This window comes from Micromonospora sp. CPCC 206060, from assembly GCF_036906895.1.
Taxonomy (GTDB): Bacteria; Actinomycetota; Actinomycetes; order Mycobacteriales; family Micromonosporaceae; genus Micromonospora.
The window spans coordinates 1-57,671 of record NZ_JBAKHU010000015.1; the positions used below are offsets into that span (position 1 = coordinate 1).

Sequence of the window (57,671 nt, forward strand, 5' to 3'; positions counted from 1 at the left end):
CCACGCCTCCGTGCGCGCCTGCAACGCCATGTTGTAGACCTTCCGGACGCAGCCGAACGTACGCGCGAGCTCGGCAGCCTGCGCGTCGGTCGGGTAGAAGCGGTACTTGAACGCCCGCTTCACGGTCCTGGCCATGGCGCACAGGCTAGTGAGCTGGTCGGTGAGCCTTGCGGTGACACGCGGGTGGACGCCGGTCCGCCTTGGCGGCGGATCGGCTTTTCTGCCCTGCTCCGCAGGGGTTCCGTTTCCTTTCCGGCCTGAAGTCCGAGTATCCACGAAAGGACCGCCATGAGTCTGTCCGGATCCGCCGTCCCGGCACCCCCGACCGCCGGGCCCGCCGGGTTGGCCGCCGCCCGCGCCCACCTGTTCACCACCGGCTCGGTCGAGCGGTACCGGCACGTGCTGGCCGACGGGATCGACCGGGTCGCCACCCGGGTCGCCACCGCGGACCGGCCGTTCACCGGCGTCACACCGGACGACCTCGCCCCCCGGGTCGCCGGCGTCGATCTCGACCGGCCCCTCGGCGACACCGGTGCCGCCCTCGACGAACTGCACGACGTCTACCTGCGCGACGCGGTCTACTTCCACCACCCCCGCTACCTGGCGCACCTCAACTGCCCGGTGGTGATCCCGGCGCTGCTCGGCGAGGCGGTGCTCAGCGCCGTCAACTCCTCCCTGGACACCTGGGACCAGAGCGCCGGCGGCACCCTCATCGAACGCCGGCTGGTCGGCTGGACAGCCGCACGTATCGGCCTCGGCCCCACCGCCGACGGCATCTTCACCAGCGGCGGCACCCAGTCCAACCTCCAGGCGATGCTGCTCGCCCGCGAGGAGGCCTACACCCACGTCGTCGGCAGCTCCACCACCCGGCTGTCCCGCCCCGAGGTGCTGTCCCGGCTGCGGGTCGTCACCTCCGCCGCCGGCCACTTCAGCGTCCAGAAGGCCGCCAAACTGCTCGGCCTCGCCGCCGAGGCGGTCATCACCGTCGCCACCGACACCAACCGGCGGATGCGCACCGACGACCTCGCCGCGACCATCGAGCGCTGCCAGCGCGACGGACTGGTGGTGATGGCGGTGGTCGCCACCGCCGGCACCACCGACTTCGGCACCATCGACCCGCTGTCCCGCATCGCCGACATCTGCACCGCAGCCGGCGTCTGGCTGCACGTCGACGCCGCGTACGGCTGCGGGCTGCTGGTCTCACCCACCCGCCGGCACCTGCTCGGCGGCATCGAACGGGCCGACTCGGTGACCGTCGACTACCACAAGTCGTTCTTCCAGCCGGTCAGCTCCAGCGCCCTGATCGTCCGGGACCGCCGGGTGCTGCGGCACGCCACCTGGCACGCCGACTACCTCAACCCGGCCCGGATGGTCGAGCAGCGCATCCCCAACCAGGTCGACAAGAGCATCCAGACCACCCGCCGCTTCGACGCGCTGAAGCTGTGGCTGACCCTGCGCATCATGGGCCCCGACGCGATCGGCGCGCTCTTCGACGAGGTGGTCGACCGCGCGGCCGGCGCCTGGCGGATGCTCACCGCCGACCCCCGCTTCGAAGTGGTGACCCGCTCGCAGTTGAGCACCGTGGTCTTCCGCTACCTGCCCACCGGCGCCGGTCGGGACCTCGTCGACGCGGCCAACCTGCACGCCCGCGAGGCCCTGGCCGCATCCGGTGCCGCCCTGGTCGCCGGGACCAAGGTCGACGGTGCGCACTACCTGAAGTTCACCCTGCTCAACCCCGAGACCACCCTGGACGACATCGCCTGCGTCCTCGACCTCATCGCCGACCACGCGGGCCGGTACGTGCGCACCGCCATCGGCAGCACCCTGCCCTGCCCGGTCGCCTGACGACCCGCCCCGCACTGGAGAACCACATGTCGACCCACGACTTCATCGCCATCGGGCTGGGCCCGTACAACCTCGGCCTGGCCTGCCTGACCGAGCCGATCGACGACCTCGACGGACTCTTCCTCGAAGCCCGCGACGACTTCGACTGGCACCCCGGCATGCTGCTGGAGTCGGCCCGCCTGCAGACCCCGTTCATCGCCGACCTGGTCACCCTGGCCGACCCGATGTCCCCGTACTCCTTCCTGAACTACCTCAAGGAGTCCGGACGGCTGTACCCGTTCTACATCCGGGAGAGCTTCTTCCCGCTGCGCAGCGAGTACAACGACTACTGCCGCTGGGCGGTGTCGAAGCTGCGCACCGTACGCTTCGGCCACCAGGTCACCCGCGTCGAGTACGACCCGGCCGACGACCGGTACGTCGTCCACGCCATTACGGGCGGGCAGCAGGTCACCCACCGGGCCCGGCACCTGGTCCTCGGCACCGGCACCCCGCCGCACCTGCCCGCAGCGTGCCGGGGACTCGGCGGCGACATGATCCACAACTCCCGCTACCTGGAACACCGGGCCGCGCTGCGGACCAAGCGGAGCATCACCGTCGTCGGCAGCGGACAGAGCGCCGCGGAGATCTACCACGACCTGCTCGGCGACATCGACACCTACGGCTACCAGCTCACCTGGGTCACCCGCTCACCCCGGTTCTTCCCGCTGGAGTACACCAAGCTCACCCTGGAGATGACCTCACCGGACTACGTGGACTACTTCCACGCCCTGCCGGAGGCCACCCGCTACCGCCTGGAGGCCGACCAGAAGGGCCTGTTCAAGGGCATCAACGCCGACCTCATCAACGAGATCTTCGACCTGCTCTACGCCCGCAGCATCCACGGCCCGGTACGGACCCGGCTGATGACCAACACCGAGCTGGCCACCGCCACCTACGACGAGCCCAGCGGGACGTACACCCTGGGGCTGCGCCACACCGAGCAGGGCCGCGACGTCACCCTCGACACCGAGGGTCTGGTGCTGGCCACCGGCTACCACTACCGGGTACCCGGCTTCCTCGAACCGGTCCGCGACCGGATCCGTTGGGACGCCCACGGCCGGTTCGACGTGGCCCGTAACTACAGCATCGACCACACGGGTCGGGGCGTCTTCCTGCAGAACGCCGGCACCCACACGCACAGCATCACCTCACCCGACCTGGGCATGGGGCCGTACCGCAACTCCTGGATCATCCGGGACCTGACCGGCCGCGAGCACTACCCGATCGAGAAGAGCATCGCCTTCCAGGAGTTCGGCGCACCGGCGGGGACCGCCGCGTGACCGCGCCGATCTGGCAGCGCACCGACGAACGGCTCGGCCGGTTCGCGCTGCGTACCCTCGACCCGGACACCGACGCCCCGCTGCTGCACACCTGGGTGACCCATCCCAAGGCGGCGTTCTGGCTGATGCAGGACGCCGACGTGACCCGGGTCGCCGACGAGTACCGGCACATCGCCGCCCACCCGCACCACGATGCCTTCGTCGGACTCTGGCAGGACCGTCCCGCCTTCCTCGTCGAACGCTACGATCCCGCCCACGTCGAACTCGCCGGCCGGTACGAGGCGGCCGACGGTGACATCGGCATGCACTTCCTGTGCGCACCCACCGACACTCCGGTGCACGGCTTCACCCGCGCGGTGATCACCACCGTGCTGGCGTGGCTGTTCACCGACCCGACCGTCCGGCGCGTCGTGGTCGAACCCGACATGCGCAACCGCGCGGTGCACGCGCTCAACGCCGCCGTCGGCTTCACCGTCGTCGGCCCGATCGCCAAGCCCGAGAAGAACGCCCTGCTCAGCGTCTGCACCCGCGACCAGTTCCTGGCCGCCACCCGAGGAGAGGTACCCGCGTGAACCCCGCCGCAGCCGTGGACCACCTGACCCCACAGGCATGGTCGCAGGCCAACCGTCTGCTGGTCCGCAAGGCCCTCGCGGAGTTCGCCCACGAGCGCCTGATCAGCCCGGAGCCCACCGGCGCGGGGCACTACCTGGTCCGCAGCGACGACGGGACGGTGGAGTACCGCTTCGCCGCGCGGCTGCTGAGCCTTTACCACTGGCAGGTCGACGCCGACAGCATCACCCGCCGACGCGGCGACGCCGACCTGCCGCTGGACGCCGTCGACCTCTGCCTGGAACTGCGCGACGCACTCGGCCTCACCGACCAGATCCTGCCGGTCTACCTGGAGGAAATCAGCTCCACCCTGGCCAGCACCGCGTACAAACTGGGCCGACCGGCGCTGGACGCCACCGACCTGGCCCGCGCGGACTTCCAGACCATCGAGACCCAGATGACCGAGGGTCACCCGTGCTTCGTGGCCAACAGCGGCCGGATCGGCTTCGGCGTGCACGAGTACCACCGCTACGCCCCGGAGACGGCCGAACCGGTCCGGCTGATCTGGCTGGCGGCCCACCGCGACCACACCACCTTCACCTGCGCCGCCGACCTGGACTACGGCAGCCACCTGCGCGCCGAACTCGGCGACGACACCCTGGCCCGCTTCGCCGACACCCTCACCGGCCTCGGCCTCGACCCGGCCGACTACCTGCTCATCCCGGTGCACCCCTGGCAGTGGTGGAACAAGATGTCGGTCACCTTCGCCGGCGAGATCGCCCAGCGTCGCCTGGTCTGCCTCGGTGAAGGAGCCGACGAGTACCTCGCCCAGCAGTCCATCCGCACCTTCTTCAACATCACCGCCCCGCACCGGCACTACGTCAAGACCGCGCTGTCGGTGCTGAACATGGGCTTCATGCGGGGCCTGTCCGCCGCCTACATGGAAGCCACCCCGGCGATCAACGACTGGCTCGCCGACCTCATCGACAACGACCCGGTACTCAAGGGCACCGGACTGACGATCATCCGGGAACGGGCCGCGATCGGCTACCGCCACCGGCAGTACGAGGCGGCCACCGACCGGTACTCCCCGTACCGCAAGATGCTGGCCGCCCTGTGGCGGGAGAGTCCGGTCCCCGCCCTGGAACCGGGCCGGCGGCTGACCACCATGGCGGCCCTGCTGCACACCGACCGCGACGGCCGCTCGCTCGCCGCCGCGCTGATCGCACAGTCGGGGTTGGCGCCGGCGGTGTGGCTGCGCCGCTATTTCGACGCCTACCTGGTCCCGCTGCTGCACAGCCTCTACGCCCACGATCTTGCCTTCATGCCGCACGGCGAGAACGTCATCCTCGTCCTGCACGACGGCACCGTGGAACGGGCGATCTTCAAGGACATCGCCGAGGAGATCGTGGTGATGGACCCGGACGCCGACCTGCCCCCGCAGGTGGACCGGATCCGGGCCGCCATCCCCGAGGACGAGAAGATCCTCTCGATCTTCACCGACGTCTTCGACTGCTTCTTCCGTCACCTCAACGCGATCCTCGTCAGCGAGGGTGTCCTCGACGAGGAGACGTTCTGGCGCACCGTCGCCGCATGCGCGTCCGACTACGCCGACAGCGTCCCGCACCTGGCCGACCGGCTGCGCCGGTACGACCTGTTCGCCCCGGAGTTCGCCCTGTCCTGCCTCAACCGGCTACAGCTGCGCAACAACCAGCAGATGGTCGACCTCGCCGACCCGTCGGCCGCGCTGCAGTTCGTCGGCACCCTGACCAACCCGCTCGCCCGCTTCGCCCCGGGCCGGTGAGCAACGCGCCGGTGAGCAGCGGGCCGCCCTCCGGCCGGCCCGCCACCCGGTGGCTGATCCTGGCGGTACTCTGCCTCGCCCAGCTCACCGTGGTGCTCGACAACACCGTGCTGACCGTCGCGGTGCCGGTGCTCACCACCGAACTGGCCGCCAGCTCCGCCGACGTGCAGTGGATGATCAACGCGTACGCGCTGGTGCAGTGCGGGCTGCTGCTCACCGCCGGCAGCGCCGCCGACCGGTACGGTCGCCGCCGGATGCTGCTGGCCGGGCTCGTCCTGTTCGGACTCGGTTCACTGGCCGCCGGGCTCGCCGGCACCAGCGGGCAACTCATCGTGGCCCGCGCCGGCATGGGCGTCGGCGGTGCCCTCCTGGTCACCGCCACCCTCGCCGTCGCGATGCAGGTCTTCGACACCGCCGAACGGTCCCGCGCCATCGGCATCTGGGCGGCGACCAGCGCACTGGGCTACGCCGCCGGCCCGCCGATCGGTGGCATCATCCTCGCCCACCTGCCCTGGGGCGCCATCTTTCTGGTGAACATCCCGATCGTGCTGGTCTGCCTGGTGGCGACCTGGGCGCTGGTCCCGGAATCCGGCAGGGGAACGGGCGGCCGTCCCGACCTGGGTGGGGTGCTGTTCTCCACGGCCGGGCTGACCGCGCTGGTGTGGGCGATCATCTCCGGACCGGAGCGGGGCTGGGCCTCACCGGCGGTGCTCGGTGCGGCCGGTGCCGGTGTGGGCCTGATCGGACTCTTTGTCGCCTGGGAGCGCCGGGTCGCCGATCCCATGCTGGACATGCACTTCTTCCGCGACCGGGGCTTCGTCGGTGCGGTCTGCGGGGTTGTCCTGATCACCTTCGGCGCCACCGGCGCGTTGTTCCTGCTCACTCAGCACCTCCAGTTCGTCCGGGGCTACCCGGCCTGGGAGGCGGGGCTGCGGATGGTGCCGTTCGCGCTGTCCATCGTGCTGCTCAACCTCGGTGGGGTCGCCGCGTGGCTGATCCGTCGACTCGGATTGGCGCTGTCGATCGCTGTCGGGATGGTCCTGCTCGCCGCCGGACTCGCGGCCATCACCCACATCCCGTCGGACAGTTACGCGGTGCTGCTGGTTGGGCTGCTCGTGATGGGTACCGGCTGCGCTCTGGCCACCCCGGCCATCGTCGAGGCCGTGATGAGCGCGATCCCGACGGAGAAGGCCGGGGCCGGCGCCGGGGTCGACGGCACCATGTCCGAGGTCGGCGGCAGCCTCGGCATCGCCGTGCTGGGCGCCGTACTCAACGCCCGCTTCGCCGCCCTGCTGCCGGCCGCCCTCGCCGGCGCCGGGTCGTTCCCCGCAGCCCTGGCAGCCGCCGGCACCGATGCCGAACGGGGACAGGTGTCCGAGGCCTTCCGTTCCGCGTTGGAGACCGGCCAGACGGTGGGGGCCGTCGCGGTCCTCGCCGGTGGTCTGCTTGCCGCCTGGCTGCTGTACCGGGCGGAGCGGGAAGCCGCCGCAGGCCGCTCACCGGCCGGTCATGGGCTGCCCCGCCCGCCGACCGAAAGGTTGACAGAGGCGAATGCGCACTCGTAGCTTCTCCGGGGAAAGCGCTTTCACGTAGTACCCACCACGTCCCCGGAGGTACACCTTCATGCGCTCGTCCCGCCAGCGTCGGCTGGCCCTGATCCTGGCCGGGGTGCTCGCGCCCGCGGCCGCGCTCGTGGTCGGCATGACCGCGACCGCCTCCGCCGCCACCGTCTTCAGTGACGACTTCTCCGACGGCGACACCTCCGGCTGGTCCAAGTCCGGCGGCACCTGGACCGTCCTGTCCGACGGTTCCCAGGTGGTCCAGCAGTCCAACGCGACCAGCGAGAACGCCCGGATCTTCGCCGGCGGCACGAGCTGGACGGCGTACACGGTGCAGGCCCGGGTCAAGCCGCTCAGCCTCGGTGCCGCCGGCCACACCAGCCTGCTGGCCCGCGCCTCCGGGTCCACGGTGTACTACCGGCTCGCCCTGCTGCCGGCCAACCAGGTGCAGTTGCAGGCGGTCAGCGGCAGCTCGGTGACCGTCCTCGCTAGCGCCTCCCGGACCGTCGCCACCGGCACCTGGTACACCCTCGCCATCGATGTCTTCGGCACCACCGTCCGGGGCAGCGTGGACGGCACCGTGATCGGGCAGGGCACCAGCTCCCTGGTCAGTGCCGGTCGCATCGGCCTACAGACCGCGTACTCCTCGGCCTCCTTCGACGACGTGGTGGTCACCGACGGCGGCACCACCCCGCCCACCACCCCGCCGCCGACCAGCATCTCGCCCACGCCCACGCCGACGACATCGCCGAGCAGCACGCCGTCGCCGACGCCCACCACCACGCCGCCCACGGGCACCCTGGTCGTGGCCACCAACGGCAACGACGCCAACCCGGGCACCCTGTCCCAGCCGTTGAAGACCATCCAACGTGCCCACGACCTGGTCCAGCCGGGCGGCACCATCGCGGTGCGGGGCGGCACCTACGCGCCCAGCGTCACCATCAAGATCCTCAAGGACGGTACCTCGTCGCAGCCGATCACGCTGACCAACTACAACGGCGAGCGCGTGATCATCGACGGGGAGAACATGCCGTACACCCCGGGTGCCGTCGGCTCCAGCATCCCGCGTTCGGACCGTGGCGCCCTGCACGTCGAGGGCAACTGGTGGCGGTTCATCGGCCTGGAGATCATCAACGGCCCGTACGGCATCTTCGGTGTGGACACCAACAACGGCCGGTACGAGCGCCTGATCACCCGGGACAACTACGAGTCCGGTCTGCACCTGCAGGGCGCCTCGTCGGGTAACCAGATCATCAACCTGGACAGCTACGGCAACCGAGACCCGCGCAAGAACGGCGAGAGCGCGGACGGGCTGGCGATCAAGGAGGGCTCCGGCACGGGCAACGTGGTGCGGGGCGCCCGGTTGTGGCGTAACGCCGACGACGGCTTCGACGCGTGGTTGTTCCTGTCGCCGATCCTGATCGAGAGCAGCGTCGCCTACGACAACGGCTACAACTACTGGAACCTGCCCGACTACAGCGGCGACGGCAACGGGTTCAAGAACGGCGGCGGCAACGACCCCCGTCCGGCGGTCAACCACATCACCCGCAACTCGATGGCCTGGGGCAACTCGGCCAGCGGCTTCATCGACAACGGCAACCCCGGCTCGCTGGTCTTCGAGCGGAACACCGCCTGGGACAACGGCAAGGCCGGCTTCGACGTCTCCCGGTCGACCTCCATCGTCAACCGGAACCTGTCGGTGGGCAACACCACCAACGTCTCGTTGGGCAGCTCCACCGGGTCCAACAACTCGTGGAACCTCGGCGGTACGTGGACCTTCGTGAGCACCAACTCCTCGACGATCACCGGCCCCCGGGCCGTGGACGGGTCCATCCCGACGTCGACGTTCCTGCACCCGACCAACGGCGCCGACGTGGGCGCCCGGCTCTGAGCTGACCTGACCCCTGCTGCCGGCGGCATCCGTGCCGCCGGCAGCAGTCGGCCGGGGTGCGTAGGCCGGCCCGGGGTGCGCCGGCCGGCCCAGGGCACGCCGGCCGGGTAGCCCTGAGCCCCTCATATGTCGGTACATCAATTGACAAAGTTTGGATCCCAAACTTAATCTGCAGCCGACCCAGGTGTCGTCCGTGTCAACCGTGCGGCCCTGACGGGTCACCCGAAACGGCAGCATCTTTCCCGGCGAGGAGCGTCATGACCGGTCTGCGAAGCACGGTACGACGGACACGATGGCGGATCGCTCTGGTCACGACCGCCGTCACGGCACTGCTGGCCAGCCTCGGCCTGACGTTCGCGGTCAGCGCGTACGCCGCTGCGGGCTGCCAGGTCACCTACTCCGCCCCCAACCAGTGGCCGGGCGGGTTCACGGCGAACGTGAGCGTGACCAACCTCGGCGACCCGATCAACGGCTGGCGGCTGACCTGGACGTTCCCGTCCGGTCAGCAGGTGACCCAGGCGTGGAACGCCACGGTCACCTCCTCCGGCAGCACCGTGACGGCGACCGACGTCGGCTACAACGCCGCCCTCGGCACCAACGCGACGGTGTCGTTCGGTTTCAACGGTTCGTGGTCCGGCACCAACACCGCGCCGACGACGTTCGCGCTCAACGGTGTCACCTGCACCGGCAACGTCGGTGGCACCACCCCTCCGCCGACGACCACGCCGCCGCCCACCACGCCGCCGCCCGGTGACGCGATGGCGACGGTGGCCGCCATGCAGCCCGGCTGGAACCTCGGCAACTCCCTCGACGCCGTCGGCTCGGACGAGACCGCCTGGGGCAACCCGCGTATCACCGAGGCGCTGCTGGACAACGTGAAGGCGCAAGGCTTCAAGAGCATCCGCATCCCGGTCACCTGGAGCGCACACCTGGGCGGCGCGCCCAGTTACCCGATCGAGGCGGCCTACCTCAACCGGGTCAAGGAGGTCGTCGACTGGGCGCTCGCCGACGACTTCTACGTGATGATCAACATCCACCACGACTCGTGGCAGTGGATCGCGAACATGCCGGCCGACCGCACCAACGTGCTGGCAAGGTACAACGCGATCTGGACCCAGCTGTCGAGCACCTTCCGCAACTCGTCGCCGAAGCTGGTCTTCGAGAGCGTCAACGAGCCCCAGTTCAGCAACAGCTCCGGCGACGCCCAGAACGCCACCCTGCTCAACGAGCTGAACACGTCGTTCCACACCATCGTGCGGCAGTCCGGCGGCAACAACGCCACCCGCCTGCTGGTGCTGCCGACTCTGCACACCTCTTCCGACCAGGCCCGCATCGACGAGTTGACAGCCACCTTCACCGCCCTCGACGACCGCAACCTCATCGCGACCGTGCACTACTACGGCTACTGGCCGTTCAGCGTCAACGTCGCTGGCGGTACCCGCTTCGACGCCACGGTGCAGAAGGACCTGACCGACTCCTTCGACCGGGTGTACAACGCGTTCGTCGCCCGGGGCATCCCGGTGATCATCGGGGAGTACGGTCTGCTCGGCTTCGACCGGCACACCGGCACCATCGAGCAGGGCGAGAAGCTCAAGTTCTTCGAGTTCCTCGGCTACTACGCGCGGACCAAGAAGATCACCACCATGCTCTGGGACAAAGGCCAGCACTTCAACCGGACGGCCTTCACCTGGTCCGACCCGGAGCTGTTCGCGCAGATCACGTCGAGCTGGACCACCCGGTCGGGTACCGCCTCGTCGGACCTGGTGTTCAACGCCAAGGCCAGCGCGATCACCGCCGAGACGCTCACGCTGAACCTCAACGGGACCTCGTTCCTGGGTGTGCGGCAGGGCACCGCCGACCTGGTCCAGGGGACCGACTACACCGTCAGCGGCGACCAGCTGACGTTCACCGCGTCGGCGCTGACCCGGCTGACCGGCAACCGGGCGCACGGGGTCAACGCGACGCTGCACGCACGGTTCTCCCAGGGCGTGCCGTGGCGGATCAACGTGATCACCTACGACCGGCCGATCCTGAGCAACGCCACCGGGACGACCAGCTCGTTCGCGATCCCCACCCAGTTCCGCGGTGACCAACTCGCCACCATGGAGGCCAAGTACGCCGACGGCAGCAACGCCGGCCCGCACAACTGGACCTCGTTCAAGGAGTTCGACGTCACCTTCGCGCCCAACTACAGCACCAACGTGATCACGCTGACCTCCGCCTTCTTCGCCGAGGTCAACGACGGTGCTCCGGTGACCCTCACCTTCCACTTCTGGAGTGGCACGACGGTGACCTGCCGGGTGACGAAGTCGGGCAGCAACGTCACCGGCACCGCCCTGTGACCGCCCTTCCCGGCGCGAGTACCCGGGGCACCTGATCGTCACCCGGTCCCGGTGACGAAAGGGTCGACCGTGCGGCCGTACCGACGTGGGAACGTCGGTACGGCCGCACGGTCTCCTGCGCCGCTCCGGTTCCAAGGGACGCTGTCCGTAACGACGGGGAGACACCGGATCCGGCGACGGGGGCAACCGGCTCCGAGCCGGCCGGTTCCCCACCTGACCTTCGCGCCGACGCACCCCGGGCCACCACCGTGCGCATGCCGGACCTGGTCCGAATCGGTGTCCGTGGTGGGCCGCCCTCAGCTTCGCTGCACCATCGTGGCAGACGTCTGACGAGTGGAGCGGTGCCGCCGGCAGGCAGTGGTGGTGCGGGCCTGTCGACGGTGCGGGGGTGGGGTGGCGGGCACTTGTGTCTCCTCCGGGCATAGTGAAGACAGGCGAGGGCGTAACCGGCATGACGGTCAGGGCCGGCGGGCGCGGAACCGCTGCGGGATCCAGCAAGAACGATGAAACTTGCTGGAAACGCTTGCGACGAAGTTAAGGCTGACGCCTGCTGTTCGTCAAGGTTTCCCGGGGCGGCAGGGGTAGGTAGTAGCACTGGTCGTCGGCGCCGATTGCGCCGACATGTGGGACGGGCAGTCGGGTTCCGGGTTGGCGTCCGGCGTTTCTCCGGCGTCGCCGGTACCGCCATGGATCGTCATCTGCGAGTTGGTCATTTTTGCGGGAATCGCGCTGGTCGTTTTTGCGGGAGACCGGCGGTCGAGGGGGTGCCGGCGGTCGGACGTGACCGGACGTGCGGTGGGGGCGGCTCCCGCCGCACGCCGGGTCGACCGGACCGATCCCGCCATGTGGACAGGTCGTCGGTGGTGACCGGTTCCGGCGCGGGCCATCCAGTGTGTGGGTTGACCTTCGTTGATGACGATGGGGTGCCCCCAGGTGGCCGGGAAGTTGCCGCCGGGTTTCACAAACCTTGCCGCAAGGTCTTGCAAAAAGTTTCAGTCGTCGCGCATCGTCTTGCTACGAGGACGGCCGTCCACAGTCGCGTGCTCCCCCGTCAACCGGAAGGCCCCACCACCATGAAACCGTCGAGACCACCACTCCGCTCCGCTGCCCGTCACCTGCTGCTGGCCGCCGCGGTAGCCGCCGCCGCGGCCATGCCCGCCGTCGTGGTGACTACCGCCGCAACCCCCGCCAGCGCCGCCGTCACGCTCAACGACAGCGAGGTGACGGCGAACCTGTGGGAGTGGAACTGGAACTCCGTCTCCGCCGCCTGTACCAACCACCTCGGTCCCGCCGGCTACGGTGCGGTGCAGGTCGCCCCGCCGCAGGAGTCGGTCAGCCTGCCCAACAGTGCCGACGGGGTGCACCCCTGGTACGAGGTGTACCAGCCGGTGTCGTACAAGCTGGAGAGCCGGTTCGGTAACCGCCAGCAGTTCGCGGACATGGTCACCGCCTGCCACAGCGCCGGCGTGCGGGTGTACGTCGACGCGGTCGTCAACCACATGGCCGGAACGAACAACCCGGCGGGGAGCGTCGGGTACGCCGGCACCCAGTTCTCCGGCTACAGCTACCCGGCGGTGCCGTACGGGCACAGCGACTTCCACCACCCCGGTGACAACTGCCCGACCTCCGGCGGGATCACCGACTGGAACAACGAGGCCCAGGTGACCAGCTGCGAGCTGCTGTCCCTGTCGGACCTCTACACCGAGAAGGAGGAGGTCCGCAACAAGATCGCCGCCTTCCTCAACGACATGATCAGCCTGGGCGTCGACGGGTTCCGGGTCGACGCGGTCAAGCACGTCAAGAAGACCGACTTCGCGGCGATCCTCAGCAAGCTCAGCAACACCACCGCGGAGAACAAGCGCCCGTACGTCGCCCAGGAGATCTTCGACGGCGCCTCCAACGACGCGCTGAAGGCCCGGGCGTTCATCGGCAACGGCGACGTCCTCGACTTCGCCTACGCCAAGGGCATCAGGTCCGCGTTCCAGGGGTCGATCTCGAACCTCGCCGGCATCCCCAACTGGAATCTCGACGCACCCAGCGCCAACGTCTTCGCCATGGTCACCAACCACGACCTCGAGCGTGACGGCGTGGTGTTGTCCTACAAGAACGGTACCGACTACACCCTGGCCAACTACTTCGTGCTGGCCTACCCGCACGGTAAGCCGTCGGTCTACGACAGCTTCACCTGGTCGAACCGTAACCAGTCGCCGCCGTCGAACGGCAGCGGGTACGTCACCAACGCCGTCTGCGGGGTGGCCTGGACCTGTCTGACCCAGTCCACCGGGATCAAGGGCATGGTCGGCTGGGCCAACGCCGCCAGGTCGGTCAAGACCATCTCGGACTTCACCGCGGTCAACAGCAACGTCATCGGCTTCCACCGGGGTGACCAGGCCTGGATCGGCATCAACGACTCCGGCAGCAGCGCCACCGCCGAGTTCGTCACCGGCCTCGCCGACGGTGCGTACTGCGACGTCATCTCCGGCACCGCCTCGGGCTCCGGCTGCACGGGCACCACGGTCACCGTCTCCGGCGGCCGGGCCACGGTGACGATCCCCGGCAACAACGCGGTCGCCATCCACGCCAACGCCAGGGCGACGAATCCCGTCCGGGTCGCCACCACCTTCAACGCGAGTGCCAGCCTGGCCGCCGGCCAGACCCTGCACGTCGTCGGGAACGTCTCGGCGCTGGGCAACAACAACACCGCCAACTCGGTGCCGTTGACCGCGAACGGCAGCACCTGGACCGCGACCGTCGACCTGCCGGCTGGGACCGGGATCTCCTACCGGTACGTCATCAAGAACGGCACCACCGTGGTGGAACAGGAGGCCGCCGACCGCTCCTTCACCACCCCGGCGACGGGCACGGTGACCAGGACCGACACCTACGTCCCGCCGCCGGTCACCGACACGGTGTCCACCACCTTCACCGTCACCGCCACGACGAGCAGCGACCAGGCTCTCTACGTCGTCGGCAGCATCCCGGCGCTCGGTTCCTGGAACGCGGCCAATGCGGTCCCGCTGACCGCCCAGGGCGGTGACGTCCACCGGGGCACGGTCGAGCTGCCCAAGTCCACCGCGGTGGAGTACAAGTTCATCAAGAAGACCCCGTCCGGCAGCGTCACCTGGGAGTCCGGGAGCAACCGGGTCTTCACGACCCCGGCGAGCGGCGACTACGCCCTGACCGAGACCTTCCGGGGCGACACCGCCGCGCAGCAGGTCACCGGCGCCTTTAACGCCAACGTGTCCACGTACTACGGCCAGAACGTGTACGTCGTCGGCAACCTCGCGGCCCTCGGCGGCTGGAACCCGGCCAACGGGATCGCACTGTCCTCGGCGGACTACCCGGTCTGGCGGGCCACGGTCAACCTGCCCCCGAACACCGCCATCGCCTACAAGTACGTCAAGAAGAACCCCGACGGCTCCTTCACCTGGGAGTCCGGCGGCAACCGCACCTTCACCACCCCGTCGACCGGCACCCACACCAGCAACGACTCCTGGAGGTAACGGCTCAGCCGGACGTCCGACAGGTGGCCGGTCCCGCACTACGGGGCCGGCCACCTACCTGTTCCAGCGGCTACGGGGCCGCCGGTGGCGGACCGCACGGGGTCAGCGGGTACCGGTCAGCAGCGGCTGATCGTCGAGTTGTTCAGGGTGATGTTGCTGATGGTCAGGTTGTCCGCGCAGGGGTTCTCCACGATCCGGTTGTTGACCAGGGTGAAGTTGCGCAGCGTGATGTCGCGGTTGCCGGGGAACTCGGTACGCTCGGCCAGCCGCACCTCGCCGCCACCGCTGATCGTGCCGCCGTTGGCCGCGAGGTTCACGCCGTAGCAGTTCTCGATCAGGATCGAGTTGTTGCCGGTGTTGGCGATGTCGACCCGGTCGATCGTCGCGCCGCCGGACTCGGAGACGCAGAAGATGCCCCGGCCGCCGCCCCGGGCGCGCACGGTACCGACCCGGATGTTGGTGGGGTAGCTGGATCCGATCCGGCCGTTGCGGTTGGCCATCCGGAACGCGGCGTAGCCGGTGCCGGTACCGGCGTTCTCGGCGTCGACGGTGCTGACCGTGGCGTTGACGGTCTCGTTGAGCAGCAGTCCGGACTCGCCCACGTTGCGGGCGGTCACCGTACCGATGGTCAGGCCGTCCACGCCGTACGTCTCCACCGCGTGCGAGCTGGCACCCGAGACGTAGACGTTGTCGATGCGCACGTTCCGGGTCCACTGGCTGGTGTCGCCCCGGTTGTCGATCCGGACGCCCAGGCCGCCGGAGAGCCGCATGTCGATCTGGCCGAGGATCACGTCGGTGACGTTTCGTAGGAAGATCCCGTACAGCGGGGTGCCGGTGACGGTGAGGTGCTGGACCTCCACCTGGGTGGTACCCCGGGAGTAGATGGGTGCCTGGTCGCCGGTGCCGGATCCGCTGACGTTGATCGTGCCGCACACGTCGATCGTGGTGTAGCTGGGCAGGGAGATCCGGGAGCCGGCGCTGATCGAGCCGGAGCCGCGTACGACAACCCGCTGCTTGCTGGTCCGGCCGGCGCTGAGGCTGTTCACTGCGGCCTGTACGGCGGCGCGCATGTCGGTGCCGGTGTAGACGGTGCTGCCGCCGTTGCGGGCGGTCCAGGTACTGCCGCTGAGTACGGCCTCGGCGTGGAACGACCCGCTGCCGCACCCGCTGGTGGACAGGGCCACCAGCTGCCACTGCTGGTTGGCGCCCCCGAGATCCTGGTATTGGGGGATCAACGCGCCGTCGGCGGTCGACCAACCCCACAGGTCCAGGGCCTTGCTGGAGCGCCGGTTGATGAACCGGACGTACCCGCTGTCGGAGTCGGCCAGCCGGAAGTGCTGGCGGGTGTTGCCGCTGGCGGCGGTGCTCTGTACCAGTTGGACCCCGTCGTTGGCGTTGGGCACCTCCAGGACCTTTCCGCTGTGCACCGACCGGACCTGGTAGTAGCCGCTGCCGACGTCGACGAACCGCCACTGCTGCACGGCGAGGTCGTTGCGGGTGTACTGGTTGACCGGCGCGTTGTCGGCGGTCGACCAGTTCCACAGGTCCATTGCCTTGCCGCTGTGCCGGTTGACGAACACGTACGTCGCCCCGGTGTCGACGGTGGCCGCTGACGCGGCCGGCGCAGCGACCAGCGTGCCGGCGCCGACGAGGACCAGCACGGCCGCGAATACCGGGCCGGTACGCCACCGGCGTGGTCGTCTGCTCCTGGTCAGGGGTGTCATGCGCGGCTCCTTGTGGTGGTGGTTCGGAGGAAAGTGCCCGACGGGACGCGGGCAAACGCTTTCCTCGGCCCGACATCCACCTGCCTCCGCTCGGTTCGGGGATACCCCCCGGGGATACCCCCTCTCGACCCACTCCGTTTCCAGGAAATCGCGCTATCCGCCTGGGCGGACACCGCGACTTTCGGGGAAACGAGTGGCTCACCGGGCAGTCGAGGTCGATCAGGGCGGAGACAGGTGCCCGGTGTCATACCGGCGGGACGGCCAGCCCTCGCCTGCTGGCACAGACGGTGCAGCTCGACAGGCTGCGAGTCAGACGTCTGGTGCGGCCGTCGACCAGCGGGCGACGCCGGTGCGCGGATCGCGGCGACCATGCTGTGCCCGGCAGGGCGTCGCAGGTCGTGCGTGAAACCGGATAGCTGAGCGCTGCCGGCGGCCCGGTCGGGCGGGTGAGATCAGCCGGAATACGGTCTGACCATTTCCGTACCCGCCGTCGCCGGTGATTGCGCAATGCCGGAGGTCCGACAGGAGCGGTAATTTCGAACGGGTCGGCCGGCGCAGTTCCGCCGGTCGTGCCGGTGTCGTTTCCCGAATTGCGAACGCCGTTGTGGCATCATCCAGACGTGGCTATGGAGTCCGGGTCGCCCGGTATCCGGAATGTCCGACCGGCGATCCTGGTGGCCGCCTCCCACAGCGGCGCCGGAAAGACCACCACCGTCGCGATCCTGTTGCGGGCGCTGCGCGACCGTGGGCTCACCGTGCAGGCATTCAAGATCGGTCCGGACTTCATCGACACCGCATACCACACCGAGGCGACCGGTCGGCCGGCGATCAATCTCGACCTGTGGATGATGGGTCCCGACGCGATCCGGCGGTCGTTCCACAATTTTTCGACGGGCGCTGACATCAGCGTCATCGAATCGATGGGTGCCCTCTTCGACGGCGCCGACGGCACCGAGGTCGGCAGCGCGGCCCACCTGGCCAAGCTCCTGCACGTGCCGGTCGTGGTCGTCCTCGACGTGTGGGGGATGACCAGGACGACGGGTGCCGTCCTGGCCGGCATGCGCGACTTCGATCCGGATCTGACCGTCGCCGGCTGCATCCTCAACCGCACCGGAAGCCAGCGCCACGCCCAGATGGTCCTCGACTCGCTCCGCCCCGAGCTGCGCGACCTCGTGGTCGGCACCGTTTCGTACCAGGCCGGACTGGCGGTACCCGAGCGGCACCTCGGACTGCTGACCGTCGAGGAGAACCCGACCTCGCGCGCCGAACGCGACGACGCACAGCGCAGGGCGGGCGCGGATCTCGACATCGACCGGCTCCTGGCTGTGGCCGGTGGGCGAGCCACCGAGCCGGCCGACATCACCGAGCCCGCCGATACCGCACCGGCCGCACCGGCACCGGCCCGTGCCCGTCTGGCCGTCGCCCGGGACGCCGCCTTCTGCTTCTACTACGAGGAGAACCTGCGCGTACTCCGGGCCGCCGGATTCGAGCTGGTGCCGTTCCGCCCGACCAGTGATCCGGCCCTGCCCGACGGCACCGACGCGGTGTACATCGGTGGGGGATACCCGGAGAGCTTCGCCGCCGAACTCGCGGCGAACACCGGACTGGCCGGGGAACTGCGTCGCCGCGCCACCACCGGGACGCCCATCTACGCCGAGTGCGGCGGCCTGATGTACCTCGCGGACTCCCTCACCGGGTACGACGGGACACTCCACCCGATGACCGGGATCCTGCCCCTCGACGTGGTGATGGACCCCGCACACCTGGCGATCCGGTACGTCGAGGTACGCACCCGGCAGGATTCGCCCCTGGGGCCAGCCGGTACGACGCTGCGCGGACAGGAGTTCCACCAGTCCCGCATCGCCGGTACCGCGACCCTGCCGCACCTGTTCGACGTCACCAGCAGCGACGGCGCCACCTCGGTTGCGGGATACGCGGTCGGCAACGTCGTCGCCAGCTACATCCACGTGCACCTCGCGTCCAACCCCCAGGTCGCTCGACGCCTTCTCGGCGCTGCTCTCGCCGCCCGCGGCGAGCAGGCATAGTCCACCTCAGACAGAGAGGACAAGATGGGTATCCTCGGACCTCACCCACGCCTGGTCCCGGCAAGCCTGGCCCTGGCGATCGTCGTCGGGCTCACCGCAGGACCGTCACACGCCAGCCCCTCCCCGGTCGACGGTTCGACGGCGGGGCGGACGACCACCGTCAAGATCGCGACGATCCACTTCGCGCCGACCGAGGGCGACGTCGCCGGTAACCGGGCCAAGTTGGTCGATCTGGCGACCGAGGCGGCCCAGAACGGCGCGAAGATCATCGTGCTGCCCGAGATGGCAACCAGCGGGTACTCGTTCTTCAGCCGCTCCGAGATCGCCACCGTGGCGGAGACGGTCCCCGGCCCGAGCACCCAGGCCCTCGGCCAGATCGCCGACCAGTACGACGCCTACATCGCCTTCGGCATGCCCCAGTACGTGCCCCAGCAGAACCTGTACTTCAACGTGGCGGTGCTGCTCAACCCGCTGGGGAAGGTGGCCGGCGTCTACCGTAAGCGCAACCACCTCCTGGAGTCCTCGTACAACGCCATCACCGATGCGCCGGTGCCCACCTTCGACACGCCGTACGGGCGGATCGCCCTCGTGATCTGCTCCGACATGTTCTACTCGCAGTTCCCCCGGGCGGCTGCGGTGGCGGGCGCCACGCTGCTGCTGGCACCGGCCAACGTGGGCATCGAAACCGACTTCGTCCGGCTGCGGACCTTCGAGAACGACTTCGCCATGGTGGTCGCCAACCGCTACGGATCCGGCACCGCCGGGACGAAGCCGACCGCCTTCACCCAGGACACCTTCACCATCCCCTCGCCCTACGCCTACGACTTCAACTACGGCTCCCGCAGCATCATCGCCACCCACCAGGGCACGATCCTGGCCGACCTGTCCGCGCACGTAGACGCCATCGGGTACGGCCTGGTGCCGGTCCGGCAGACCCGCACGTTCCCGGTGGAACGCCGGCCCGGGATGTACTCGCTGCTGGCCCAGGACACCCTGGAGACCTACACCCAGACCCAGTTCAAGCAGCCGGCGGCGACCACGTTCGCCACCGCCGCCGTCGACCCAGGCCCGGCCCAGACCCCGTGGGCCGCCGCACAGGCCGCCGCCGAACAGGCCCGCACGGCTGCGGTCGCAGCCGGTCAGACGCTCCGTCTCGTGGTGTTCCCGGCGAACTACTTCACCGTGGACGCCGCTGGTCTGGCCAGCATGCGGGGCTACGCGCAGAGCCACAACCTGGACCTGCTGGTCCACTACCCGGCGACCGCCACCGAGGCCCCCCGGAGCCTGCTGATCACCTCCACCGGGACCGACTACCCGTACGTCCGAACGCACCGCGCCCGCAGCGAGTCCATCCCGGCGGCACACCTGTCCGACGACTACTGGGTGATTGACCGTGACTACGGCCGGGTTGCGCTCATGCAGGACGTCGACATGCTGCCGCCGGAGACCTCCCACGTGCTCGCCCGGATGGGGGTCGACGTGGTGGCGGTGAACGCGGACATGACCTCTGGCCTGCTCAGCCCGCTGTGGCAGAGTCGTACCGGCGACTACCTGCACATCGCCGTCGCCAACCGCAGCGGCCCCGAGGGCGTGTACCTGGGCGGCTACCGGTCCAACCCCGGCTTCACCCAGGGCGAGGGCCAGGTCATCCGGGACATGGACACCTCGCACATCCGCAAGAAGCCCTCCGCCAGGTTCTTCGACTACCACTCCATCCTCAAACCCTGCACCCTGAGTGCCGCCAACTGCTGACCCACCGCGCCGGCCGGGCCATCGCAGCCGAAGCGGCTGGTCCGGCCGGCGTGAACCTGACCTGTCAGGAGGTCACGAAGGCCGACGCCGAGTACTTGCCGGACTCCGGCCGGGCCATGCAGTGCACGATCCAGGTCTCGGTGCCGGGCAGCTTCACCGGCCACGGCTCGCGGATCCAGCCGGTGGTGGCCGTCGGATCGGCGCTGCGGGCCGCCATCACCGGCGCCGAGCAGGCCGCGCCGATGTCCGCGCGGGCCAGCAGCTCGTCCTGGGGTACGTCGACCGCGTCGGCGGGCAGGTAGGTCGCCGAGAACGTCTGCCAGGAGTGTTCCCCGGTGCAGTCGGCGCGGCGGGGCGGCATCGCGGTCCCGCTGATCGAGGTCAGCCCACCCCAGCACAGTGGTTCGGTTGGGCAGAGCGCCGCGTCGCAGGCCACGAGCCCGGCCTTCCGTAGCTGCGTGGTCGGTACCGCGTTGTCCGGCCGCGTCGGGTCGGCGCCGGCCGTCTGCCCGCCGTCCCGGTTTCCGGTACCGGTCAGCTGCCACACCGCGATGCCACCGACCAGCGTGGTCACCAGCAGCGCGGCGGCCACGATCCATCGACGTCGTACCGCTGTCGACCGGACGGATCCGGGCGTGGACGGTAGCGGTGGCGGCGGGTGCCCGGCGGCCATCCACTGGCCGTGCGCGGCAGCCCGGGCCGCGTCGGCCATGGCGGCGGCCGACGGCCACCGGTGGGCCGGATCGGTGGCCAGGGCACGCCCGATGACGTCGAGCACGGGGCGGGGGACGTCCCCGCCGAGCGGGCGGGGTGCGGTCTGTACCCGTTGCAGGGCCACCGCGTACGGGTTGTCCCCGCTGAAGGGCCGATGCCCGGCCAGGCACTCGTAGGCGGTGAGCCCGAGCGAGTAGACGTCACTGAGCGCGGTGGCGGGCTGTCCGAGTACCTGCTCCGGCGACAGGTAGGTGGGGGTGCCGAGGACGGCCCCGGAGACGGTGAGGTGCGTGCCGTCCTCGGTACGCGAGATGCCGAAGTCGGTGATCAGCAGCGAGCCGTTGCGGCGGATCAGCAGGTTGGCCGGCTTGATGTCGCGGTGCACGATCCCGCAGTCGTGGACCGCCTGCAGACCGTCCGCCGCCTGGGCGATGAACCGCATCGTGTCGGCGGCTGTCAGACGGCCGTGCCGGCCCAGCACCTGGGACAGCGACTCGCCGTCGATGAACTCCATCACCAGGAAGGTGATTCCGTCGCTACGGCCGTAGTCGTGGATGGACGCCACCGCCGGGTGGTTCACGCTGGCCATGGACTTGGCCTCGACCAGGAACCGCCGGGCGAAGCTCGGCTCGTCGGCCACCTCCGGGAGCATGGCCTTGACCGCGACCACCCGGCCGAGCACCTCGTCGACCGCCCGCCACACCTCGCCCATCCCGCCGGCACCGATACGGGTGTCGAGACGGTACCGGTCGCCGAGCTTCAGCCCAGGGTGCAGCATTCCCACTCACCGTCTGTGTCCCGGACCGCCCTGATGTAGCCGATCGAGGCGACATCATGCCACAGCGGGCCGGAATCCCCGCCTGCTGCCGAGTCCTGTCCCGACCAGGACCGACCTGATCGGGCGGGATCGGGCGGACCGGGCGGGCTGCCCTCACCGCGGGACCGGGGCGAGGGCGGAAACCTTCGCGCGACGAACCTGGCCCTGTAGACATCTTTCACAAAAGATCGATGTTCATTATAGTCCTGGCCAGTGTCGATCTCTCTGGTCACGGATGACGAGGTACTCCCATGCTCGACAACACACCGTTGCGGCGCCGAACACTGCTCGCCGCGCTCGCGGGTGCCGCCGTGGCACCGGCTGTCGCCGGTCGCGCGCACGCCGCGCTGCCCAAGGTCTACCTCGACCCGGGGCACGGCGGCACCGACCCGGGCGCGGTCGGTAACGGCCTTCAGGAGAAGGCCCTGACGCTGGCCATCGCCCTGCAGGCGCGCAGCATCCTGCTGGCCAACTGGAGCGTCGACGTCCGGATGTCGCGCACGACCGATGTGACCCGCAGCCTCACCTACCGCACCGACGACGCCAACGCGTGGGGCGCGAACATCTTCGTCAGCGTGCACATCAACTCCGGCGGCGGCACCGGCTTCGAGAGCTACCGGTACCCGACATCCGACGCCGCCACCATCAACCTGCACAACGCCCTGCACGGCAGGGTGCTCGCCGGCATGCGGTCGGTCGGCTCCGTGACCGACCGGGGGTTGAAGACCGCAAACTTCCACGTACTGCGGGAGACCACCATGCCCGCCGTACTCACCGAGAACCTCTTCATCGACACCGTCGCCGACGCGAACCTGCTCAAGCGGGCCGACTTCATCACCGCCACCGCCCGGGGGCACGCGGAGGCCGTCGCGAGCCACCTCGGCCTGACCACCACCAATCCGCCCGCCTACAGCACGATCGTGGACAACGCCACCACGGGACGGTTCACCGCGAGCAGCAACTGGGGTACGTCCACCTACTCCAGCCAGCGCTACGGGGCCGACTACCGGTTCGCCAACCCCACGCTCGCCAGCGACGCCGCCTGGTTCAAGGTCAGCATCCCGCAGACCGGCGACTACCGGGTCGAGGTACGGCACCCGGCCGACCCGGGCTACAACAGCGCCACCCCGCACATCGTCGTCACCAGCTCCGGCAACCGGACGGTGAACGTGGACCAACGCGCCAGCGGCGGCGTCTGGCGTTCCCTGGGCACCTTCAACCTGGCCGCCGGTGACCGGAACCTGGTCGCGGTGAGCCGCTGGACCGGCACCACCGGGTACGTGGTGGCCGACGCCGTACGCGTCACCCGCGTCTAGGTTCCGTCCGCCGGGTCATCAGTCCCGCTCGTCGGGGCGAGGCGGTCCCGCCGGTCACCCGGCGGGGCTGTGCCGGCAACATCGGTGCCGGCGCAGCCCCGCCGGGATCCTCCCGGATACGGCAGGGGTTCGGTCCGGCGCCGGATGCTGGATACGATCGCGCGATGGATCTTCAGGGAGTGGTAACCCCGGACCGGCCGCTACTCGTCCTGGCCCTGGCAGAGGAGGCCGCCCACCTCGACCGCAGTGTCCCGGTACTGCTCACCGGGATGGGAAAGATCAACGCCGCGACCGCGCTCGCGGTGACCCTGGCCCGGGGGCCACGGCCGTCGGCGGTGATCAACCTCGGTACCGCCGGTGCCCTGCAACCGGGCTGGACCGGTACCCACGAGGTGGGCAGCGTCATCCAGCACGACCTGGACACGGATTTCCTGCGGAGTCTGACCGGCCTGACCGTGGGGGCGCCGGTGGCTCTGACCGGCGTCGGCCCGGTGCTGGCCACCGGAGACATCTTCGTCGCCGACGAGGCGGCCCGCGCCCGGCTCGCCGCCCGGGCCCAACTCGTCGACATGGAGGGCTACGCGCTGGTGTCGGCGGCCCGGCAGTGCGGGGTGCCGATCCGGTTGATCAAGCACGTCAGCGACGACGCGGGGGAGGGCGCGGAACGTACCTGGCAGGAGTCGGTGGGCGGCTGCGCGCGCGCCCTCGGCGAGTGGGTCCACACGCATCTCTGACAACCACCTGCGGCACTGCGGCAGATGCGGCATGCCAACCGGCAAAAGCCTGGAAGATACGGGTTCAAGGTCGGATATCCTGCCGTAGGTGCGGCCCGCTAGGGTGTCGGGTGTGACGATGTTCCGGATCAGTGAGGCCGCAGAGTTACTCGGTGTCAGTACGGACACGGTGCGCCGCTGGGTGGACGCCGGCCGGCTCGTCGCCCTGCGCGACGAGCACGGCCACCGGGTGATCGACGGGGTCGACCTGGCCGGCTTCGTACGCGCCCAGGCCGCCGATCCGGACAGCAGGTCGGAGGAGTCCTCGGCGCGCAACCGGCTGCGGGGCATCGTCACAGCCGTGGTCAAGGACACGGTGATGGCCCAGGTCGACATCCAGGCGGGGCCGTTCCGGGTGGTGTCGCTGATGAGCCGCGAGGCGGTCGACGAGCTGGACCTCCAGGTGGGCTCGGTCGCGGTCGCGGTGATCAAGTCGACCACGGTGGTGGTCGAGCGGTCCACCCCGGCTGTGCCCCAACGGGGGAGGGCCGGCCAGTGAGGGCGCGGAGGATCAGGGCGACCCTGGCCGCGCTGGCGCTGATGGTCCTGACCGGATGCGGTGGCGCAGCGCAGACCACCGGCCCGCGACCCGCTGCGGGTGGCGTGACCGGCACCGTCACGGTGCTGGCCGCGGCGTCACTGACCGAATCGTTCACCCGCATCGGCCGGGACTTCGAGGCCGCCAACCCGGGGGTGCGGGTCGTGTTCAACTTCGCCGGCAGTTCCGCCCTGGCCGCGCAGATCAACCAGGGCGCCCCCGCCGACGTGTTCGCCTCCGCCAACCCGGGCACCATGCGGACCGTCACGGACGCCGGCAACGGGAACGGCCCGACCGTGACGTTTGCGAGGAACCAGCTCGTCATCGCCGTACCGGAGGGCAACCCGGCGGAAGTCACCGGCCTGGCAGACCTGGCCCGGCCCGGGGTGAAGGTCGCCCTGTGCGCCGAGCAGGTGCCGTGCGGCGCGGCGGCGAAGCAGGCGCTCGGCGCCGCCGGTGTCCCGCTGACCCCGGTCACCTGGGAACGGGACGTCAGGGCCGCCCTGTCGAAGGTGAAACTCGGCGAGGTCGACGCGGCGCTGGTCTACCGCACCGACGTCGCAGCCTCCACCGCCGACGTGGACGCGGTCGAGTTCCCCGAGTCGGCCCGCGCGGTCAACGACTACCCGATCACCGTACTGAAGGACGCCCCGAACCCGGTCGGCGCGCAGGCGTTCGTCGCCCATGTGCTGTCGGACGGAGGCCGGAGCGTGCTCACCGGCGCCGGCTTCCAGGTCCCGTAGGACGATGACGCTCCCCGACCAGCAGGGCGACCCGGTCCGGACGACCGCCGCGTCACCGCGCCGTCACCAGCCGCAGCGGGTGCCGGTGGCCCTGCTGCTGCCGGCCGTGGCGGGGCTGCTGTTCCTCGTCCTGCCCCTCGCCGGGCTGGTGATCCGCGCGCCGTGGAGCACCCTGCCGCAGCGGCTGGCCCAACCCGGCGTGCTGACCGCGTTGCGGCTGTCGCTGCAGACCGCCACCGCCGCCACCCTCGTCTGCCTCGCGCTCGGTGTGCCCCTGGCCTGGCTGCTGGCCCGGACGGATTTCCCCGGTCGACGGCTCGTCCGCGCCCTGGTCACCGTCCCGCTGGTGCTACCGCCGGTCGTCGGCGGGGTGGCGCTGCTGCTGGTGTTCGGCCGCAGCGGACTCGTCGGCGGCTGGCTCGATGCCACGTTCGGCGTCACCCTGCCGTTCACCACCGCCGGCGTGGTGGCTGCCGAGGCGTTCGTCGCGATGCCGTTCCTGGTCATCGCCGTCGAAGGGGCGCTACGCGGCGCCGACACCCGCTACGAGGAGGCCGCCGCGACCCTCGGCGCCGGCCGGTGGGCCATCTTCACCCACGTCACCCTGCCGCTGGTCGCCCCCGGCATCGCCGCCGGCACGGTGCTGTGCTGGGCACGCGCGCTGGGTGAGTTCGGGGCGACCATCACCTTTGCCGGGAACTACCCCGGCCGCACCCAGACCATGCCCCTGGCGGTCTACCTGGCCCTGGAGACCGACCTCGACATGGCGATCGTGCTCAGCCTCGTCCTGCTCACCGTCTCCGTGGCGATCCTCGTCGCCCTACGTGACAGGTGGCTCACCAGCCCATGACCCATCCGACGGAACATCCCACCCCGCTGCTCGACGCACACCTGGTCGTCGACCGGGGCGCCTTCCGGCTCGACCTGCCGCTGCGCATCCACGCCGGGGAGGTGGTCGCGCTGCTCGGTCCCAACGGCGCCGGCAAGACCACCGCCCTGCGCGCCCTCGCCGGTCTGCAACCGCTGTCCGCCGGCCACCTCACGCTGGCCGGCCACGACCTCGACCGCCCCGACCGGCGGCTCCACACCCCGCCCGAGCATCGCCCGATCGGCGTGGTCTTCCAGAACTACCTGCTCTTCCCGCACCTGTCCGCGCTCGACAACGTCGCCTTCGGCCCGCGCCGTCACGGCATGCGTCGGCACGTTGCCCGCGAGCGGGCCGCCGAGCGGCTCGCCCAGGTCGGCCTCGCCGGGCTGGCCCACCGTAGACCCCGCCGCCTTTCCGGCGGACAGGCCCAGCGCGTCGCCCTCGCCCGGGCACTCGCCGTCGAACCGGTCCTCCTCCTGCTCGACGAACCCCTCGCCGCACTCGACGCCCGGACCCGGCTGGACACCCGCGCCGAACTCCAGCGTCAGCTCGCCGGCCATCCCGGCGCCACCCTGCTGGTCACCCACGATCCTCTCGACGCCCTCGTCCTGGCCGACCGGCTCGTCATCGTCGAGGACGGCCGCGTCGTCCAGGAGGGCGACCCCACCACCATCACCACCCGACCACGTACCGACTACGTGGCCCGCCTCGTCGGCCTCAACCTCCACCCGGGTCACGCCAACGGGTACGCCGTGCAGGTCGGTGCCGGTCGCACCCTCACCACCACCGACAGCCTCGACGGCGACGTGTTGGTCGCGTTCCCACCCTCTGCCGTCGCCCTGCACCCGCAACAGCCCGACGGCCCTCCCGCCAACACCTGGCCGGCGACCATCACCGGCATCCAACGCCACGGCGACAACCTTCGCATCGACCTCGCCGGCCCGATCACGGTGGCCGCCGACATCAGCCCGGCCGCCGCCACCCGTCTCCACCTGGCCCCCGGTCACACCGTGTGGGCCGAGGTCCGGGCTGCGGACATCCGTGCCTACCCGGCCGGCAACCACCGGCCTGATACCTGGTCAGGCCACACCCGGCCCGATCCTCACCAACCGTAGGTGGCCAGGAGCACGTCGCTGATGGTGGAGGTCCTCAGCTCAGCAGGGGGCCGGCTGTGGAGGTGTCCGTGGTGGCCGGGACGGCCGTTCCTGTCCCGCTGCCCGCCGGTTGGCGGTCGGACGGCACGGTCCAGGCGGCGGATGGTGCGTCGAGCCGGCCGGAGCGGGCCAGCATGATCACCGCTGCGGTGCAGGTGGCACCCGTGGCGGTCAGTACCAGCCAGGGCAGCGCGGGAAACCCCCAGTCCTGACCCAGGCCCCAGACCGCGCCGGTGATCAGGTTTCCGACGGTGACGCCGATTCCGGCGAAGGTGTTGTGCAGCCCGTAGTGGGTGGCGACGAGGCGGTCACGGGTCAGGCCGAGGATGGTGTCCATCTCGAACGGGTACGCCACGACGCTGCCCAGGGTGAGCAGCACCGTCGCGGCCAGGGTGGGGACCATCGCCAGTACGGTGATCCCCCGGGAACCGCCCCGGGCGGTGAGGTCGGCCGTCATCGCCAGCGGCAGGAAGGCCACCGCCATCAGGGTCAGTCCGAGGGCGACCGCCCGCGCCGGGTTCCCCCACTGCCAGGCCCACCCGGTTACCCAGACCTGACCCACGATCGCGACGACGGCGGAGAGCCCGAACAGCGCCCCGCTGCCGAGGTCGCCGTCCGCTGCCAGGACCTCCGTCGCCTGTAACGGCAGGGCGAGATAGATCTGCGACGACAGGACGTGCGAGCCGACCATGGTCAGTGAGAACAGCAGGAAGGACCGGTTGCGGGTCACCTCACGCCAGTCGGCCCGTACCCCGGCCAGGCCGATCCGTCGGCTGCTCCCGCAGGCCGACGGTCCGGGCGGCAGCAGCCGTAGCTGGGCGACGCTCAGTGCCAGAAAGACCGACGCTGCGGTCAGGCAGACGGCGCGGAAGTCCACGCTCAGCAGCGCCAGACCGATCAGTGGTCCGGTCAGGACGCCGGTCTGGTAGAAGACGTTGAACAACGCGAAAGCGGTGACCCGTCGCTCCCCGGCCTCGGCCGCGATGTAGGCACGGACCGCCGGACCGAACAATGCGCCCGCCAACCCGACCGCCACCGAGGCCACCAGCACCATGGGTAGGTTGGCGACGAGGCCGAGCAGCGCGAAACCCGCCCCGCGTAGGGCGCAGCCCAGCGCGATCATGCGGCGGTAGCCGAACCGGTCGGCGAGCATCCCGCCCACCAGGAACAGGCCCTGTTCGCTGAGGGTGCGGACGCCGACGACCAGGCCCACCGTCCAGGCGGCCAGGTTCAGCCCGGAGGAGAGGTGGTTGGCCAGGTAGGGCATCAGCATGTAGACGCCCAGGTTGATGCCGAGCTGGTTGACCATCAGCAGCCGCAGGCCGGGGTCGAGGTGGCTGATCTGCCGCCAGGTGGCTCTCACTGCCGCTCCCGGCTGCGGTCTCGACCGGGGCGTCCGGTGGCCGTCCCGCGCCTGCTCGCCGGGGGGCCGATGGTTGACCGGCAGCCACTGTTCCGCACGGGTTCCGCCGGTGCGGTACCACCAGCGGGGGCTCCTCTGCCGACGTCGTGCGCCATGGCCCCACCGGTCTTCCCGTGCGCGCATGACCACCGGACGCTCCGGACCGGAGCGGTCCAACCCGCATCAGCCTACCTATTTGCCCCCGAAGGCGATAGATAGAGGCATTGTCACTAGTTTGTGTGAGCTGGTGCGGAAGTCACCGACCGTGCGTTGTCCACTCGGTCTCCTGCCGGCTGCGACGGCCGGCCGGCCCGGTCAACCGCGTCCGGCCTGTCCCGTAGGGTGCGTAGGCCCTGATCAGAAGCAGGGAGGGTGACCGGGAAAGGACCGCCATGACAGCCGACACCTCCACCTCGCCGCACCGGCGGGCCGGGTCGACGCCATCCCGACGGGCCGAGGTCGCTGCCACCGTCACCCTCGCCGCCGTCGCGTTCATCGTCGTCACCGGCGAGACCGCACCGGTCGGTCTGCTCGGTGACGTCGTACGCGGCGTACGGGCCAGCGAGAGCCAGGTCGGGCTCACGGTCAGCTGGTACGCGCTGGTCGCGGCGGCCACCGCGGTACCACTGACCCGATGGTCCGCCCGGTTCGACCGTCGGACGGTGCTGGTGGTCAGCGCGGTCGTCTTCGGCGTCGGGCACGTACTCGCGGCGGCGGCGCCGAACCTGGCCGTACTCGCGAGTGGGCGGTGCCTCGCCGCACTCGGCCACGGCGTCTTCTTCGCCGTGGCCGCACCCACCGCTATCCGCCTGGCCAGCGAGACCGCCAGGAACCGCGCCGGCAGCCGGGTCAGCGTCGGCGCGGCCACCGCCATGGTCGTCGGCGCCCCCCTGGCCACGCTGCTCGGTCAGCTCGCCGGCTGGCGTACCGCGATGGCCGCCGTGGCGGTGGTCTCCCTGGCGCTCGCCGTCACGGTCATCCGGTTGCTGCCGCCACTGCCCGCCCCGCACCGGGAGCGGGGCGGAGCGGCGTCCGGGGTGCGGGTCACGCTCGGTACCCCGGGACTGGTCGCGATTCTTCTCGTGACGGCCGTCGCGGTGACCGGACACTTCGTGCTCTACATCTACGTGGCGCCGTACACGGCGGAGAGCCTCGGGGTGCACGGCGCCGCGTTCACGGTCGCGCTGCTCGGGTATGGGGCGGCAGCCGTCCTGGGCAGCGTGCTCGGGGGTCGGCTGGCCGACCGTAGCCCGGTCACCGGCACCCGCGCCGCCGCCGCCGTCGTCTTCGTGACCGCCCTGCTCGGTCTGTACCTCGCCGGTCGACTCGGGCTGCCGGCGCTCGGGGTTCCCCTGCTGCTGCTCTGGGGCGGGGCCTTCTCCCTGCTGGTCGTCTCGACCACGCTGGCCGTGCTCCGCCGGGCGGCCGGACCGCGAGCGGAAACCGCCAACGCCCTGTACGGCATCATCTTCCAGGTCGGTATCGTCGCCGGGTCGGCTTTGGGTGCCGTCTGGCACTCGGCGGGGCGGACCTCCGCGCTACCGCTTCTCGCCGCCGCCGTGGGGACCGTCGGCCTGATCCTGCTCGCCCGCCCCGGGAGACCCTTCGCCGCGACTGCCGGATGACGGCTGCGCCGTCGCCGGAAGTTCCGCTCTTGCGTGGTCTGACGATCGACCAGGCCGGGTGACCGGTACGAGGCGGCGTTGCCCTGTCATGGCACTGGCAGGTCGTCGACGGCGTGCCCGGCTGCCTGGTCCGGCGGGGATGCCAGCAGGTTGTCCTCCAGCCGGTGCAGGGTACCGAGCGCGGCCTGCTGCTCGTCGGCTGTCATCGGGCCGACGGTGAGGCGTTCGAGGTCCTCCCAGATCCGTTCGACCTGTCGGCGTAGGCCGATGCTGGCCGGGGTGGGCTCGACCAGGGTCGCCCGACCGTCGGTGGGGTCCGGTACGCGGCGGACGTAGCCGGCGCGTTCGAGGCGTTGCACGGTGCGGGTCATGCTGGCCGAGTCGGTGTCGAACTCGGTGGCCAGGTCGCTCTGCCGTTGCGGGCCGCATTCCCACAGCCGCATCAGCAGCAGTTCCTGTCCGGGGCGCAGCCCGACCTCGCGGAGCAGTTGTCCGGCGAGCATCCGGTGGGTCCGGGCCAACCGGAAGACCGCGTGGCTGACCGGGCCGCATGCCGCGACTGCCGGGCGCCGGCACGCTGCCGGGACGTCCCCTCCGTCCATGCCCGCCAGATTACCTGTTCACGCCAGTTGTGGTCCCGATCACTGCGTGCCGAGGAAATATCCCCACCCGGGCGGGCATTTACCTGTTCGGAACAGCTAATCGGGTCGTAGGGAGTGCAGACATGTCCAGAGCATTCGAACCGGTCACCGTCGGTCGGTACACCGCCCGCAACCGGGTGGTGATGGCCCCGATGACGCGTAGTCGCGCGCACGGACCAGGAGCCAGTCCGACCGAGCTGGTGGCGACCTACTACGCCCAGCGGGCCAGTGCGGGGCTGATCATCACCGAGGGCACCCAGCCCTCCGCCGTCGGTCAGGGCTATCCGAACACCCCCGGCCTGCACACGGTCGAGCAGGTCGAGGCGTGGCGGCCGGTGACCGCTGCGGTACACGAGCGGGGCGGGCTGATCTTCGCGCAGCTGATGCACACCGGCCGGATCGGGCACCCCGACGTCTACCGCGAGGACCTGACGCCGGTCGGCCCGTCGCCGGTACGGGCGGACGGGTCGGTGTACACCCTGGACGGCCCGCGCGAGTTCGTCGTCCCCCAACCGTTGGACGAGGCCGGCATCCGGCAGACCGTCGCGGACTTCGCCTCGGCGGCGCGCAACGCGATCGACGCCGGTTTCGACGGGGTGGAGCTGCACGGGGCCAACGGCTACCTGCTGCACCAGTTCCTGGCCACCAACACCAACCAGCGCGACGACGGGTGGGGCGGCACCGTCGAGGGGCGGATCCGGTTCGTCGTCGAGGTGACCGAGGCGGTCGTGAACGCCATCGGCGCCGACCGGGTCGGACTGCGGATCTCGCCGAGCAACCCGTACAACGACATCGTCGAGGACGACCACCGCGAGACCTACCGTGCGCTGCTCGACCGGCTCAACCCGCTCGGCCTGGCGTACCTGCACGTCGGCGAGGGGCCCGACACCGAGTTCACCGACGAGCTGCGGGCACTCTGGACCGGCACGCTGATCCTCAACCCGTTCACCCCCGGCGGGTACACCGGGCCCGAGGCGCTCAAGCTCCTCGAGACCGGCGCGGCGGACCTGGTGTCCTACGGGGCGCTCTTCCTGGCCAACCCGGACCTGCCGCGACGGTTGCAGGTCGGTGGCCCCTTCAACGCGCCCGACTACACCCGGGCCTACAGTGGCGACCACGAGGGCTACACCGACTACCCGGCCCTCTCGCCGGCCGACGACGCATGACGGTCGTCGTCCCCGCCACGTGCGGTGACGGCCTGGTCGGTTCGCGCCCCTGATCCCATGACGGTGGCCGGTTCTCCCGGCCACCGTCATGCTGTCGATGGCGCCGGAGCAGTGTGCAGCGGATCCGACAGGTGGCGGAGGTTACCCCCTGGGGGTACTTGTCGAGTACCCCTAGGGGGTATACCGTCCTGGGTGTGATGAGACACGACCGCACAGCCAACGCAAACCAGACGGCCATGGGGCCGGTGGGCGGACACCACCATCACGGGCCCGCACACCCGCCGGAGCCCGCAGCCGGGCCAGCCGACGGTTCCGTCCCCGGCCCCCGGCAGCCCGGGGCCCACGGGCCCCACCACGACCATGCAGCCGCCCACCGCACGCCAGGCCACCCCGGGCCCGAAGGGCACGCCGGACACGACAAGCACGCCGGACACGACCCGGAACAGTTCCGCCGCCGGTTCTGGCTGAGCCTCGTCCTGACGGTGCCCACCGTGGTCACCAGCCACATGGTGATGGAGTGGTTCGGCTACACCCTCGACTTCCCGGGAATGGGCTGGGTCGGACCGGTCCTCGGCTCGGTGGTGTTCCTCTACGGCGGCTGGCCCTTCCTGGTCGGTGGGGTCCGCGAGATCCGCGACCGGGCGCCCGGAATGATGCTACTGATCACCATGGCCATCACCGTGGCCTACACGGCGTCGCTGGCCACCAGCCTCGGCGCCTTCGACCTGGACTTCTGGTGGGAACTGGCCGCGCTGGTCACGATCATGCTGCTCGGGCACTGGCAGGAGATGAAGGCCATCGGCCAGGCCCACGGCGCCCTCGCGGCGTTGGCCGCGCTGCTGCCCGACGACGCCGAGCGGATCGGCGACGACGGCACGGTGCAGCGGGTCGCGGCCACCGGGCTGCAGGTCGGTGACCTGGTACTGGTCCGCTCGGGCGGGCGGGTGCCGGCGGACGGCCGGATCGTCGACGGTGCCGCCGAACTGGACGAGTCGATGATCACCGGCGAGTCGCGCCCGGTGTCCCGGGGCGTCGGGGACCGGGTCGTCGCGGGTACCGTCGCCACCGACTCCGCGCTGCGGGTCCGGGTCGACGCGGTCGGTGAGGATACCGCGCTGGCCGGCATCGGTCGGCTCGTCGCCCAGGCCCAGGCGTCCAGCGGCCGCGCCCAGGTGCTCGCCGACCGGTTCGCCGCGATGCTGTTCTACCTTGCCGTTGCCGCAGCGCTGGTCACCTTTGGCACCTGGTGGGTCGTCGGTGACATCGACCAGTCGGTTGCGCGGACCGTGACGGTGCTGGTGATCGCCTGCCCGCACGCGCTCGGACTGGCCATCCCGCTGGTGATCGCGATCTCCACCGCGGTGGCGGCCCGTGCCGGCATCCTGGTCAAGGACCGCCTCGCCCTGGAACGGATGCGCACCGTCGATGCGGTGCTGTTCGACAAGACCGGCACCCTCACCAGGGGTGCGCACACCGTGACCGCCATCGCGGCGGCCAACGGCTCCCGCGAGGACGACGTGCTGCGTATCGCGGGCGCGGTGGAGGCCGACAGCGAGCATCCGCTGGCCAGGGCGCTGGTCGCGACGGCGCAGGACCGGAGCCTGCACGCGGTGGCCCGGGACTTCCGGTCCCTGACCGGCCGAGGCGTACAGGCCGTCGTGGACGGCACCACCTGGGCGGTCGGCGGTCCGGCGCTGCTGCGGGAGGTAGGCGCCACCGTCCCCGCCGAGTTGACCGCGGTCGCCGCCGGCTGGTCGGCGCGCGGCGCGGCGGTGCTGTACCTGGTCCACCTGCCTGGCACCGGCCGGCCCGAGGTGGTCGGTGGGTTCGCGCTGGCGGACGAGGTCCGCCCGGAGGCCCGCGCGGCGATCACCGAGCTACGGGAACAGGGAGTACGGAAGATCGTCATGATCACCGGGGACGCGCGTCCGGTCGCCGAGGCGGTAGCTGCCGGTCTGGGGTTCCGGCCCGGTGTCGACGAGGTCTTCGCCGAGGTGCTGCCCGCCGACAAGGACCGGGCGGTCAGCGACCTGCAGGCCCGGGGCCTGACCGTGGCGATGGTCGGCGACGGCGTCAACGACGCCCCCGCCCTGGCCCGCGCCGACGTGGGTATCGCCATCGGTGCCGGTACCGATGTGGCCATCGAGTCGGCCGGGGTGATCCTGGCCTCGTCGGACCCGCGCGGGGTCACCGGAGTGATCCGGCTGTCCCGGGCGTCGTACCGCAAGATGATCCAGAATCTCGCCTGGGCCGCCGGTTACAACGTGCTGGCGATCCCGCTCGCGGCGGGAGCCCTGGCCTGGGCCGGGGTGACCCTCAGCCCGGCGGTCGGTGCGGTGCTGATGTCGGCCTCCACCATCGTGGTGGCGCTCAACGCCCAGTTGCTGCGCCGGGTCCGGCTCGTCCCGGAAGGACGCTGAGCACGGCCACGCCGGTGGCCGGGTCGGATCATCCGTCCCGGCCACCGGCGACCTCCCACGGAGCGTCCGCGAGCCCCGACCAGGCGGGTCAGCGCTCTGCGGACCACGCCCGGTACCGCTCGATCCACCGGTGGTTGAGATCGTCGGCCTGACGCCGGTGCTGCGGTGTGACGACCCGTCCGGCCGGCAGGGCCAGCCCGAGGAACGCGAGAATGCCGACGACGGCAGCTTCCATGTTCCCGTCGAGCTCCTCGTAACGCAGCACGTGCGGCTGGACGCCGACCGAGGAGAACCACGACTCCCATGCCGCGTTGTGTTCGTGGATCACCTCGACGAAGTGGTGGACCGCTTCGGCATCGAAGGTGGGTGGCCGCCCGGTGCCGCTGCCACCGCTGATCTCGCCGTTGCCGCCGAGGTACCAGGTACCGGTCTGTTCGGCGCGTAGCCACGACACCGCCTGCGCCACCACATCGTCGCGTCGCACGAATATGAAGCGCGCGCGACCGAATGCCCGGTGCAACAGTGCGACGTCGTCCCCGGCCAGGTCAGGGTGGACCACGCCCAGCTTGTCGACCACCTCGCCGAGCGTCCCCCACATGAGCTTGGCCCCGAACACGCCGTTGTCACCGCGGCCGGCAGCCAGCGCTGCCCGTAGGTAGTCCGCGTAGTCGAAGCCGCCCGAGTCGGTGCGGGCGATGCCCCAGCGCTCGACCCAGAGCTGCTCGTCGGGTGCGCGGAAGTAGGCCTGCGGACGCCCGGCGATCCCCGTCGACTCAAGGAGTCCGAGCAGCAGGGAGCTGCCGGTGCGGGGCGTGCCGCAGACGAAGTACGACTCGACGCTGCTCTCGGTCTCCGGCGAGGTCACCATCCGCCTAGCTAGTCACGGGGCCGTATCCACCCGCAACACAATTGCGGGCCGAGGCGCCAGGTGCTCCCGTATCCGGCGCCGCCGTGGTCCGACCCCACCAGCACCCCGGCGGCCGGCCCGGCTGGCGCGGACGGTCACGGCGCGATGCCGACGTACCTGACGGCAAGGTACTCCTCGATGCCTTCCGGGCCGCCTTCCCGGCCGTACCCGGACTGCTTCACCCCGCCGAACGGCGCCGCCGGGTTGGAGACGACGCCCTGGTTGATGCCGACCATGCCGACGTCCAGCCGTTCGCTGACCCGGATGGCCCGGGACAGGTCGCGGGTGAAGACGTAGGCGGCCAGGCCGTACGCGGTGTCGTTCGCACGGTGCAGGGCTTCGTCCTCGCTGGCGAACGTGGTGATCGGTGCGACCGGGCCGAAGATCTCCTCGACCATCAGGTCCGCGTCGGCCGGTACGTCGGTGAGCACCGTCGGTTGGAAGAAGTAGCCCACGTCGCCGACCGGCGATCCGCCGGTCACCACGGTCGCGCCACGGTCGGTGGCCTGCGCCACCAGCGCGGCCACCTTCTGCCGGGCTGCGGCGTCGATCAGCGGCCCCACGGTCACACCCTGCTCCGTGCCCCGGCCCACCACCTCGGCGGCCATCCGGGCGGCGAACCGCTGCGCGAACTCGTCCGCCACCGATTCGTGTACCAGGAACCGGTTCGCCGCCGTGCAGGCCTCGCCCATGTTGCGCATCTTGGCCTGCATCGCGCCGTCGACCGCCCGGTCGAGGTCCGCGTCGGCGAACACCAGGTACGGTGCGTTGCCGCCCAACTCCAGGGAGACCCGCACGAGCTGGTCGGCCGACTGCCGGACCAGGTGCCGGCCGACGGAACTGGACCCGGTGAACGTGATCTTGCGCAGTCGTGGATCGCGGAGCAACGGTGCCGTCACCTCGCCGGGGCGCGTCGTGGTGACCATGTTGACGACGCCCGGCGGCACACCCGCCTCGGCCAGCAGGTCGACCAACGCCACCATGGTCAACGGCGTCTGCTCCGCCGGTTTCACCACCATCGTGCACCCCGCGGCGACCGCCGGCCCGATCTTGCGGGTGCCCATGGCGAGGGGAAAGTTCCACGGGGTGATCATCAGGGTGGGGCCGACCGGCTGTTTCGTCGTCATCAGCCGGGTGGCCCCGTCGGGAGAGGTCGCCCACCGGCCGGCGATGCGGGGCGCCTCCTCGGAGAACCAGCGGAGGAACTCGGCTGCGTACGCGACCTCCGCCCTGGCCTGCGCCAGCGGTTTGCCCATCTCCACCGTCATCAGCAGCGCGAACTGCTCGGCGCGGGCGGTGAGCAGTTCGTATGCCGTACGCAGGATCTCGGCGCGCAGCCGGGGAGCGGTCGCGGCCCACGCCGCCTGCGCCCCGGCTGCGGCGTCGAGCGCCGCGAGGCCGTCGGCTGCGGTGCCGTCCGCGACCCGGCGCAGGATCCGGCCGGTGGCAGGGTCCTCGACGTCGAAGGACCGTCCGTCGGTGGGTGCCCGCCACCGGCCGGCGATGAACAGTCCGTCCGGTACCCGGTCCAGGACCGTCTGCTCGATGAGGGGCATGTCGGCTCGCTCCATCCGGCGTGGTTCGACGTGATCGATGGTCAGTGGTCGGCCCGTGCCGCGTCGAGCGCGGACTCGAAGATGTCGAGTCCCTCGGTCAGGAGAGCATCCGGTGCGGTCAGCGGCGGCAGGAACCGGAAGACGTTGCCGTAGGTGCCGCAGGTGAGGGTGACCAGACCTGCGCGATGGCAGCGGGCGTTGACCGCGGCGGTCAGGGCGGGGTTCGGGGTGAGGTCACCCGCGCCGGTGACCAGTTCGACCGCGAGCATCGCGCCGCGTCCGCGGACGTCACCGATGACGTCGTACCTGCTGGCCAGGTCGTGGAGTCGGGCGAGGAACAGCCGTTCGATCTCGCGGGCCCGACCGCAGAGGTTCTCCTCGATCATGATCTCGATCGCGGCGAGCGCCGCCGCGCAGGAGACCGGGTTACCGCCGTAGGTGCCGCCGAGGCCACCTGTGCCGACGGCGTCCATGAGGTCCGCGCGACCGGTCACCGCCGCGAGCGGCAGGCCACCGGCGATCCCCTTGGCGGTGGTGACGAGATCGGGTACCACCTGTTCGTGTTCGGCGGCGAACCAGTCACCGGTGCGGCAGAACCCGGTCTGGATCTCGTCGGCGATCAGCAGGATGCCGTGTTGTCGGCACCAGTCCGCGACGCGTCGGAGCCAGCCCGGTGGGGGCACGATGAAGCCGCCCTCCCCCTGGATGGGTTCGATGACCACCGCCGCCGTGCGGGCCTCGCCGACCTGGGTGTGCACGGTGTCGACGAACGCGTCGAACGCCTGCTGTGCACATGCCTCCGATCCGCCGGGCCAGCGCAGCGGGTAGGCCATCGGGGCGCGGTAGATCTCACCGGCGAAGGGGCCGAAGCCGTCCTTGTAGGGCCTGGCCTTGGCGGTGAGCGCCATGGTGAGGTTGGTCCGGCCGTGGTAGGCGTGGTCGAAGGTGATCACTGCCGGGCGGCCGGTGGCGTGCCGGGCGATCTTGACCGCGTTCTCGACGGCCTCCGCCCCGGAGTTGAACAGCGCCGAGCGCTTCTCGTGGTCGCCGGGGGTCAGTGCGTTGAGCTTCTCGCAGACCTCGACGTACCCGTCGTACGGGGTGACCATGAAGCAGGTGTGCGTGAAGTCGGCGACCTGGCGGGTCACCGCGGACACCACCCGGGGTGCCGCGTTCCCCACCGTGGTCACCGCGATTCCGGAACCGAAGTCGATGAGGTGGTTGCCGTCTACGTCGACCAGGATGCCGCCGCCGGCGCGGGTGATGTAGACCGGTAGCCCGACGCCGACACCGGCGGAGACAGCCGTGGTCTTGCGACGGTGCCGGGCGACCGACTGGGGCCCGGGGATTTCGGTGCGGAGGAGCCGCTGCTGCGGGACAGCCGTCATGCGCCCATCCTGGCTAGCCCCTGGCCATGCTGTCGAATACCTGTTCCGACTAGATTCCATGCCTGTCAGGCATGGGTGAGGGGGTGGGCGGTGGAGCTACGTACGCTCAGGTACCTGCTGGCGGTGGCCGACGCCGGCTCTGTGTCGGCCGCGTCCCGGCTGGTGCACGTCAGTCAACCGTCACTGTCGCGTCAGTTGCATGCCCTGGAGAAGAGCCTGGGCGTGCGGTTGTTCGACCGGCAGGACGGCCGGCTGGCGCTGAACGCGGCGGGGATGGAGTTCCTGCCGATCGCCCGTGATGTCGTCGCCCGCGCTGACCTGGCGGTCCGGGCGGCGGCGGCGATCCGGTCCGGCGCCCTGGCGAGCATCACGATCAGCTGCCCGGGTACCACGTTGACGGATGTCATCGCGCCGTTCCTGGCGACCTGGGGTGCCGGTGACCCGATGCCGGGTGTGTGGGAGGAGTCCCCGTCGGCGATCTACGGTGCGCTCCAGCGCGGCGCGGACCTGGCGATCGGTACCGAGCCCCCGCCGGCCCACCTGGCGGGCATGCCCATCGCGGTCCTGCCGGTCTGGGCGTACGTGGGTGCCGCACACCGGTGGCACGGTCGGAGGAGTGTCCAGGTCGCCGAGGTGGTCGACGAGCATCTGCTCCTGCTGACGGTGGACCAGCACGCGCGGCGGGCCCTGGACCACGCGGTCGCGGGCGCCGGGCTCGGCTACGGCACGGTGACGGAGTTCGGTACGCCGGAGGTCGCCCAGGCGGTGGCGGCGGCCGGGCGGGGTGTCGCGGTGGTCTCCGACGACGCCCGCTTCGGGTTGCATCCGGTCGCGATCGCGGTGGGACGTACCCGGCTGAGCATCCGGCTGTTCGCCGCCTGGCCGCGTGGGCACCACGCCGAGGCGGTGATCCGGTCCATCGCCGATCGGCTGGCCGACTTCTGTGTACGGCGCTACGGCCGTCAGGCGGCGGTGCGCTAACCGGTCGCGGTGGGTGCCGTGCCGGTGTGGCCGGCCCATCCCGTCCGAGCGGAGAAACCAGCGGATCCGGTGTTTCGGAGCGGTTAAACCGGCGCTTACCTGGTGGGACTCCGCCTGATGAGGTGTTGACACCCCCTCCTGGCTCATGCATCTTGGATCCAATCTCCAATCAGCCCGGATCGCGCCGGGGCTGCGGACAAGCCGGGAAGGTGAGTGCGTTGACATTTGCCATCGGTACCCCCTGCATCGACGTACGTGATCGTTCCTGCGTCGCGGTGTGCCCGGTCGACTGCATCTACGAGGGCGAACGGAAGCTCTACATCCAACCCACCGAATGCATCGACTGCGGTGCATGCATGACGGAATGCCCCACGGGCGCGGTCGTACGTCTGGAGGACGTGTCCGGGCCCGAGGCCGAATTTGCCTTCGACAACCGCCGGTTCTTCGAGGAAGTGCTGCCGGGCAGGGACCGGCCGCTCGGTTCACCAGGGGAGGCCGCCGCGATCGGGCCGGTCCGCGGTGACACCGGGCTCGTACGTGCTTATCGACGCGCGAACTGAGGAGACCACACCATGTTCAACGGACTGCGATCGACGGGCGCCGGCCTCGGCCGCCGCGTCGTCGTCGCCACCGCCGCCCTGCCGCTGCTCGCCCTCGCCGCCTGCCAGGGCGCCGAGGCCGGCAACGACGGTGACGGCGTCATCAAGATCGGCATCCTCGCACCCACCAGCGGCAGCCAGTCCGCCGACGGCGAGGGGATGGTCCGAGCCTCCCGGCTCGTGATCGACAAGGTCAACGCCGACGGCGGCATCGACGGCCGCCGGATCGAACTGGTCGTCGCCGACGACGCCTGCGAGGCGCAGGCGGGCACCCAGGCGGCCCAGAAACTCATCACCGACAAGGTCGTCGCGGTGGTCGGCGGATTCTGCTCATCGGCCACGCTGCCCGCGATCGAGCTGTTCCACCGCAACCAGGACCTGCCGTTCGTGGTCGCCGTCTCCAGCAACCCGAAGGTCACCGACGCCGGGTACCCGGGCATCACCCGGTACATCGGCCGCGACGACCAGGAGGCCCCCGTCGCGGCCAAGTACCTGCTCGAACAGCTCAAGAGCAGCAAGCTCGCGATCATGAACGACAACACCGAGTTCTCCCGGTCGGTCGCCAAGAACGTCGAACAACGTGTCAAGGAGGCCGGCACCGCAGCGATCGTCTACAACGACTCCATCCAGCCGGGCCAGAACGACTACCGGGCCGCCCTGGAACGGGTCCGTACCACCGGAGCGGACACCCTGCTCTACACCGGCTTCTACCCCGAGTTCGGCATCCTGGCCAAGCAGTGGAAGTCGCTCAACCTGCCCTACCAGCTGGTCGGTGGGGCCTCCTCGATCGACCTCAGCGTGATCAAGGCGTCCCCGCAGGCCAGCCAGGATCCCCGGTTCAGCATCGTCACCTATCCCACCGCCTCGCTGCTGAACAACCCGAAGGCCACCGCGTTCCGGGAGGCCTACCGCAAGCAGTACAACGCCGACCCCGCCCAGTACGACGTGTTCCAGCACGACGCGACCGAAGGACTGGTCGCCGCACTCCGGGAGGACCCCGACTCGCTCGGCGCCGAGGCGCTCAACAAGCGGCTGCGGGCCCTGTCCTTCGAGGGGATCACCGGACAGATCTCGTTCGACGACCGGGGCGACCGCAAGGCGTTCCCGTTCCTCGCGGTCCGGGCCAACGCTGACGGCACGTTCATCCCGGTGTTCCAATTCGCGCCTGACGGCGGATGGGCCCCGGCCGGACAGTAATCGAAAAGGCGGAGCCGAATCGATGGAAACACTTGCGCAAGTACTGATCATCGGATTCACTGTTGGCTCGTTCTACGCGCTCGTCGCGCTGGGCTACACGATGGTCTACGGGATCGTGCGCCTGATCAACTTCGCCCACGGCGACCTCGTCATGGTGGCCTCCTTCATCGGCTGGGTGATGCTGCAACAGGCGTGGATCCGGGACATGCCGGCACTGCCGGGGATCATCGTTGCCGCGGGTGTTTCCATCGTCGGTACCGCCCTGCTGTCCCTGACCCTGCTCCGCTTCCTCTATGCGCGGCTCATCGGCCGGTCCACCCTCGGGTTCCTGCTGGTGACGCTGAGCGTGGCGTTCGCCCTGGAGGAGATCGTCAAGCTGGTCTTCGGGGCCCGGGAACAGTCGTACCCGAACTACGCCCTGGCCACCGAGACGATCACCGTCGCCGGTGTCACCTTCGCCGGCATGGACCTCGTCGTCATCGGGCTGGCCGGTGTGCTGATGGCGGGGATGATCTGGTTCGCCCAGCGGACCATGACCGGCGCGGCCATGCGCGCCCTGGCCATCGACCACGACGCCGCCCGGCTCATGGGGATCAACGTGAACGTGCTGATCGCCGCGGCGTTCGTGATCGGGGCCGCGCTCGCCGCGGTGACCGGGGTGCTCTCCGGCGTGTACTACGGGCGGATCTCCTTCGACATGGGGTTCGCCCTGGGACTCAAGGCGTTCACCGCTGCGGTGGTCGGCGGCATCGGCAACATCGGCGGCGCGGTCCTTGGCGGACTGGTCATCGGTGTCCTCGAAGCCGTCGTCCAGGGCTACCTGGCCGGCGCCTGGTCGGACGCCTTCATCTTCGGGGCGCTCATCCTCGTGCTCTACATCCGGCCCCAGGGCATCCTCGGCGAGCGAGTGGCGGTGCGGGCCTGATGAAGACCATGTCCCTGGCCCGGTCGCGGCAGCACATCGCCGACACCTGGCCGACCTCCGTCCCCGCCATCCTCGCCCTGGCGGTGGCCGGCGTCGCCCTGCTGAACGCCTACGGCTCGGACTACGTGACCACGGTCGCGATCGGCGTGGCCACCTACGCCGTCCTCGGTCTCGGACTGAACGTGGTCATGGGCTACACCGGTCTGCTCGACATGGGCTACGCCGCGTTCTTCGCCATCGGGGCGTACACCTCGGCGATCTGCGGGGTGCACCTCGGCCTGGACTTCTTCCTCTCGATCCCCATCGCCATCGCGGTCACCGGCCTGGCCGGCGTGATCATCGGCTATCCCACCCTTCGGCTACGCCCCGACTACCTGGCCATCGTCACGATCGGCTTCGGCGAACTGGTCCGCACCGTCGCCAACAACTGGGACTACGTCGGGGCCAGCCGTGGCCTGTACCCGCTGCCGATCCCGGAACTGTTCGGGTTCGAGTTCCACAGCCCCATCCGTCAGGCACTGCTCGCCTTCGTCCTGCTGGCCGTCGCGGTCGTCGTGGTCAACCGGCTCGGCCGGTCCCACATCGGCCGTGCCTGGCGGGCGATCCGGGACGACGACTTCGTCACCGAGTCGGTCGGCCTACCCACCCTGCGCCTCAAGATCGGCGCGTACGTCGCCGGTGGCGCCGTCGGTGCCCTCGCCGGGGCGATCTTCGCCGCCCGGTCGGTGGCGATCGACCCGACCAACTTCGAGCTGATGCTCTCCGTGCAGCTCATCATGGTCGTCGTCCTCGGCGGGCTCGGCAGTACCGTTGGTGTGCTGGGCGCGTCGCTGGTCTTCGTCGCCCTGCCGGAGATCCTGCGGTCGATCCAGGACTACCGCCTGCTGGTGTTCTCCATCGCCGTCATCGTGCTCATCGAGCTGCGCCCCCGGGGGCTGGTCCCGGAGCGGACCACGATCCCGCCCGCCGCCGCGCTGGCCGCGACCCCGCCGCCGCGTACCGTCGTCCCGGCCGCGACCGCACCACCGGCCGCCGCCGGGACGGCGGTGGCCACGCCGCCTCGGGCCACCGGCCTGCGGCCCGACCCGGCCGACGGCCCCGCCGGGACGCCGCTGCTCCAGGTCCGCGCGGTCAGCAAGCGGTTCGCCGGTCTCGTCGCGCTCGACAGCGTCGACCTCACCGTCGCCGCCGGACAGGTCATCGGCATCATCGGCCCGAACGGTGCCGGAAAGTCGACCCTCGTCAACGCCATCACCGGCGTGCACCGCTGCACCTCGGGTGAGGTCGTCCTCGGCGGCCGGAACATCACCCGGCTCGCGCCGCACCGCATCGCCCGACTGGGCGTCAGCCGCAGCTTCCAGTCGACCCGGCTGATCGACCAGATGACCGTACTCGACAACGTCACCGTCGCCGCGTACGCCACCTCCGGCCTCGGGCTACGGGACGCGCTGTTCGCGCCGGGGCGGGTACGCAGACGCGACTTCGTCTCCTCCGCCCGGGCCTGGCACCAGCTCGACCAGGTGGGACTCGCCGACGCCGCAGCCCGCCAGGCCAGCGAGCTGTCCTATGCGGACCGGCGCCGCGTCGAGTTCGCCCGCGCGATGATCATGGAGCCCCGGTTGCTGATCCTCGACGAACCGGCTGCGGGCATGAACCCGGCCGAGAAGGCGGAACTGACCCGGCTGCTGCGGGCCGTGGCCGCCAGCGGCGTCGCCGTGCTGCTGATCGAACACGACATGCCACTGGTCACCGCCGCCGCCGACGAGGTGGTCGTACTCGACCAGGGGCGGGTGCTCGCCACCGGCACACCGGAACAGGTCCTCGCCCTCCCGGAGGTGATCGAGGCATACCTCGGGCACCGCACAGACGACGAGGAGTCGACAGATGACGATCCTGTCCGCTGAGGGACTGCACCTGGGCTACAACGACCTTGAGGTGGTGCACGGCGTCACCTTCGACCTGCGGCAGGGCGAGGTGGTGGCGCTGCTCGGGCCCAACGGCGCCGGAAAGACCACGATCATGCGGGCCGTCTCCGGGCTGATCAGACCGATGCGGGGCAGCATCCGGCTGGGTACCCACGACCTGGCCGGCCTGGCGGCACACCAGATCGTCGGCCTCGGCCTGCGGCACGTCCCCGAGGGCCGGCGGGTCTTCGGCTCGATGAGCGTCGCCGAGAACCTCCGCCTCGGCGGCTACTCGATGCGGAAACGACCCGCCGAGATCAGGTCCCGCATCGACGAGGTGTACGGCCTCTTCCCGATCCTGGGACAGCGCGCCCACCAGCTCGCCGGCACCCTGTCCGGTGGGGAGCAGCAGATGCTCGCCGTCGGACGGGCGCTGATCACCCGGCCGACGGTGCTCGCCCTCGACGAACCGTCACTCGGGCTGTCGCCGCGCATCTCCCACGAGATTCTCTCCACCGCCGCCCGCCTGGCCCGGGACGGCACGGCGGTCCTACTGGTCGAACAGAACATCCGGGCGGCGCTGCGCATCGCCGACCGGGCCCACGTGCTGGAACTCGGACGCATCGTGCTCAGCGGCACCGGCGCGCAACTCGCCGCAGATCCCCAGGTCGAGGCCACCTACCTGAGCGGCCAGGCCGCGCCGACACCGGGCCGGGACGCCCCGGTCGACCGGAAGGCGGGACACTGATGGACCCCGTGGGAATCGCCCTCGTCGGCTGTGGCGGCATAGGCCTGCGCCACCTGCGGGCGTACGCCGCACTGCGGGCGGCCGGTAACCGGGACGTGCGCCTGCGCGCCGTCTGCGACGCCGACGACAACCGTCGGGCCGCCGCCGTCGCCGCCTACCGGCAGTGGACCGGCGAGACCGTACCCGGATTCGCGTCGATCGACGACCTGGCGGCCCGGGCCGACGTGACCGCGGTGGACATCGCGGTGCCCACCGGCCTGCACGCACCCCTGGCCAGGGACGCCTTCGCCCGAGGGCTCCACGTCCTGGTGGAGAAACCGATCGCCCTGACCATCGCCTCGGCGCGGTCCATGGCAGCGGCGGCCGAGCGGGCCGGCCGGGTGCTCGCCGTCGCCGAGAACTTCCGCCGGGTACCCGGCAACCGTGCCGTCCGGGCCTTCATCGAGGCAGGCGTCGTCGGTGCCCCGTACTTCACCATCTCGCAACTGTCCCTGCCGGCGTCGCTGCTGCACCCGCAGGGCGGCGGCGATTGGTACCGCGACCGGTCCATGTCCGGCTCGCTGGTCGCCCTGGAGATGGGCGTGCACGAGATGGACCTGCTCCAGTACTGGTTCGGCCCGGCGACCGCGGTGAGCGCCACCGTCCACACCTACGAGCCGGAGGCCGTGACCGCAGACGGACGACGGATCCCGGTGACCAGCGAGGACAGCTGCTTCGGGCAGGTGACCTTCGCCGGTGGGGTACGGGCCCAGGTCGCCCTGACCATGGCCGGCCACGGCGAGGTGATCGGCAACCGGCTGCTGGTCGGCGCCACCGGCAGCATCACCTCGACCTGCTGGGAAGCCTGGCAGGGCGGCTGGCTCACCAGCGACAGCGGTGACCGCGAACCGCTCGACCGGCGGGTACGGCAGTGGGTCGACAGCCTCGCCGACCACACCCGCGACCACCTGTTCCCGGCCGGGACCTGGGACCCGGCCAACCTCGGCGTCGACGTGGCGGACCCGGTCCGCTACGGCATCGCCCACGAGATCGTCGACTTCGCGCGGGCGGTCCGGACCGGCAGCCGGCCGGAGACCGGCGCACCCGAGGCGATCCAGGCACTCGCCGCAGCGATCGCCCTGCTCGAATCGTCGGCCGCCCGCGCCGAGGTCGACGTGCGCGACGTCCTCGACGGGACCGTCTCCACCTGGCAGCGCTCCCTCGACAACACCCCCACCACATCCGTCTAGTCGCCATCCACCGGAGTCGAGCATGTCAAGCCCCTCACCGGACGCCATCGCCGGCTACCTGTCGGCCATGCGCCCGTTCTGGCACCCGGTACTGCGGTCCGAGGACCTCACCGACCGACCCGTCAGCGTCACCCTGCTCAACGAATCGATCTCCCTCGCCCGGCTCGACGGTGAGGTGGCAGCCTTCCCGAACGTCTGCCGGCACCTCGGCGCGGCACTGTCCCTCGGGGACGTCGTCGACGGGCGCCTGCTGCGCTGCCGGTACCACGGCTGGCAGTACGACCGGACCGGACGGTGCGTGGACATCCCCCTGCGCGGGGAGGGCCGCATCCCCGCCCAGGCGCGGGTCCGGCGGTTGCACTCCCAGGAACGGTACGGGCTGATCTGGGTGTGCCTGGACGACGAACCGCAGGGCGACCTGCCGCCCTACGAGGAGTTCGACGACCCCGCGTACCACAAGAACCCGCTGGTGCAGCACGCCGAGTGGCGGGCGAGCGTACCCCGCCTGGTGATGGCCGCCCTCGACGACACCCACTTCTCCTGGGTACACCCGGACGTCCTGGGGATCGCCGGCCAACCGCAACTGCCGCAACGGCTGGGGGAGCGGCCGGTGACGGTGTCCGACGGGGGAGTGCTGACCTCGCGGTACCGGACCACCATGCCCACCTCCCCGATGGTCGCCGACGATGCCGTGCCGCCGACCGGCGAACGGACCCGTACGGCCGTCGAGACCGTCGACGTCGAGTTCTTCAACGTCGCCACGGTCAACTCGATGAAGAACGTGATCTTCTCCGACGCCGGTGTGTCGGTCACCTGGAACGTGTATCTGCCGGTCTCCCACGACCGGACCGTCTCCTTCACCCAGCTCTCCCGCACCTACGACCGGGATCGCTTGCACGACGCGCTGTGGGAGGAGTTCAACCTCGGGATCAAGGAACAGGACCGGGAGATCGTGGAGAGCCAGCAGCCGTGGCTGCTGCCGCCGCTGCGGGCGCAGATGATCCTCTACCTGCGCCCGGAGGACGTCCCGCTCGTCGAGTTCCAGAAACTGATGGAGAAGCTCAATGTCCCCCAGCTCTGAGTCGTCGTCCGCCCTCGTCCTGCGCGGCGGCCTGGTGGCCGGCCCGGAGCGGACCGTACCAGCGGACGTACTCGTCATCGGCGCACACGTCGTGGCCGTGGCGGCGGACCTGTCCGGGGTCCGCATCCCCGGCGTCGTGGTGACCGAACACGACGTACGCGGCAGGCTCGTGCTGCCCGCACTCGTCGACCAGCACTCGCACCCCACCGGCGGGGGAGGAGGCGGTGGGCCGCACACCCAGAACCTGCCGATCCTGTTCGAGCAGTACACCAGCGCGGGCATCGGCACCGTCGTCGGCTGCCTCGGCCACGACACCGTGGTACGCACCCACGAGGCGCTGCTCACCCGGGTACGCGCGCTGCGCATGCAGGGCCTGAACGGGTACCTGTTCACCGGCGAGATCGGCCACCCGCCTGGCACGCTCACCGGTGACATCCGCCGCGACCTGGCCCTGTTCGACGAGGTTCGCGGGGTCAAGGCGGCGGTCGGTGAGGTCGGCGCCCTCCGCACCGTCGACCAGGTGCAACACCTGGCCGGCGCGGTGGCCCGGGGCAGCCGTACCGGCGGTAAGCCGCCGGTGCTGCACCTGCACCTGGGTGCGGACCCCCGCAGCGTCGCCCTGGTCGCCGCCGCTGTCGCCGACGGCACCGTGCCCGCGTCGATGGTCACCGTCACCCACGTGAACTGGAACGCCGAGGTCCTCGCCGGCGCAGCGGAACTGGCGCAGGCGGGCGTCAACGTCGACGTGACCGCCTGCATCGCCCCGGCGTACTTCCCCGGTGCGGTACCACCGCATCGCGCGGTGGCCCAACTGCTCGACCAGGTCCCCGGGGCGCAGCAGGTCACCGTGACCTCCGACGCCGGCGGGTCGCACCCCCACGGGGCCACCCTGGTGCCGCACCGGCCGGTGCTGCTGCTCGACGTCCTGCGCCGGTGCCTGGCCGACCGTGTCGCCCCGGCGCACCTGCTGGCCGGCGTATTCGCCGGCCACGCCGCCCGCCGGCTCGGGTTGGCCGGTGCCGGCACGCTCGTCCCCGGTGCCCGCGCCGACATCGTCGTCATCGACGAACACGGACAGGGGCCCATCTCGATGTTCCTCGGTGGCCGGCTGGTCGTGGACGGGGGGACCCCGACCGTGACCGACCCGGTCGGCGGGGCCGGACACACCGGTGCAGAGGAGACAGTCAGGTGACCGACGAACCCGTCCGGACCGTGCCCCGGCACGTCTACGCCGACCGGATCTCCCGGGTCCGGCAGGAGTGCGCGGACCGGGGACTCGCCGGCATCCTCCTGTTCGACCAGGCCTCGCTGTTCTACCTGTTCGGCTACGACCAGATCGGCTACTGGGTATTCCAGACCGTGTACCTGCCGGCCGATGCCGCGCTTCCGCCCGCCGCGATCTGCCGTGCCCCCGACGAGCAGATGATCCGCCGTACCGGGATCGTCGGGGACGTCCGCGTCTGGTACGACGAGTCACCGCAGACACCCGGCCAGCTCGTCGGGGCGCTGCTGCGGGACCTGCAGACCGCACCGGGTGCGCGGGTCGGCATCGAACTGTTCAGCCACGCGCTGCTGCCCGGGTACCACCACGACCTGCGCCAGCACCTCGACGGGGTGGTCGAGCTCGTCGACGCCTCCCACGTCGTGGGTGACCTGCGGGTCGTCAAGGACCCGTACGAGATCGCCTGGTTCCGTGCCGCCGCCCACCAACTCGACGCGGCGTTCCGGGTCGCCCGGGCGGCGATCGGCCCCGGCGTGCCGGAAACCGAGGTCCACCGGGCGATCGTCGACGAGCTCTACCGGCTGGGCGGCGACCCGCCCGCGATCCCGCCGCCGATCGCCTCCGGCCCCCGCACGGCGACCCAGACCCACGGTGCCGCGACGGCCCGCCGGATGCGTCCCGGCGAGACGGTGGTCATCGAGATCGGCGCGTCGGCGACCCGCTACCACGCCGTCGGCGCGGCCAGCTACACCATCGGCACACCGGCGCCGGCCGTCGCCCGGCTCCACGACACCATGGTCGAGACCCTCGAAGCGGGCTTCGAGACCTTCGTGCCGGGCCGGCCCATCGCCGACGTCAGCCGGCGGGTACAGCAGTTGCTGACCGAACGCGGCGTGTCCCGGGCGGGACGGCACGTCGGTTACGGCACCGGCATCGGTTTCCCGCCCACCTGGCTGGAGAACCTGCGGATCAAGGTCACCGAACCGCGGCTACTGGTGCCCGGGATGACCTTCTTCTACTTCATCGGTCTACCCGGCCCCGACGGCTCCAGCCTCTACATCGGAGAGCCCGTCCTGATCACCGCGACCGGTTACGAGCGGGTCGCACCACCCGACTACCGGAACTGGGTGCGGTGAACGACGGGATCGCGCTGCGTCGAGCCCTGCACGCGGCACCCGAACGCGGGTTCTGCGAGTACCGGACCACCTGCCTGATCGCGACGCGGTTGCGCCGGTTGGGCTGGACCGTCGCCCTGGGGCGCGAGATCATGGTGCCCGAGCTGCGGCTGGGGGTCCCGGAGGACGTCGACACCGCCTGGCAGGAGGCGCTCGCGGAGGGGCTCGACCCGCAGACCATGGCGGCCGCCCGGCACGGGATGACCGGGGTGGTGGCCACCCTGCACGGCCGGCGGCCCGGCCGGGTCGTCGCGGTCCGCGCCGACATCGACGCCCTGCCCCTGACCGAGAGCACCGACGACGACCACCGTCCGCGCCGGCTCGGCTTCGCCTCCACCCGGCCCGGCACCATGCATGCCTGTGGCCACGACGGGCACACCGCGATCGCGCTGGAGTTGGCCGCCCGCCTCGCCGGAAGGGACTTCCCCGGCACCGTCAAGCTGCTCTTCCAGCCGGCCGAGGAAGGGCTGCGCGGTGGGCGTGCCATGGCCGGCTCCGGCGTACTCGACGACGTCGACGACCTGATCTGCATCCACCTCGGACTGGGGGTGCCCACCGGTACGGTCCACCCGCGCACCCACGGCGGGCTGGCCAGTGTGAAACTCCGGGCCACCTTCACCGGTACCGCCGCACACGCCGGGATCGCCCCGGAACGGGGCCGCAGCGCCCTGCTCGCCGCCGCAGCCGCCGCGCTGGCCGTGCACGCCGTCGGCCAGCACGGCTCCGCCGACACCCGGGTCAACGTCGGCGCCCTCGACTGCCCGGGAGCGTCGAACATCGTGCCGTCGACGGCGACCCTCACCCTGGAGGCCCGCGCCGACGACACCACCGCCTGCGACCTGCTGGTCACCCGGGTCACCGCCGCGCTACAGGGCAGCGCCGCCGCGTACGGTGTGACCTGCGGGCAGCAGGTCGTCGGACATGCCCCCCAGGTGCGGTGTGACGACGACCTGGCCGAGCGGATCGCCGCGATCGCCGCCCGGGTGCCCACCGTCGGTCACGTCGGCGGATCCCTCGCCGACCACGGCAGCGACGACGCGTCCTGGCTGATCGACCGGGTACGCGGGCGCGGGGGGCGCGGAACGTACCTGGTCGTCGGCGCGGATCAGGCGGGTGGCCACCACGAACCGACCTTCGACATCGACGAGGACGCCCTGCAGGTCGGCGTCGACCTGCTCGACGGGGTGGTCAGGACGCTGGGTGCGGCGTGATGGTCGCCGCACCCGGGCACCGGGTCGACCGTGGAACGTCAGGTGGTCTCCGCGAACGCCTCGACGCTGGTCGACGCCCGCCACTGCGTGGGCTGTACGTCATGGGCCCCGGGGAAGCGGTCGTCGAGCATCCGCAGCAGGGTCCGCAACTCCCCGTCCCGGTGGGCGTTCTGCAGCACGATGACGCGCGAGACGTCCCCCTGCTCGGCCGCGTCGATGATCGCGTCGTGCTCGCTGGCGCTCGCCGCCGCGCTGTCCAGGTCGCGAAGGTAGAGCGCGCGGTACGCGTCGGCGTTCCACGCCTGCCGGATCGACGTCACCAGCCGTTCGTGTCCGGGGGCCTCGAAGAGCCTGAAGTGCAGCTCCCGGTTGCCGTACGTGGCCGTCACCCGGTTGCCCTCGGCCAGGGCCCGGGCGGTGACCTCGGCCGAGGTGCGCAGCGCCGCGATGTCCGCCGGGGTCAGCAGCGGCACGGCCAGCGCGGCGGCCTCCGACTCCAGCAGCTCGCGGATGCGGTACAGGTCGAACAGGTCGTCGAGTCTCATCTCGGGGACGCAGTAGCCACGGTGCGGCTCGTAGATGACCTGCTGTTCGCCTTCGAGGATGCGCAGCGCGTCCCGGACCGGGGCGCGGCTGACCCCGAGCACCTTCGAGATGCCGTCGACGTTGAGCCGGGCCCCCGCCGGATAGTCGCCTTCCAGCAGTGCTCTGCGGAGCTCCAACAGCACCGCCTCGACCTGGGTGGGCGGTTTCTGGAAGGGCCTGCTTGGCATCGGCGCTCCTCGGTTAGATCGGCATCCCGCCGCAGATTGAATCCTGGATCCAAAGGGAGCATAACAGTGAACAGTACTGAGGTCGCCCTCTATGTCTCCACCCTGACAGCCGGTTCCATTCCCGACGGCGCCCGTCGACGTGCCCGCGAACGCCTGCGCGACACCATCGCCACCGCTCTCGGCGGCGCCACGACCACGGCCGCCCGGACCGCGGAGCGGACCATGGCCGCCGACCTCGGGGAGTTCCGGACCCTCGGCCCGGGCGCGGCCACCCGTACCGCCTCCGCCGCCGCGTTCGTCAGCTCGGTCGCCGCCAGCGCCCTGGACTTCGACGACGGGCACTACCTCGGCGGGGCCATCCACCCGTCATCCGTGATCGTGCCGTCGGTCCTGGTGGCGGCCTCCACCCGGCCGGTGTCCTTCGAGGCGCTGCTCACCGCCCAGATCGCCGGATTCGAGGTGGCCGTGCGCGTCGCGCACCTGCTCTGGCCCCGGGACGAGACCGCACGCTGGTTCTGCACGGGTACCGCCGGCGCGGTCGGCGCGGCGGCGGCCGCAGCGAAGGTGCGCGGTGGTGACGCCGACACCATCCGCCGGTCGATGCTGATCGCGTGGAGCCACGCCCCGACCGCCGCGTTGCAGTTCCCGAGCGTCAAGGAGGCGATCGGCTGGTCGGCGGCGACCGGACTGACGGCCTGCCGCCTGGCCGAGAACGGGTGGATGTCCCTGCCCGCCGGGGTCGACGCGCCGGCACCACCGGCGATCTTCCCGCCGACGCCGCTGGAGGAGGCCCACGCGTCCGGGGACCCCTTTGTCGGATCGCTGGGGCAGGTCTTCGAAATCGAACGCTCCTACCTGAAGCCGCACGCCGCCTGCCGGTACACCCACACCGCCGTCGACGCCCTCGCCGACCTGCGGGCGGACGGCCTGCGACCGGAACACATCCGGTCGATCCGGGTCGCCACCCACCGCGGGGCCACCTTCCTCACCCACGACCGGCCACCGTCGCTGGAACACGCCCAGTACAGCTATCCGTTCGTGCTCGGCGCCATGGCTGTCGACGGCGCCGCAGGGCCGCAACAGATCGCCGAACACCGCCTCACCGATCCCGCGATCCTGGACCTGGCCGCGCGGGTGAGCGTCGTCCACGACCCCGAACTGGACACCCACCTTCCCCACCACTACGGCACCAGCCTGGAGGTCGTTCTTGCCGGCGGCGGAACACTCCGCCCGGAACCGAGGCTGACCGCGCGGGGAGATACCGAGGCCCCGCTCGACGAGGCCACTCTCGACGCGAAGTTCGCGAGCCTGGTGGAGCCGCTGTCGGTCGACGGCGCGGACACGCTCCGGCAGGTACTCGCCGACGACGGCGACAGCGAGGCGATCTGGCGGGCCATCGCCACATGCACCGGAGATGCCCGGTGAACGCCTTCCGGTTCGCGGTCGTCGGGGCCGGACCCGCCGGTGCCTACGCCGTCGGCGCCCTGCTCGCGCAGACCGACGCCGTCGGCGTGCCCTGCGACATCGACCTCCTGGACCGGCTGCCCACCCCGTGGGGACTGGTCCGCTCCGGGGTCGCCCCCGACCATCCGCAGATCAAGTCCGTGATCCGGGTCTTCGAGCGCATCGTCGACCATCCCGCCGTGCGGTTCCTCGGTGGCGTACAGATCGGCCGCGACCTGTCCCACCGCGAACTGCTGGACCGCTACGACGCGGTCGTCTACGCCACCGGCGCACCCGTGGACCGGCAGCTCGACATACCCGGCACCGGACTGGCCGGCTGCCTGCCCGCCGGCAGGTTCGTGCGGTGGTACAACGGCCACCCCGACGCCTCGACCGAACAGATCTCACTCGACACCCACCGTGCGGTCGTCGTCGGTAACGGGAACGTGGCGATCGACTGTGCCCGGCTGCTCATCCAGGACCCCGAGGACCTCTGCCGCACCGACATCGCCAATCCGGCCCTGGCCGTACTGGCCGAGAGCCGGATCCGGGAAGTCGTCGTACTCGGTCGTCGTGACCCGGGCCAGGCGTCGTTCACCCTGCCCGAACTGCACCAGCTCGGGCGACTGCGCGGCGTCGACATCACCGTCGACGCGCCGTCACTGACCGGCGACGGCCCCGTCCTCGACGCGCTCCGGTCCCTGGCCGCGCGGCCCGCCCAGCCCGGCCGGCGGCTCACCCTGCGCTTCCAGGTGTCACCGACCGCGGTCGTCGGCCACGGCCACGTCGAAGCCCTCGATCTGGTCCACAACGAGATCGTCGACGGACGTGCCCGCCCGACCACCCGTCACGAACGGATCGACTGCGGCTTCGTCGTCCACGCCGTGGGCTTCGGTGGCAGCGCCATCCCCGGCGTACCGTTCGACGACGTCCACGGACGCGTCGCCAACACCGGCGGGCGGGTCGCCCCGCGCGTCTACGTGGCCGGGTGGGCCAAACGCGGACCATCCGGAGTGATCGGTACCAACAAGCGGTGCGCCACCGAAACCGCCTCGGCCATCGTCGCTGACATCACCGATGGCACCCTGAGGCCCCGCCACCACGATCGGGACAGTGCGCTCACCTTCCTCCACGACAGGAGCCCGAGCCTGGTCACCCTGGACGGCTGGCGAAGAATCGACGCCGCCGAGGTCGCCGCCGGGTTGCCCCACGGCCGTCCGCGCATCAAGTTCACCAGCGGGAGGGCACTGGCCGACGCCGCGCGGGGCGACCGGCACTGAGCCCGCTGCGGAGCCGGGTGGTGCCCGGACGAGCGTCGCCCCGTCACCGGTGGCGCCGGTCCCCGGGCGCAGGGTGAGCGGTGCCGACGCGCCCGTGGGTAGACTCCGCGTCGCAGCCGGATGACCGTGTCGGTGCCGTTGCGGGATGCCCTGATCGGTGAAGGGATGGGGTGGCCACCAGGTGAGGACCCTGCCGGCAGTCGCGGCCGATGTCGCCCCCACCGCCATGACCGTGCTCGCCGCCGACGGCCGGTGCCTCTGGTCGAACGGTGCCGCGCAGCGGCTCGGCGTCCGGCCGGACGAGCTGCCACTGGCCCAGGTGGAGCCCGACGGCACCGCCGTCGACCTGCCCTGGCCGGACGCCGACGGCGCCACCAGATGGTTGCAGGTGCGCTGTCACGGCTTCGACCACGACGGTCAGCCGCTGCGCCTGTACGAACTGCGCGACGTCAGCGTCGAACGCCAGGAACGCGACCGTGGTCGCAACTACCGGTGGCGCCTGGCCCACATCGAGCAGCTGGCCAAGGTGGGCACGTGGGAGTGGGACATGTCGACCGACGCGGTCATCTGGTCCGACGTGCTGTTGCAGATGTTCGGCTTCCCGCCCGGTACCGAACTGGACTATCCGTCGTACCGGCAGCTGCTGCACCCCGACGATGTCGCCATGATCGAGCAGACCCTCGACAGCGCGTTACGTACCGGCGGACCGTTCTCCTACACCCACCGCATGTACCTCGCGGACCGTACGACGCTGCGCGTCTTCGAGTGCTACGGCGAGGTCTTCACCGACACCTCCGGCGCCCCGGTCCGGGTCCTCGGCACCGCCCATGACATCACCGAGATGCGGCGGGTCCAGGAGGAACTGACCCATCTGGCCGAGCGCGACCCGCTGACCGACCTGCCGAACCGGCGCGCCCTGCTCGCGCGCCTCAACGACCTGCTCGCCTGCGCCGGCGAGCCGTCCGGCGCGCTCCTGCTGATCGACATCGACAACTTCAAGGACATCAACGACGTGCACGGGCACGCCGTGGGCGACGACGTGCTGCGCGTCCTGGCCCGGCTGCTGGTCCGCCATGTGCCTCGTGACACGGTGCTGGGCCGGCTGGGCGGCGACGAGTTCGCCGTCGTACTGCCCGAGGCCACCGCCAACGACGCCCTCGCCGTCGCCGAGAGCCTGTGCAACGTCGCGGTACGCACGCCCGTGCCGTTGGCCGGTGCCGGGCTGCGGGTCACCCTGAGCATCGGGGCCGCCTCGCTGGAGCCGGGCGACACCCGCGACACCGTACTCGCCCACGCCGACCTCGCGCTCTACGAGGCGAAGAACGCCGGCCGCAACCGGGCCCGGCTGTACCTACCCGAGCAGTACCGGCACGCGGTGCAGCGGGTCAACGTGGTGGCCCGGGTCCGGGACGCCCTCGACGAGCACCGGATGCAGCTCGACGCCCAGCCGATCATCGACCTGCTGACCGGCGAGGTGGCCAGCTACGAACTGCTCATCCGGTTGCGCGACGGCCGGCAACCGCCACTGTCACCGGCAGACTTCCTGCCCACCGTGGAACGGGACGACCTCATCGGCGAACTCGACCGCTGGGTGGTGGCCACCGCCACCGCCGCGCTGGCCGCACCGTCGGCCTCGGCGGCCGGGATGCGTTTCGACGTCAACATCTCCGCCCGGTCGATGGAGTCACCGGGGTTCGGTGACTGGGTGGTGGAACGCCTGCGCACCGCCGGTGTGGAGGCCTCCCGGCTGGGCCTGGAGGTCACCGAGACCGCCGCGATCACCAACGTGGCGGCGGTCCGCAACCTGGCTGGCACCCTGCGGGACGCCGGCTGCCGGCTGAGCCTCGACGACTTCGGCGCCGGGTTCGGCTCGTTCGCCTACCTCAAGCACCTACCGTTCAGCACGGTCAAGATCGCGGGTGAGTTCGTCCGGCAGGCCGACCAGGGCGGTGCAGATCCGGTCCTCATCGACGCGGTCGTGCGGGCCGCGCACGGGCTGGGGATGCGGACGGTCGCCGAGTCGGTCGAACGCGCCGCACTGGTGCCTGCCCTGCGCCGGCTCGGCGTCGACTCCGGCCAGGGCTACCACCTGGGTCGCCCGATCCCGCTCGACATCCTGCTCGGTCAGGGACACAGTGCGCGGGACACCCCCGCCGCCACCGCCGACGTCGCGGTACGGCATCCTGACGGCTGACCCGCCGTCCCCTCTGGAGGCTCAGGTGACCACATCCTCCGTACCGGCGGTACCCGGTGGCGTCGCACTCGTCACCGCCGATGTCGACGCCGCCCGCACCTTCTACGCTGCCCTGCTCGGCTGGACGTACGCCGAGTCGGCCAGCGGGACCACCGCGGTCGCGGGTGGGGAACCCGCCGCCGAGCTGCACTCCGGTGCCGGCCCGGCACGCTGGTGGACGGTCTTCACCGTCGACGATCCCGAGGCCGTCCGCGCCGCCGCCGTCCGTGCCGGAGCCCGCCTCGACGGCGACGACGTACACGATCCGCTCGGTGGGCACTTCCGTCTCCGCGCCGCCGCTACCGCCGTCGTGCCCGGGCCCGGTCGCCCCTGCTGGTACGAGTACATGACAACCGTCCCCGGTGACGTCGAACGGTTCTACACCGACGCCCTGGCGCTGGAGGCCAGCGTTCCGCCCGGTGCCCCCGACGACTCGTACGCGCTGCTGACGGCCGGCGGCCGTCCGGTCGCCGGCCGCCTGGCGCTGCCCGCGCCGCTGGACACCCTGCTACCCGCCGGTTGGATGGTGTACTTCGCCGTGACCGACCCGGACGGGGTGGCCGAGCAGGCCCAACAACTCGGCGGGCGACTGCTGGTGCCACCACGTGACGTGCTGACCGGTCGGGTCGCCGCGATCGCCGACCCGGCGGGCGCGGTGTTCACCGTCATCCGGCCCGCCTCGACCCCGGCCTAGTCGCCGGTCCCGGACGGCCACCGGTCGTCCGGGACGGTGTCGTCCGTGCTGTTCTCGGTTCGCCCCGACAGGAGCATGGACCGCGACGGAGAGATCCGCGAGCTCGCGGAGCACTTCAGGCAGGCTCCCGCGATCTTCCTGGTGTGCGTCGACGGGCACCTCGACTGGATGGCGCCGCTGGACGAACCGTCGTGGCGGTGGAGGGACCGCCGACCGGATCCGTCCACTTCGGATCAACCGGACCGCCGTTGACGATCCAACAGCCGGCCCTTGCTGGCTCGGCTCCAGCCCACTGACCAGGGGGTACCTGGCGGCGGAGCGTGGCTCACGCTCCGCCGCCCCGGCTCGGACGACCGCCGCCCATACCGTTCCAGGGCGGAACCAGATATCGTCATGTGGGCGGACGATGATCATGGCGTCGCCCAGTAGTATCGCGGCAGCCCCGGTGCCTGACGGCCGGGACAGTGGATCAGGCGACATATGGACGGGTGGGTCTTTCGTGCAGGCGGACGACGCGTCGCCACGAGGTGGCGACCGCCTCCGCGGCCGGGTGTCGTCGACCGGTCCGGTGGTGGGATCGTCCTGACGGGGTACGGGTGGCGGCGGACCGGGATC

At 70.8% G+C, this 57,671-nt stretch carries 44 protein-coding genes; 35 read left to right on the plus strand and 9 right to left on the minus strand.

All coding sequences use genetic code 11. From position 1 onward, the window contains the following. A partial coding sequence (locus V6U90_RS33920; protein ID WP_442933580.1) for a helix-turn-helix domain-containing protein occupies nucleotides 1-135 on the minus strand: 135 nt, incomplete at its 3' end. A gap of 153 nt (nucleotides 136-288) precedes the next feature. Between V6U90_RS33920 and V6U90_RS12795 the strand changes: the two genes are divergently transcribed. The 8 genes from V6U90_RS12795 (at nucleotide 289) to V6U90_RS12830 (ending at nucleotide 14,812) form a co-directional block, all read left to right on the plus strand. Further along, nucleotides 289-1,845 carry a pyridoxal phosphate-dependent decarboxylase family protein gene (locus V6U90_RS12795; protein ID WP_334434903.1) on the plus strand — a complete coding sequence of 519 codons (1,557 nt, stop codon included), beginning with the start codon at nucleotides 289-291 and terminating at the stop codon, nucleotides 1,843-1,845. A gap of 26 nt (nucleotides 1,846-1,871) precedes the next feature. Further along, a complete protein-coding gene (locus tag V6U90_RS12800) occupies nucleotides 1,872-3,164 on the plus strand; it encodes a lysine N(6)-hydroxylase/L-ornithine N(5)-oxygenase family protein (RefSeq protein ID WP_334434904.1) in 1,293 nt (430 codons plus the stop codon). Continuing rightward, the gene (locus V6U90_RS12805; protein ID WP_334434906.1) at nucleotides 3,161-3,736 is read left to right on the plus strand and encodes a GNAT family N-acetyltransferase; all 576 of its coding nucleotides are present in this window, start codon (nucleotides 3,161-3,163) and stop codon (nucleotides 3,734-3,736) included. The genes V6U90_RS12800 and V6U90_RS12805 overlap by 4 nt, the downstream gene beginning before the upstream one ends. After that, nucleotides 3,733-5,517 carry an IucA/IucC family protein gene (locus V6U90_RS12810; protein ID WP_334434908.1) on the plus strand — a complete coding sequence of 595 codons (1,785 nt, stop codon included), beginning with the start codon at nucleotides 3,733-3,735 and terminating at the stop codon, nucleotides 5,515-5,517. The genes V6U90_RS12805 and V6U90_RS12810 overlap by 4 nt, the downstream gene beginning before the upstream one ends. Before the next feature lie 11 nt (nucleotides 5,518-5,528). Next, a complete protein-coding gene (locus V6U90_RS12815) occupies nucleotides 5,529-7,082 on the plus strand; it encodes an MFS transporter (RefSeq protein ID WP_334434910.1) in 1,554 nt (517 codons plus the stop codon). Nucleotides 7,083-7,140: 58 nt separating this feature from the next. Then, complete coding sequence (locus V6U90_RS12820) at nucleotides 7,141-8,967, plus strand: right-handed parallel beta-helix repeat-containing protein (protein WP_334434913.1); 1,827 nt, start codon at nucleotides 7,141-7,143, stop codon at nucleotides 8,965-8,967. A 257-nt stretch (nucleotides 8,968-9,224) separates the two neighbouring features. Beyond that, nucleotides 9,225-11,309: a cellulase family glycosylhydrolase gene (locus tag V6U90_RS12825; RefSeq protein ID WP_334434917.1), complete on the plus strand. Its 2,085-nt coding sequence runs from the start codon at nucleotides 9,225-9,227 to the stop codon at nucleotides 11,307-11,309. 1,073 nt (nucleotides 11,310-12,382) lie between these two features. Beyond that, nucleotides 12,383-14,812, plus strand: a complete 2,430-nt coding sequence (locus V6U90_RS12830; RefSeq protein ID WP_442933577.1) for a carbohydrate-binding module family 20 domain-containing protein — start codon at nucleotides 12,383-12,385, stop codon at nucleotides 14,810-14,812. A gap of 116 nt (nucleotides 14,813-14,928) precedes the next feature. Here the strand turns inward: V6U90_RS12830 and V6U90_RS12835 are convergent, their stop codons facing one another. After that, complete coding sequence (locus V6U90_RS12835; RefSeq protein ID WP_334434919.1) at nucleotides 14,929-16,536, minus strand: RICIN domain-containing protein; 1,608 nt, start codon at nucleotides 16,534-16,536, stop codon at nucleotides 14,929-14,931. 626 nt (nucleotides 16,537-17,162) lie between these two features. On the opposite strand from V6U90_RS12835, the gene V6U90_RS12840 reads away from it, so the two are divergent. Both V6U90_RS12840 and V6U90_RS12845 read left to right on the plus strand, forming a co-directional pair. After that, complete coding sequence (locus tag V6U90_RS12840) at nucleotides 17,163-18,581, plus strand: cobyrinate a,c-diamide synthase (protein WP_334435108.1); 1,419 nt, start codon at nucleotides 17,163-17,165, stop codon at nucleotides 18,579-18,581. 24 nt (nucleotides 18,582-18,605) lie between these two features. Beyond that, a complete protein-coding gene (locus V6U90_RS12845) occupies nucleotides 18,606-20,333 on the plus strand; it encodes a nitrilase-related carbon-nitrogen hydrolase (RefSeq protein ID WP_334434921.1) in 1,728 nt (575 codons plus the stop codon). A gap of 64 nt (nucleotides 20,334-20,397) precedes the next feature. Here the strand turns inward: V6U90_RS12845 and V6U90_RS12850 are convergent, their stop codons facing one another. Next, complete coding sequence (locus V6U90_RS12850; protein WP_334434923.1) at nucleotides 20,398-21,825, minus strand: serine/threonine-protein kinase; 1,428 nt, start codon at nucleotides 21,823-21,825, stop codon at nucleotides 20,398-20,400. A 290-nt stretch (nucleotides 21,826-22,115) separates the two neighbouring features. Between V6U90_RS12850 and V6U90_RS12855 the strand changes: the two genes are divergently transcribed. The 6 genes from V6U90_RS12855 to V6U90_RS12880 all read left to right on the plus strand — a co-directional run bounded on the left by V6U90_RS12855 (nucleotide 22,116) and on the right by V6U90_RS12880 (nucleotide 27,217). Further along, entirely contained in the window at nucleotides 22,116-23,180 is a 1,065-nt protein-coding gene (locus tag V6U90_RS12855) for a golvesin C-terminal-like domain-containing protein (RefSeq protein WP_334434926.1), read from the plus strand. A 164-nt stretch (nucleotides 23,181-23,344) separates the two neighbouring features. Next, the gene (locus tag V6U90_RS12860) at nucleotides 23,345-23,914 is read left to right on the plus strand and encodes a nucleosidase (RefSeq protein WP_334434928.1); all 570 of its coding nucleotides are present in this window, start codon (nucleotides 23,345-23,347) and stop codon (nucleotides 23,912-23,914) included. Between the two features lie 112 nt (nucleotides 23,915-24,026). Beyond that, complete coding sequence (locus V6U90_RS12865; protein WP_334434930.1) at nucleotides 24,027-24,452, plus strand: TOBE domain-containing protein; 426 nt, start codon at nucleotides 24,027-24,029, stop codon at nucleotides 24,450-24,452. Beyond that, nucleotides 24,449-25,234 (plus strand): molybdate ABC transporter substrate-binding protein, encoded by a 786-nt coding sequence (gene modA / locus V6U90_RS12870; RefSeq protein WP_442933578.1) that lies wholly within the window; start codon nucleotides 24,449-24,451, stop codon nucleotides 25,232-25,234. Before V6U90_RS12865 ends, modA begins: the two co-directional genes overlap by 4 nt. A gap of 4 nt (nucleotides 25,235-25,238) precedes the next feature. Beyond that, nucleotides 25,239-26,084: an ABC transporter permease gene (locus tag V6U90_RS12875; RefSeq protein ID WP_334434932.1), complete on the plus strand. Its 846-nt coding sequence runs from the start codon at nucleotides 25,239-25,241 to the stop codon at nucleotides 26,082-26,084. Beyond that, nucleotides 26,081-27,217: an ABC transporter ATP-binding protein gene (locus tag V6U90_RS12880; protein WP_334434934.1), complete on the plus strand. Its 1,137-nt coding sequence runs from the start codon at nucleotides 26,081-26,083 to the stop codon at nucleotides 27,215-27,217. The genes V6U90_RS12875 and V6U90_RS12880 overlap by 4 nt, the downstream gene beginning before the upstream one ends. A 34-nt stretch (nucleotides 27,218-27,251) precedes the next feature. On the opposite strand, the gene V6U90_RS12885 is transcribed toward V6U90_RS12880, so the two are convergent. Further along, entirely contained in the window at nucleotides 27,252-28,619 is a 1,368-nt protein-coding gene (locus V6U90_RS12885; RefSeq protein ID WP_334434936.1) for an MFS transporter, read from the minus strand. A gap of 431 nt (nucleotides 28,620-29,050) precedes the next feature. On the opposite strand from V6U90_RS12885, the gene V6U90_RS12890 reads away from it, so the two are divergent. Continuing rightward, on the plus strand, nucleotides 29,051-30,283 hold the full coding sequence (locus V6U90_RS12890; RefSeq protein WP_334434938.1) for an MFS transporter: 1,233 nt from the start codon (nucleotides 29,051-29,053) through the stop codon (nucleotides 30,281-30,283). Nucleotides 30,284-30,369: 86 nt separating this feature from the next. Here V6U90_RS12890 and V6U90_RS12895 read toward each other — a convergent pair whose 3' ends face one another. Continuing rightward, entirely contained in the window at nucleotides 30,370-30,885 is a 516-nt protein-coding gene (locus tag V6U90_RS12895) for a MarR family winged helix-turn-helix transcriptional regulator (protein ID WP_334434940.1), read from the minus strand. Between the two features lie 122 nt (nucleotides 30,886-31,007). Between V6U90_RS12895 and V6U90_RS12900 the strand changes: the two genes are divergently transcribed. Together V6U90_RS12900 and V6U90_RS12905 are read left to right on the plus strand one after the other, a co-directional pair. After that, nucleotides 31,008-32,090, plus strand: coding sequence for an alkene reductase (locus V6U90_RS12900; protein WP_334434942.1), 1,083 nt, complete (start codon nucleotides 31,008-31,010; stop codon nucleotides 32,088-32,090). A gap of 236 nt (nucleotides 32,091-32,326) precedes the next feature. Continuing rightward, nucleotides 32,327-34,510, plus strand: coding sequence for a heavy metal translocating P-type ATPase (locus V6U90_RS12905; protein ID WP_442933581.1), 2,184 nt, complete (start codon nucleotides 32,327-32,329; stop codon nucleotides 34,508-34,510). 88 nt (nucleotides 34,511-34,598) lie between these two features. Here V6U90_RS12905 and V6U90_RS12910 read toward each other — a convergent pair whose 3' ends face one another. The 3 genes from V6U90_RS12910 to gabT all read right to left on the minus strand — a co-directional run bounded on the left by V6U90_RS12910 (nucleotide 34,599) and on the right by gabT (nucleotide 38,361). Further along, nucleotides 34,599-35,378 carry a Stf0 family sulfotransferase gene (locus tag V6U90_RS12910; RefSeq protein ID WP_334434947.1) on the minus strand — a complete coding sequence of 260 codons (780 nt, stop codon included), beginning with the start codon at nucleotides 35,376-35,378 and terminating at the stop codon, nucleotides 34,599-34,601. Between the two features lie 134 nt (nucleotides 35,379-35,512). Beyond that, on the minus strand, nucleotides 35,513-36,973 hold the full coding sequence (locus V6U90_RS12915) for an NAD-dependent succinate-semialdehyde dehydrogenase (protein ID WP_334434949.1): 1,461 nt from the start codon (nucleotides 36,971-36,973) through the stop codon (nucleotides 35,513-35,515). Between the two features lie 41 nt (nucleotides 36,974-37,014). After that, on the minus strand, nucleotides 37,015-38,361 hold the full coding sequence (gabT, locus tag V6U90_RS12920) for a 4-aminobutyrate--2-oxoglutarate transaminase (protein ID WP_334434951.1): 1,347 nt from the start codon (nucleotides 38,359-38,361) through the stop codon (nucleotides 37,015-37,017). 90 nt (nucleotides 38,362-38,451) lie between these two features. Between gabT and V6U90_RS12925 the strand changes: the two genes are divergently transcribed. The 11 genes from V6U90_RS12925 to V6U90_RS12975 all read left to right on the plus strand — a co-directional run bounded on the left by V6U90_RS12925 (nucleotide 38,452) and on the right by V6U90_RS12975 (nucleotide 50,633). Continuing rightward, nucleotides 38,452-39,342, plus strand: a complete 891-nt coding sequence (locus V6U90_RS12925) for a LysR family transcriptional regulator (protein ID WP_334434952.1) — start codon at nucleotides 38,452-38,454, stop codon at nucleotides 39,340-39,342. Between the two features lie 218 nt (nucleotides 39,343-39,560). Further along, nucleotides 39,561-39,902 carry an indolepyruvate ferredoxin oxidoreductase subunit alpha gene (locus V6U90_RS12930; protein ID WP_334434954.1) on the plus strand — a complete coding sequence of 114 codons (342 nt, stop codon included), beginning with the start codon at nucleotides 39,561-39,563 and terminating at the stop codon, nucleotides 39,900-39,902. Between the two features lie 12 nt (nucleotides 39,903-39,914). Then, nucleotides 39,915-41,138: a branched-chain amino acid ABC transporter substrate-binding protein gene (locus tag V6U90_RS12935; protein ID WP_334434957.1), complete on the plus strand. Its 1,224-nt coding sequence runs from the start codon at nucleotides 39,915-39,917 to the stop codon at nucleotides 41,136-41,138. A 22-nt stretch (nucleotides 41,139-41,160) separates the two neighbouring features. Next, nucleotides 41,161-42,063 carry a branched-chain amino acid ABC transporter permease gene (locus V6U90_RS12940; protein ID WP_334434959.1) on the plus strand — a complete coding sequence of 301 codons (903 nt, stop codon included), beginning with the start codon at nucleotides 41,161-41,163 and terminating at the stop codon, nucleotides 42,061-42,063. Then, nucleotides 42,063-43,967 (plus strand): branched-chain amino acid ABC transporter ATP-binding protein/permease, encoded by a 1,905-nt coding sequence (locus tag V6U90_RS12945; protein WP_334434962.1) that lies wholly within the window; start codon nucleotides 42,063-42,065, stop codon nucleotides 43,965-43,967. The genes V6U90_RS12940 and V6U90_RS12945 overlap by 1 nt, the downstream gene beginning before the upstream one ends. Further along, complete coding sequence (locus V6U90_RS12950; protein WP_334434964.1) at nucleotides 43,948-44,715, plus strand: ABC transporter ATP-binding protein; 768 nt, start codon at nucleotides 43,948-43,950, stop codon at nucleotides 44,713-44,715. The genes V6U90_RS12945 and V6U90_RS12950 overlap by 20 nt, the downstream gene beginning before the upstream one ends. Then, on the plus strand, nucleotides 44,715-45,944 hold the full coding sequence (locus V6U90_RS12955) for a Gfo/Idh/MocA family protein (RefSeq protein WP_334434966.1): 1,230 nt from the start codon (nucleotides 44,715-44,717) through the stop codon (nucleotides 45,942-45,944). The genes V6U90_RS12950 and V6U90_RS12955 overlap by 1 nt, the downstream gene beginning before the upstream one ends. A gap of 22 nt (nucleotides 45,945-45,966) precedes the next feature. Beyond that, a complete protein-coding gene (locus V6U90_RS12960; protein WP_334434968.1) occupies nucleotides 45,967-47,025 on the plus strand; it encodes an aromatic ring-hydroxylating dioxygenase subunit alpha in 1,059 nt (352 codons plus the stop codon). Continuing rightward, nucleotides 47,009-48,217: a hypothetical protein gene (locus V6U90_RS12965; RefSeq protein ID WP_334434970.1), complete on the plus strand. Its 1,209-nt coding sequence runs from the start codon at nucleotides 47,009-47,011 to the stop codon at nucleotides 48,215-48,217. The genes V6U90_RS12960 and V6U90_RS12965 overlap by 17 nt, the downstream gene beginning before the upstream one ends. Then, entirely contained in the window at nucleotides 48,214-49,383 is a 1,170-nt protein-coding gene (locus V6U90_RS12970; protein WP_334434972.1) for a Xaa-Pro peptidase family protein, read from the plus strand. Before V6U90_RS12965 ends, V6U90_RS12970 begins: the two co-directional genes overlap by 4 nt. Next, on the plus strand, nucleotides 49,380-50,633 hold the full coding sequence (locus tag V6U90_RS12975) for an amidohydrolase (RefSeq protein WP_334434975.1): 1,254 nt from the start codon (nucleotides 49,380-49,382) through the stop codon (nucleotides 50,631-50,633). The genes V6U90_RS12970 and V6U90_RS12975 overlap by 4 nt, the downstream gene beginning before the upstream one ends. Before the next feature lie 38 nt (nucleotides 50,634-50,671). Here the strand turns inward: V6U90_RS12975 and V6U90_RS12980 are convergent, their stop codons facing one another. Beyond that, the gene (locus V6U90_RS12980) at nucleotides 50,672-51,406 is read right to left on the minus strand and encodes a GntR family transcriptional regulator (RefSeq protein WP_334434977.1); all 735 of its coding nucleotides are present in this window, start codon (nucleotides 51,404-51,406) and stop codon (nucleotides 50,672-50,674) included. A gap of 66 nt (nucleotides 51,407-51,472) precedes the next feature. Here V6U90_RS12980 and V6U90_RS12985 point away from each other — a divergent pair, with 66 nt between their 5' ends. The 5 genes from V6U90_RS12985 to V6U90_RS13005 all read left to right on the plus strand — a co-directional run bounded on the left by V6U90_RS12985 (nucleotide 51,473) and on the right by V6U90_RS13005 (nucleotide 57,308). Beyond that, nucleotides 51,473-52,831 (plus strand): MmgE/PrpD family protein, encoded by a 1,359-nt coding sequence (locus V6U90_RS12985; RefSeq protein ID WP_334434979.1) that lies wholly within the window; start codon nucleotides 51,473-51,475, stop codon nucleotides 52,829-52,831. Then, nucleotides 52,828-54,129 (plus strand): FAD-dependent oxidoreductase, encoded by a 1,302-nt coding sequence (locus V6U90_RS12990; RefSeq protein ID WP_334434981.1) that lies wholly within the window; start codon nucleotides 52,828-52,830, stop codon nucleotides 54,127-54,129. The genes V6U90_RS12985 and V6U90_RS12990 overlap by 4 nt, the downstream gene beginning before the upstream one ends. A gap of 181 nt (nucleotides 54,130-54,310) precedes the next feature. Next, nucleotides 54,311-56,323: a putative bifunctional diguanylate cyclase/phosphodiesterase gene (locus V6U90_RS12995; RefSeq protein WP_334434983.1), complete on the plus strand. Its 2,013-nt coding sequence runs from the start codon at nucleotides 54,311-54,313 to the stop codon at nucleotides 56,321-56,323. A 25-nt stretch (nucleotides 56,324-56,348) separates the two neighbouring features. Beyond that, on the plus strand, nucleotides 56,349-57,056 hold the full coding sequence (locus V6U90_RS13000; RefSeq protein WP_334434986.1) for a VOC family protein: 708 nt from the start codon (nucleotides 56,349-56,351) through the stop codon (nucleotides 57,054-57,056). A gap of 45 nt (nucleotides 57,057-57,101) precedes the next feature. Next, the gene (locus V6U90_RS13005) at nucleotides 57,102-57,308 is read left to right on the plus strand and encodes a hypothetical protein (protein ID WP_334434988.1); all 207 of its coding nucleotides are present in this window, start codon (nucleotides 57,102-57,104) and stop codon (nucleotides 57,306-57,308) included. The last annotated feature ends 363 nt before the right edge of the window (nucleotides 57,309-57,671 follow it).

Excerpts from the sequence above, each read along its gene's own strand:
- V6U90_RS12795 (WP_334434903.1), top strand. The coding sequence starts at position 289 with ATGAGTCTGTCCGGATCCGCCGTCCCGGCACCCCCGACCGCCGGGCCC.
- V6U90_RS12800 (WP_334434904.1), top strand. The coding sequence starts at position 1,872 with ATGTCGACCCACGACTTCATCGCCATCGGGCTGGGCCCGTACAACCTC.
- V6U90_RS12820 (WP_334434913.1), top strand. The coding sequence starts at position 7,141 with ATGCGCTCGTCCCGCCAGCGTCGGCTGGCCCTGATCCTGGCCGGGGTG.
- V6U90_RS12825 (WP_334434917.1), top strand. The coding sequence starts at position 9,225 with ATGACCGGTCTGCGAAGCACGGTACGACGGACACGATGGCGGATCGCT.
- V6U90_RS12830 (WP_442933577.1), top strand. The coding sequence starts at position 12,383 with ATGAAACCGTCGAGACCACCACTCCGCTCCGCTGCCCGTCACCTGCTG.
- V6U90_RS12835 (WP_334434919.1), bottom strand. The coding sequence starts at position 16,536 with ATGACACCCCTGACCAGGAGCAGACGACCACGCCGGTGGCGTACCGGC.
- V6U90_RS12840 (WP_334435108.1), top strand. The coding sequence starts at position 17,163 with ATGGAGTCCGGGTCGCCCGGTATCCGGAATGTCCGACCGGCGATCCTG.
- V6U90_RS12845 (WP_334434921.1), top strand. The coding sequence starts at position 18,606 with ATGGGTATCCTCGGACCTCACCCACGCCTGGTCCCGGCAAGCCTGGCC.
- V6U90_RS12850 (WP_334434923.1), bottom strand. The coding sequence starts at position 21,825 with ATGCTGCACCCTGGGCTGAAGCTCGGCGACCGGTACCGTCTCGACACC.
- V6U90_RS12855 (WP_334434926.1), top strand. The coding sequence starts at position 22,116 with ATGCTCGACAACACACCGTTGCGGCGCCGAACACTGCTCGCCGCGCTC.
- V6U90_RS12860 (WP_334434928.1), top strand. The coding sequence starts at position 23,345 with ATGGATCTTCAGGGAGTGGTAACCCCGGACCGGCCGCTACTCGTCCTG.
- V6U90_RS12875 (WP_334434932.1), top strand. The coding sequence starts at position 25,239 with ATGACGCTCCCCGACCAGCAGGGCGACCCGGTCCGGACGACCGCCGCG.
- V6U90_RS12880 (WP_334434934.1), top strand. The coding sequence starts at position 26,081 with ATGACCCATCCGACGGAACATCCCACCCCGCTGCTCGACGCACACCTG.
- V6U90_RS12890 (WP_334434938.1), top strand. The coding sequence starts at position 29,051 with ATGACAGCCGACACCTCCACCTCGCCGCACCGGCGGGCCGGGTCGACG.
- V6U90_RS12895 (WP_334434940.1), bottom strand. The coding sequence starts at position 30,885 with ATGGACGGAGGGGACGTCCCGGCAGCGTGCCGGCGCCCGGCAGTCGCG.
- V6U90_RS12900 (WP_334434942.1), top strand. The coding sequence starts at position 31,008 with ATGTCCAGAGCATTCGAACCGGTCACCGTCGGTCGGTACACCGCCCGC.
- V6U90_RS12905 (WP_442933581.1), top strand. The coding sequence starts at position 32,327 with ATGGGGCCGGTGGGCGGACACCACCATCACGGGCCCGCACACCCGCCG.
- V6U90_RS12910 (WP_334434947.1), bottom strand. The coding sequence starts at position 35,378 with ATGGTGACCTCGCCGGAGACCGAGAGCAGCGTCGAGTCGTACTTCGTC.
- V6U90_RS12915 (WP_334434949.1), bottom strand. The coding sequence starts at position 36,973 with ATGCCCCTCATCGAGCAGACGGTCCTGGACCGGGTACCGGACGGACTG.
- gabT (WP_334434951.1), bottom strand. The coding sequence starts at position 38,361 with ATGACGGCTGTCCCGCAGCAGCGGCTCCTCCGCACCGAAATCCCCGGG.
- V6U90_RS12935 (WP_334434957.1), top strand. The coding sequence starts at position 39,915 with ATGTTCAACGGACTGCGATCGACGGGCGCCGGCCTCGGCCGCCGCGTC.
- V6U90_RS12940 (WP_334434959.1), top strand. The coding sequence starts at position 41,161 with ATGGAAACACTTGCGCAAGTACTGATCATCGGATTCACTGTTGGCTCG.
- V6U90_RS12945 (WP_334434962.1), top strand. The coding sequence starts at position 42,063 with ATGAAGACCATGTCCCTGGCCCGGTCGCGGCAGCACATCGCCGACACC.
- V6U90_RS12950 (WP_334434964.1), top strand. The coding sequence starts at position 43,948 with ATGACGATCCTGTCCGCTGAGGGACTGCACCTGGGCTACAACGACCTT.
- V6U90_RS12955 (WP_334434966.1), top strand. The coding sequence starts at position 44,715 with ATGGACCCCGTGGGAATCGCCCTCGTCGGCTGTGGCGGCATAGGCCTG.
- V6U90_RS12960 (WP_334434968.1), top strand. The coding sequence starts at position 45,967 with ATGTCAAGCCCCTCACCGGACGCCATCGCCGGCTACCTGTCGGCCATG.
- V6U90_RS12965 (WP_334434970.1), top strand. The coding sequence starts at position 47,009 with ATGTCCCCCAGCTCTGAGTCGTCGTCCGCCCTCGTCCTGCGCGGCGGC.
- V6U90_RS12980 (WP_334434977.1), bottom strand. The coding sequence starts at position 51,406 with ATGCCAAGCAGGCCCTTCCAGAAACCGCCCACCCAGGTCGAGGCGGTG.